This window comes from Streptomyces sp. NPDC004721, from assembly GCF_053601495.1.
This window is the reverse complement of the sequence record NZ_JBSGBZ010000041.1, coordinates 1-55,543: the sequence shown is the minus strand read 5'-3', so window position 1 is coordinate 55,543 and position 55,543 is coordinate 1. Positions and strand designations below refer to the sequence as shown.

The 55,543-nt window shown below is 69.3% G+C and carries 51 protein-coding genes and 10 pseudogenes (1 of these 61 cut by a window edge); 42 read left to right on the top strand and 19 right to left on the bottom strand.

Annotated features, from left to right (window positions below):
* The 5 genes from ACWEK3_RS30170 to ACWEK3_RS30150 all read left to right on the top strand — a co-directional run.
* Positions 1–154, top strand: partial view of a CocE/NonD family hydrolase gene (locus ACWEK3_RS30170; protein ID WP_453251039.1) — the final stretch only. 1,631 nt of this gene lie to the left of the window's left edge; the window shows 154 of its 1,785 coding nt (coding positions 1,632–1,785); its start codon lies off the left edge, out of view; it ends in the stop codon at positions 152–154.
* 384 nt (positions 155–538) lie between these two features.
* The gene (locus ACWEK3_RS30165) at positions 539–1,276 is read left to right on the top strand and encodes a trimeric intracellular cation channel family protein (RefSeq protein WP_376604501.1); all 738 of its coding nucleotides are present in this window, start codon (positions 539–541) and stop codon (positions 1,274–1,276) included.
* The gene (locus ACWEK3_RS30160; protein WP_453251038.1) at positions 1,273–2,529 is read left to right on the top strand and encodes a M20 family metallopeptidase; all 1,257 of its coding nucleotides are present in this window, start codon (positions 1,273–1,275) and stop codon (positions 2,527–2,529) included. The genes ACWEK3_RS30165 and ACWEK3_RS30160 overlap by 4 nt, the downstream gene beginning before the upstream one ends.
* Positions 2,530–2,668: 139 nt before the next feature.
* Positions 2,669–3,886 carry an RNA-guided endonuclease InsQ/TnpB family protein gene (locus tag ACWEK3_RS30155; protein WP_453251037.1) on the top strand — a complete coding sequence of 406 codons (1,218 nt, stop codon included), beginning with the start codon at positions 2,669–2,671 and terminating at the stop codon, positions 3,884–3,886.
* Between the two features lie 204 nt (positions 3,887–4,090).
* The gene (locus ACWEK3_RS30150; protein ID WP_453251036.1) at positions 4,091–4,462 is read left to right on the top strand and encodes a SpoIIE family protein phosphatase; all 372 of its coding nucleotides are present in this window, start codon (positions 4,091–4,093) and stop codon (positions 4,460–4,462) included.
* A 64-nt stretch (positions 4,463–4,526) separates the two neighbouring features.
* Here ACWEK3_RS30150 and ACWEK3_RS30145 read toward each other — a convergent pair whose 3' ends face one another.
* The 3 genes from ACWEK3_RS30145 to ACWEK3_RS30135 form a co-directional block, all read right to left on the bottom strand.
* Positions 4,527–5,855 carry an enolase C-terminal domain-like protein gene (locus ACWEK3_RS30145; protein WP_453251035.1) on the bottom strand — a complete coding sequence of 443 codons (1,329 nt, stop codon included), beginning with the start codon at positions 5,853–5,855 and terminating at the stop codon, positions 4,527–4,529.
* Positions 5,856–5,963: 108 nt separating this feature from the next.
* Positions 5,964–7,301, bottom strand: coding sequence for a gluconate:H+ symporter (locus ACWEK3_RS30140; protein WP_450543624.1), 1,338 nt, complete (start codon positions 7,299–7,301; stop codon positions 5,964–5,966).
* A gap of 63 nt (positions 7,302–7,364) precedes the next feature.
* A complete protein-coding gene (locus ACWEK3_RS30135; protein WP_453251034.1) occupies positions 7,365–8,303 on the bottom strand; it encodes a 5-dehydro-4-deoxyglucarate dehydratase in 939 nt (312 codons plus the stop codon).
* A 117-nt stretch (positions 8,304–8,420) separates the two neighbouring features.
* On the opposite strand from ACWEK3_RS30135, the gene ACWEK3_RS30130 reads away from it, so the two are divergent.
* Positions 8,421–9,221 carry an IclR family transcriptional regulator gene (locus ACWEK3_RS30130; RefSeq protein ID WP_453251033.1) on the top strand — a complete coding sequence of 267 codons (801 nt, stop codon included), beginning with the start codon at positions 8,421–8,423 and terminating at the stop codon, positions 9,219–9,221.
* 286 nt (positions 9,222–9,507) lie between these two features.
* Here ACWEK3_RS30130 and betT read toward each other — a convergent pair whose 3' ends face one another.
* On the bottom strand, positions 9,508–11,784 hold the full coding sequence (gene betT, locus ACWEK3_RS30125; RefSeq protein WP_453251032.1) for a choline BCCT transporter BetT: 2,277 nt from the start codon (positions 11,782–11,784) through the stop codon (positions 9,508–9,510).
* Positions 11,785–12,223: 439 nt separating this feature from the next.
* Here betT and ACWEK3_RS30120 point away from each other — a divergent pair.
* Positions 12,224–12,395: pseudogene (locus ACWEK3_RS30120) on the top strand (integrase core domain-containing protein); the annotation flags it as partial.
* Positions 12,396–12,667: 272 nt separating this feature from the next.
* Here ACWEK3_RS30120 and ACWEK3_RS30115 read toward each other — a convergent pair.
* Entirely contained in the window at positions 12,668–13,252 is a 585-nt protein-coding gene (locus tag ACWEK3_RS30115; RefSeq protein WP_450543617.1) for a TIGR03086 family metal-binding protein, read from the bottom strand.
* A 64-nt stretch (positions 13,253–13,316) separates the two neighbouring features.
* Here ACWEK3_RS30115 and ACWEK3_RS30110 point away from each other — a divergent pair, with 64 nt between their 5' ends.
* Together ACWEK3_RS30110 and ACWEK3_RS30105 are read left to right on the top strand one after the other, a co-directional pair.
* Positions 13,317–14,225 (top strand): DUF6597 domain-containing transcriptional factor, encoded by a 909-nt coding sequence (locus ACWEK3_RS30110; RefSeq protein ID WP_450543615.1) that lies wholly within the window; start codon positions 13,317–13,319, stop codon positions 14,223–14,225.
* Between the two features lie 302 nt (positions 14,226–14,527).
* Positions 14,528–17,071 (top strand): M14 family zinc carboxypeptidase, encoded by a 2,544-nt coding sequence (locus tag ACWEK3_RS30105; protein ID WP_453251031.1) that lies wholly within the window; start codon positions 14,528–14,530, stop codon positions 17,069–17,071.
* Between the two features lie 86 nt (positions 17,072–17,157).
* Here the strand turns inward: ACWEK3_RS30105 and ACWEK3_RS30100 are convergent.
* Together ACWEK3_RS30100 and ACWEK3_RS30095 are read right to left on the bottom strand one after the other, a co-directional pair.
* Positions 17,158–17,295: pseudogene (locus ACWEK3_RS30100) on the bottom strand (organic hydroperoxide resistance protein); the annotation flags it as partial.
* A gap of 74 nt (positions 17,296–17,369) precedes the next feature.
* Positions 17,370–17,546, bottom strand: coding sequence for a hypothetical protein (locus ACWEK3_RS30095; RefSeq protein ID WP_390877006.1), 177 nt, complete (start codon positions 17,544–17,546; stop codon positions 17,370–17,372).
* Between the two features lie 26 nt (positions 17,547–17,572).
* Between ACWEK3_RS30095 and ACWEK3_RS30090 the strand changes: the two genes are divergently transcribed.
* From ACWEK3_RS30090 to ACWEK3_RS30075, 4 genes are all read left to right on the top strand, one after another.
* Positions 17,573–19,018, top strand: a complete 1,446-nt coding sequence (locus tag ACWEK3_RS30090) for a DHA2 family efflux MFS transporter permease subunit (RefSeq protein WP_453251030.1) — start codon at positions 17,573–17,575, stop codon at positions 19,016–19,018.
* A gap of 407 nt (positions 19,019–19,425) precedes the next feature.
* Complete coding sequence (locus ACWEK3_RS30085) at positions 19,426–20,859, top strand: molybdopterin-dependent oxidoreductase (RefSeq protein WP_453251029.1); 1,434 nt, start codon at positions 19,426–19,428, stop codon at positions 20,857–20,859.
* A gap of 2 nt (positions 20,860–20,861) precedes the next feature.
* A complete protein-coding gene (locus tag ACWEK3_RS30080) occupies positions 20,862–21,365 on the top strand; it encodes a hypothetical protein (RefSeq protein ID WP_450543607.1) in 504 nt (167 codons plus the stop codon).
* Between the two features lie 442 nt (positions 21,366–21,807).
* Positions 21,808–22,443, top strand: a complete 636-nt coding sequence (locus ACWEK3_RS30075; protein ID WP_453251028.1) for a trehalase-like domain-containing protein — start codon at positions 21,808–21,810, stop codon at positions 22,441–22,443.
* Here the strand turns inward: ACWEK3_RS30075 and ACWEK3_RS30070 are convergent.
* A pseudogene (locus tag ACWEK3_RS30070) lies at positions 22,397–22,676 on the bottom strand (helix-turn-helix domain-containing protein); the annotation flags it as partial. The gene ACWEK3_RS30075 and the pseudogene ACWEK3_RS30070 overlap by 47 nt on opposite strands.
* A gap of 469 nt (positions 22,677–23,145) precedes the next feature.
* On the opposite strand from ACWEK3_RS30070, the gene ACWEK3_RS30065 reads away from it, so the two are divergent.
* From ACWEK3_RS30065 to ACWEK3_RS30030, 8 genes and pseudogenes are all read left to right on the top strand, one after another.
* Positions 23,146–23,634 carry a hypothetical protein gene (locus ACWEK3_RS30065; RefSeq protein ID WP_450543604.1) on the top strand — a complete coding sequence of 163 codons (489 nt, stop codon included), beginning with the start codon at positions 23,146–23,148 and terminating at the stop codon, positions 23,632–23,634.
* A 134-nt stretch (positions 23,635–23,768) separates the two neighbouring features.
* A complete protein-coding gene (locus tag ACWEK3_RS30060) occupies positions 23,769–25,514 on the top strand; it encodes a S8 family serine peptidase (protein ID WP_453251027.1) in 1,746 nt (581 codons plus the stop codon).
* Between the two features lie 275 nt (positions 25,515–25,789).
* Positions 25,790–26,197, top strand: a pseudogene (locus ACWEK3_RS30055) (P-type ATPase); the annotation flags it as partial.
* 82 nt (positions 26,198–26,279) lie between these two features.
* Positions 26,280–26,384: pseudogene (locus tag ACWEK3_RS30050) on the top strand (hypothetical protein); the annotation flags it as partial.
* A 68-nt stretch (positions 26,385–26,452) separates the two neighbouring features.
* Positions 26,453–26,737, top strand: a complete 285-nt coding sequence (locus ACWEK3_RS30045) for a hypothetical protein (RefSeq protein ID WP_453251050.1) — start codon at positions 26,453–26,455, stop codon at positions 26,735–26,737.
* A gap of 39 nt (positions 26,738–26,776) precedes the next feature.
* A complete protein-coding gene (locus tag ACWEK3_RS30040; protein ID WP_453251026.1) occupies positions 26,777–27,037 on the top strand; it encodes a YHS domain-containing protein in 261 nt (86 codons plus the stop codon).
* A gap of 97 nt (positions 27,038–27,134) precedes the next feature.
* Positions 27,135–27,476, top strand: a complete 342-nt coding sequence (locus tag ACWEK3_RS30035) for a metal-sensitive transcriptional regulator (RefSeq protein WP_453251025.1) — start codon at positions 27,135–27,137, stop codon at positions 27,474–27,476.
* A 61-nt stretch (positions 27,477–27,537) separates the two neighbouring features.
* Positions 27,538–28,239 (top strand): annotated as a pseudogene (locus tag ACWEK3_RS30030) (FAD-dependent oxidoreductase); the annotation flags it as partial.
* Between the two features lie 26 nt (positions 28,240–28,265).
* Here the strand turns inward: ACWEK3_RS30030 and ACWEK3_RS30025 are convergent.
* The 3 genes and pseudogenes from ACWEK3_RS30025 to ACWEK3_RS30015 all read right to left on the bottom strand — a co-directional run bounded on the left by ACWEK3_RS30025 (position 28,266) and on the right by ACWEK3_RS30015 (position 31,065).
* Complete coding sequence (locus ACWEK3_RS30025; RefSeq protein WP_453251024.1) at positions 28,266–28,427, bottom strand: hypothetical protein; 162 nt, start codon at positions 28,425–28,427, stop codon at positions 28,266–28,268.
* 397 nt (positions 28,428–28,824) lie between these two features.
* Positions 28,825–30,363 (bottom strand): annotated as a pseudogene (locus ACWEK3_RS30020) (oxidoreductase).
* A 198-nt stretch (positions 30,364–30,561) separates the two neighbouring features.
* A complete protein-coding gene (locus ACWEK3_RS30015) occupies positions 30,562–31,065 on the bottom strand; it encodes a MarR family transcriptional regulator (RefSeq protein WP_453251048.1) in 504 nt (167 codons plus the stop codon).
* Between the two features lie 86 nt (positions 31,066–31,151).
* On the opposite strand from ACWEK3_RS30015, the gene ACWEK3_RS30010 reads away from it, so the two are divergent.
* Both ACWEK3_RS30010 and ACWEK3_RS30005 read left to right on the top strand, forming a co-directional pair.
* The gene (locus ACWEK3_RS30010; protein WP_453251023.1) at positions 31,152–32,024 is read left to right on the top strand and encodes an alpha/beta fold hydrolase; all 873 of its coding nucleotides are present in this window, start codon (positions 31,152–31,154) and stop codon (positions 32,022–32,024) included.
* A 43-nt stretch (positions 32,025–32,067) separates the two neighbouring features.
* Positions 32,068–32,219: pseudogene (locus tag ACWEK3_RS30005) on the top strand (IS5/IS1182 family transposase); the annotation flags it as partial.
* A 162-nt stretch (positions 32,220–32,381) separates the two neighbouring features.
* Here the strand turns inward: ACWEK3_RS30005 and ACWEK3_RS30000 are convergent.
* The gene (locus tag ACWEK3_RS30000) at positions 32,382–33,311 is read right to left on the bottom strand and encodes a helix-turn-helix transcriptional regulator (RefSeq protein ID WP_450543594.1); all 930 of its coding nucleotides are present in this window, start codon (positions 33,309–33,311) and stop codon (positions 32,382–32,384) included.
* A 56-nt stretch (positions 33,312–33,367) separates the two neighbouring features.
* Here ACWEK3_RS30000 and ACWEK3_RS29995 point away from each other — a divergent pair, with 56 nt between their 5' ends.
* Entirely contained in the window at positions 33,368–33,838 is a 471-nt protein-coding gene (locus tag ACWEK3_RS29995) for a hypothetical protein (RefSeq protein WP_453251022.1), read from the top strand.
* The gene (locus ACWEK3_RS29990; protein ID WP_453251021.1) at positions 33,835–34,389 is read left to right on the top strand and encodes an NIPSNAP family protein; all 555 of its coding nucleotides are present in this window, start codon (positions 33,835–33,837) and stop codon (positions 34,387–34,389) included. The genes ACWEK3_RS29995 and ACWEK3_RS29990 overlap by 4 nt, the downstream gene beginning before the upstream one ends.
* Before the next feature lie 66 nt (positions 34,390–34,455).
* On the opposite strand, the gene ACWEK3_RS29985 is transcribed toward ACWEK3_RS29990, so the two are convergent.
* Positions 34,456–34,848 (bottom strand): YbhB/YbcL family Raf kinase inhibitor-like protein, encoded by a 393-nt coding sequence (locus ACWEK3_RS29985; RefSeq protein ID WP_450543589.1) that lies wholly within the window; start codon positions 34,846–34,848, stop codon positions 34,456–34,458.
* Between the two features lie 508 nt (positions 34,849–35,356).
* Between ACWEK3_RS29985 and ACWEK3_RS29980 the strand changes: the two genes are divergently transcribed.
* The 3 genes from ACWEK3_RS29980 (at position 35,357) to ACWEK3_RS29970 (ending at position 38,220) form a co-directional block, all read left to right on the top strand.
* Complete coding sequence (locus ACWEK3_RS29980; protein ID WP_453251047.1) at positions 35,357–36,469, top strand: molybdopterin-dependent oxidoreductase; 1,113 nt, start codon at positions 35,357–35,359, stop codon at positions 36,467–36,469.
* Positions 36,466–36,891, top strand: coding sequence for a hypothetical protein (locus ACWEK3_RS29975; protein ID WP_450543587.1), 426 nt, complete (start codon positions 36,466–36,468; stop codon positions 36,889–36,891). Before ACWEK3_RS29980 ends, ACWEK3_RS29975 begins: the two co-directional genes overlap by 4 nt.
* 276 nt (positions 36,892–37,167) lie before the next feature.
* The gene (locus ACWEK3_RS29970) at positions 37,168–38,220 is read left to right on the top strand and encodes an NAD-dependent epimerase/dehydratase family protein (protein ID WP_453251020.1); all 1,053 of its coding nucleotides are present in this window, start codon (positions 37,168–37,170) and stop codon (positions 38,218–38,220) included.
* A gap of 191 nt (positions 38,221–38,411) precedes the next feature.
* On the opposite strand, the pseudogene ACWEK3_RS29965 reads toward ACWEK3_RS29970, so the two are convergent.
* Positions 38,412–38,645: pseudogene (locus tag ACWEK3_RS29965) on the bottom strand (DNA-binding response regulator); the annotation flags it as partial.
* Positions 38,646–38,796: 151 nt separating this feature from the next.
* Between ACWEK3_RS29965 and ACWEK3_RS29960 the strand changes: the two are divergent.
* The 5 genes from ACWEK3_RS29960 to ACWEK3_RS29940 all read left to right on the top strand — a co-directional run bounded on the left by ACWEK3_RS29960 (position 38,797) and on the right by ACWEK3_RS29940 (position 44,359).
* Complete coding sequence (locus ACWEK3_RS29960; RefSeq protein WP_450543585.1) at positions 38,797–39,525, top strand: glycosyltransferase family 2 protein; 729 nt, start codon at positions 38,797–38,799, stop codon at positions 39,523–39,525.
* The gene (locus ACWEK3_RS29955; RefSeq protein ID WP_453251019.1) at positions 39,522–40,175 is read left to right on the top strand and encodes a TIGR04282 family arsenosugar biosynthesis glycosyltransferase; all 654 of its coding nucleotides are present in this window, start codon (positions 39,522–39,524) and stop codon (positions 40,173–40,175) included. Before ACWEK3_RS29960 ends, ACWEK3_RS29955 begins: the two co-directional genes overlap by 4 nt.
* Before the next feature lie 65 nt (positions 40,176–40,240).
* Complete coding sequence (locus ACWEK3_RS29950; protein WP_450543581.1) at positions 40,241–41,026, top strand: methyltransferase domain-containing protein; 786 nt, start codon at positions 40,241–40,243, stop codon at positions 41,024–41,026.
* 71 nt (positions 41,027–41,097) lie between these two features.
* Positions 41,098–42,561, top strand: coding sequence for a glycosyltransferase 87 family protein (locus ACWEK3_RS29945; protein ID WP_453251018.1), 1,464 nt, complete (start codon positions 41,098–41,100; stop codon positions 42,559–42,561).
* Between the two features lie 352 nt (positions 42,562–42,913).
* A complete protein-coding gene (locus ACWEK3_RS29940; RefSeq protein ID WP_384440043.1) occupies positions 42,914–44,359 on the top strand; it encodes a Gfo/Idh/MocA family protein in 1,446 nt (481 codons plus the stop codon).
* 237 nt (positions 44,360–44,596) lie between these two features.
* Here ACWEK3_RS29940 and ACWEK3_RS29935 read toward each other — a convergent pair whose 3' ends face one another.
* On the bottom strand, positions 44,597–44,788 hold the full coding sequence (locus ACWEK3_RS29935) for a hypothetical protein (protein ID WP_453251017.1): 192 nt from the start codon (positions 44,786–44,788) through the stop codon (positions 44,597–44,599).
* A 205-nt stretch (positions 44,789–44,993) separates the two neighbouring features.
* Here ACWEK3_RS29935 and ACWEK3_RS29930 point away from each other — a divergent pair, with 205 nt between their 5' ends.
* Entirely contained in the window at positions 44,994–45,848 is an 855-nt protein-coding gene (locus tag ACWEK3_RS29930; RefSeq protein ID WP_453251016.1) for an IS5 family transposase, read from the top strand.
* A complete protein-coding gene (locus tag ACWEK3_RS29925; RefSeq protein WP_453251015.1) occupies positions 45,845–46,249 on the top strand; it encodes a type IV toxin-antitoxin system AbiEi family antitoxin domain-containing protein in 405 nt (134 codons plus the stop codon). Before ACWEK3_RS29930 ends, ACWEK3_RS29925 begins: the two co-directional genes overlap by 4 nt.
* 402 nt (positions 46,250–46,651) lie before the next feature.
* Here the strand turns inward: ACWEK3_RS29925 and ACWEK3_RS29920 are convergent, their stop codons facing one another.
* On the bottom strand, positions 46,652–46,876 hold the full coding sequence (locus tag ACWEK3_RS29920; RefSeq protein WP_450547481.1) for a hypothetical protein: 225 nt from the start codon (positions 46,874–46,876) through the stop codon (positions 46,652–46,654).
* Between the two features lie 235 nt (positions 46,877–47,111).
* Between ACWEK3_RS29920 and ACWEK3_RS29915 the strand changes: the two genes are divergently transcribed.
* The gene (locus ACWEK3_RS29915; protein ID WP_450547480.1) at positions 47,112–47,318 is read left to right on the top strand and encodes a hypothetical protein; all 207 of its coding nucleotides are present in this window, start codon (positions 47,112–47,114) and stop codon (positions 47,316–47,318) included.
* 185 nt (positions 47,319–47,503) lie between these two features.
* The gene (locus ACWEK3_RS29910; RefSeq protein WP_453251014.1) at positions 47,504–48,682 is read left to right on the top strand and encodes a Cmx/CmrA family chloramphenicol efflux MFS transporter; all 1,179 of its coding nucleotides are present in this window, start codon (positions 47,504–47,506) and stop codon (positions 48,680–48,682) included.
* Positions 48,683–49,201: 519 nt separating this feature from the next.
* On the opposite strand, the gene ACWEK3_RS29905 is transcribed toward ACWEK3_RS29910, so the two are convergent.
* A complete protein-coding gene (locus ACWEK3_RS29905) occupies positions 49,202–50,101 on the bottom strand; it encodes an oxygenase MpaB family protein (RefSeq protein ID WP_453251013.1) in 900 nt (299 codons plus the stop codon).
* Positions 50,102–50,404: 303 nt separating this feature from the next.
* Positions 50,405–51,670: a helix-turn-helix transcriptional regulator gene (locus tag ACWEK3_RS29900; RefSeq protein WP_450547478.1), complete on the bottom strand. Its 1,266-nt coding sequence runs from the start codon at positions 51,668–51,670 to the stop codon at positions 50,405–50,407.
* Between the two features lie 153 nt (positions 51,671–51,823).
* Between ACWEK3_RS29900 and ACWEK3_RS29895 the strand changes: the two genes are divergently transcribed.
* Genes ACWEK3_RS29895 through ACWEK3_RS29885 form a run of 3 tightly spaced genes read left to right on the top strand, consistent with a single transcriptional unit; the run spans position 51,824 to position 53,982 of the window.
* Positions 51,824–52,909, top strand: coding sequence for an S-(hydroxymethyl)mycothiol dehydrogenase (locus ACWEK3_RS29895; protein ID WP_390729298.1), 1,086 nt, complete (start codon positions 51,824–51,826; stop codon positions 52,907–52,909).
* Positions 52,906–53,538: an MBL fold metallo-hydrolase gene (locus ACWEK3_RS29890; RefSeq protein WP_450547477.1), complete on the top strand. Its 633-nt coding sequence runs from the start codon at positions 52,906–52,908 to the stop codon at positions 53,536–53,538. Before ACWEK3_RS29895 ends, ACWEK3_RS29890 begins: the two co-directional genes overlap by 4 nt.
* A gap of 60 nt (positions 53,539–53,598) precedes the next feature.
* Positions 53,599–53,982 carry a VOC family protein gene (locus ACWEK3_RS29885; RefSeq protein ID WP_361423345.1) on the top strand — a complete coding sequence of 128 codons (384 nt, stop codon included), beginning with the start codon at positions 53,599–53,601 and terminating at the stop codon, positions 53,980–53,982.
* Positions 53,983–54,179: 197 nt separating this feature from the next.
* Here the strand turns inward: ACWEK3_RS29885 and ACWEK3_RS29880 are convergent, their stop codons facing one another.
* On the bottom strand, positions 54,180–54,641 hold the full coding sequence (locus ACWEK3_RS29880) for a pyridoxamine 5'-phosphate oxidase family protein (RefSeq protein ID WP_450547476.1): 462 nt from the start codon (positions 54,639–54,641) through the stop codon (positions 54,180–54,182).
* A 164-nt stretch (positions 54,642–54,805) separates the two neighbouring features.
* Between ACWEK3_RS29880 and ACWEK3_RS29875 the strand changes: the two genes are divergently transcribed.
* Together ACWEK3_RS29875 and ACWEK3_RS29870 are read left to right on the top strand one after the other, a co-directional pair.
* A complete protein-coding gene (locus ACWEK3_RS29875) occupies positions 54,806–54,940 on the top strand; it encodes a hypothetical protein (protein WP_450547475.1) in 135 nt (44 codons plus the stop codon).
* Positions 54,941–55,228: 288 nt separating this feature from the next.
* A pseudogene (locus ACWEK3_RS29870) lies at positions 55,229–55,543 on the top strand (ABC transporter substrate-binding protein); the annotation flags it as partial.

Genomic DNA, 55,543 nt, shown 5'->3' with positions numbered 1-55,543 from the left:
CCTGCCGGTGGGCCGCCCCGTCACCCACAAGATCTACCGCGACGCCGCACACCCCTCCCGGCTCGTGCTGCCGTTCACGACGGTCACAGCGCCGGACGCGACGCGATCGGGCTCTGCGCGCAACGAAGGCGGAGACCGGCGCAGCGGCTCCTGACGAGCCCGACGCCGACCGGGGGACCGCCGGACCCCCGGCGTCCGGCCTCGCCTTTCCGCCTGGCCGGCGTCCGGACCTTCGCGCTCCCGGGCGCGTCGTCCCGGCCGCCGGCCAAGCAGCGGTCCGCCATGCCGGATCCGGCCGGCCGGCCGATCCGGTCCGCGGTGGACCGGCCGCTGTGTCGCCATGCACCACCCCGGCCCGCGTGCTCCGCGGACATCCGATCCCGCACCCACCCATGCCTTCTGCGCCCACGCGGCCGTGACCGCAGGCGATCCGACCTGCGGCCGGGTGTCGTCGCGGAACGTCACTGTCCCTGGCCGTCTGCCCGTGCCGTGGAGACACCGAGTCACTAGGCTCGTCATCGTGTCCACCGTGTGTGTGATGTCGGCTTCCCTGATCCCGGCCGGAATCGCGGTCGCGACGCGCTATCTCGACCTTGCCGGTGTCTTCTCGTGCGCGCTGCTGGGGGGCGCCGTGGCCCGCACGGTCGGCCTGGACCTGTTCGGGTTCCTGGTGGTGGGCATCATCTCCGGTCTGGGCGGAGGCATGATCAGGGACGTGCTGCTGCAGCACGGCACACCGGTCGCGCTGACCGACTACGCCTACCTGCCGACCGCCGTCGCCGGTTCCGTGGTGGTCTTCCTCATCAAGATCAGCGAGGCGTCCTGGACCCGGCTTTTCACCGCCCTCGACGCCGCCGTCCTCGGATTCTGGGCGGTCACCGGGGTCAACAAGACGCTCGCCGTGGGGCTGGGATGGCTTCCGGCCATCCTCCTGGGCACCGTGACCGCCGTCGGCGGCGGCGCCCTGCGCGATGTCGTCCTCGGCCGGGTGCCGGCTGTCTTCGGGGGCAACGGTCTGTACGCCACCGTCGCCGTCGCGGTCGCCGGAGTCACGGTGATCTGCGTGTACCTCGGCGTGCCGGCGATCGGCGCCGGCCTGGGCATCACACTGGCCCTGGCCTTCCGGCTCACTGCTGTGCGGCTCGGCTGGAACCTGCCCAACAGCCTGGACTGGCAGCCCCGGTCCAGGATGGCCGCGACGCGGCGGCACGGCACCGGCACTGCCGCCCGAAACGGGAAAGAAGAGCAGTCCCACCCGCGCAAGGAGACGTCGTGACCGACCGAAACCGCGCAGTGCTGTCCGGCCTCACCGGTATCCGCTCCGATCTTGAGGACCTTTACCGGGATCTGCACAGGCATCCCGAACTCGGCCTGCGGGAGCACCGCACGGCGAAGAAGGCGTCCGACGCTCTGCGGGATCTCGGGTACGAGGTCACCGACGGCATCGGGGGCACGGGCGTGATCGGCGTGCTGGCCAACGGCGACGGACCCACCGTCATGGCCCGCGCGGACATGGACGCCCTCCCGGTACGCGAGCAGACCGGTCTGCCCTACGCCTCCACCGTGACCCTGACAGGTCCCGACGGCACCGAGCAGCCGGTCATGCACGCCTGCGGGCACGATGTGCACGTGACCGCTCTGATCGGCTGCGCACAGCTGATGGCGCAGGCCACGGACGCCTGGCGCGGTACCTTCGTGGCGCTCTTCCAGCCCTCGGAGGAGAACGGCGACGGCGCCCGTGCCATGATCGACGACAGTCTCACGGCAAGGGCGCCCCGGCCCGACGTGGTACTCGCCCAGCACGTCCTGCCCTATCCGGCGGGCTACGTCGGCACCCGTCCGGGATCGTTCCTGTCGGCCGCGGACAGCCTGCGCATCACTGTCCACGGCCGAGGAGCGCACGGCTCCATGCCCCAGGCCGCGGTCGACCCCGTGGTGATGGCCGCCATGATCGTCGTGCGCCTGCAGACCATCGTCTCCCGGGAACTCGCCGCCACCACCCCCGCCGTCGTCACCGTGGGCAGTATCCACGCCGGCACCGGTCCCAACGTCATCCCCGACAGCGCCGTCGTCGAGCTCAACGTCCGTACCTACGACGATGCCACGCGCAGCCAGGTCCTGAAGGCGATCGAGCGCATCGTCCGGACCGAGAGCGAGGCGTCCGGGTCGCCGAAGGCACCCGAGATCGAGCGAACGGCCGCCTTCCCGCCCACCGTCAACGACGAGGAAGCGACCCGGCGCGTCGCCGAGGCGTTCGCCGCCCACTTCGGCGACGACGCACACACCATCGACCTGCAGACCGCCAGCGAGGACATGAGCGAGATCCCCAAAGCGTTCGGCGCGCCGTTCACCTATTGGGGCATCGGAGGCATCGACGCCGGCCTGTATGCCGAGGCCGCCAAGAAGGGCACCATCGCCCAGGACGTCCCGGTCAACCACAGCCCTGCCTTCGCCCCCGTCGTCCAACCGACCCTGGACACCGGCGTCAGCGCCATGACGGTGGCTGCCCTAGCCTGGCTCGGCGGCTGACCGGATCTCTTGAGCGCTAGCCCCGTTCTTCAGGATGGGGTTAGCTCATCCTTGGCGCGTAGCCGCGTAGCGGCGGAGTTCTCTGCGTTGTCAGTGGTGTGCACTATGTTGATCGCACCAGTTGAAGGGGGGTGTTCTCATGCTGTCCGGTCGCCGCTACCTGCTCGACCTGTCGCCTGAACAAGAGGCGATGTGCGAGGAGTTCGGCGCTATCTGCCGGTCGGTGTGGAATACAGCGCTGGAGCAGCGTCGGGAATACCGGCGGCGCGGGGCGTGGATGAACTACGCGCCGCAGTGCGCCGAGTTGGCCGACGCCAAGTGTGAGCATCCGTGGTTGAAGGCGGCACCGTCGCACGCGTTGCAGCAGACGCTCAAGGATTTGGACCGGGCCTGCCGGGATCACGGCACGTTCCAGGTGCGGTGGCGGTCGAAGGCACGTTGGTCGCCGTCGTTCCGGTTCCCCGACGCCCAGCAGATCAGCGTGGAGCGGCTGGGGCGCAAGTGGGGCCGGGTCAGGCTGCCGAAGCTGGGCTGGGTCCGCTTTCGCTGGTCCCGCCCCCTCGGTGGTGAGATCCGTTCCGCGACCGTGTCCCGCAAGGGCGGCCGGTGGTTTGTGTCGTTCCTCGTGGACGACCAGGCCGCCACTCCCGCGCAGCACGCCATGCCCGGTACCGCTGTGGGCATCGACCGGGGGGTCAAGACCGCCGTCGTCACCTCGGACGGCGACTTTTACGGCCGGCCGTTCATCACGGCCGGCGAGACCGGCCGGTACCGGCGTCTGCAACAGCGCCTCGCCCGGTCGAAGCGCGGCAGCGCGAACCGGCACAAGACGATCACGGCCATGGGTCGCATCATGTCCCGGGTGTCGGACCGGCGTGGGGACTTCTGCGCGCAGATTGCCGCCCGGATCGTCGCGAAGAACGCCCTGGTGGTCCTCGAAGACCTGCGGATCAAGAACATGTCCGCCAGCGCGTGTGGCACCGTGGCCGAGCCCGGCCGGAGCGTGCGTCAGAAGGCCGGGCTCAACCGGGCCATCCTGGACAAGGGGTGGCACCGCCTCGAACTTGCCCTTACCAATGCCGCCCGGTGCACGGGCACGCGCGTGGTGAAGGTCAACCCCGCGTACACGTCGCAGCGGTGCTCCGCCTGCGGCTTCGTCACGGAAGGAAACCGCGAGAGCCAAGCGGTCTTCCGGTGCAAAGCCGCAGGCTGCGGACACCGCGACCATGCCGACGTGAACGCCGCGAAGAACATCAAGGCCGCAGGACATGCGGTCTCAGCCTGTGGAGACCTTGGCACCAGCCGGTCCGTGAAGCAGGAACCCGTAAGCCGGGCGACCGGCCGAACCCCCTCGTAGGGGAATCCCCGGGCTTCAGCCCGGGGAGGAAGTCAAGTGAAGGCACTTCCAGCGAGCCGTCGCTGAGGCGACCGCTACCTGTCAACCCGTCGGCGCTGCGGTCCCGGAACGTGGTGCGGAGAAGGCCGGCTTGCGGGTGCTGACGAGCTGTGGAGTGCGTGGCGTTCCTTGAACCGGCCGCTAACTGCGAATCGCAAACTGTCGATGGGGGTCCCGGTCGAAAACACCCGGTCCGACGGCGCGGGCGGTGTTGCGGTCGATCAGCACGATCTCTCTGCAGACGCCTCCGCGTTCGACGAGGGACAGGACCGCGTGACGCTGCGCCTGCTGCTCGGCATCGACCCCGACGCCGACTACCCGGAGATTCACATCCCCCTACCACCCGGGGCCGTGCTCGCCCTGTACTCCGACGGAGTCATCCAAGCTCCCGGCATCGACTTCGAGGACGCCACCGCCCACCTCGTTGCCCATGGCTTGCACAGGCGCGATTTCCGGCAAGGGCAGGACCCCTCCCCGGAGGAGACGCAAACCACCGCCGATGCCTCTCTGTTGGCACCAGCCAGCGCGGTCGGGTGACGCCACATCACCCGCCCGAGCGACCCACGCGATGACCAACGAAACGTCGAAAGTGGAGAGTTCGTCACCGCACCAGGCAGGGGCGTTTGCTGTCGAAGGCCCAGTCCTTTACCAGGTAGCGCATCCCGGCGGCGTCGTCACGGCCCGACAGCCGCTTCTCCAGGTAGAGCTCGTGGGCGGCGAGCAGTCTGTCCACGTCGAGCTCGATACCGAGTCCGGGTGTGTCATCGACAGCGATCTCCCCGTCGGTGATCTGCGGGGGCCGGACCGTGAGGCGTTCCAGGCCCTCCTGCCAGATCCAGTGAGTGTCCAGCGCGTTGTAGTCACCGGGGACGGCGGCTCCGCAGTGCGCCATCATGGCGAGTGAGATGTCGAAGTGGTTGTTGGAGTGGCACCCCCAGGTCATGCCTGTGTCGTGGCACAGCTGGGCCACCCGCACCGACCCCTGCATGGTCCAGAAGTGAGGGTCCGCGAGAGGGATGTCGACCGACCGCAGCGCCAGTGCGTGGGTGAGCTGGCGCCAGTCGGTCGCGATCATGTTGGTCGCGGTGGGCAGTCCGGTGGCCCGGCGGAATTCCGCGAGGATCTCCCGGCCCGAGTAGCCGCCCTCGGCTCCGCAGGGATCCTCGGCGTAGGTGAGCGTGCCGGCCAGTGGCCTGCACAGCTCGACGGCTTCGCGCAGGGACCAGGCCCCGTTGGGGTCGAGAGTGATCCGCGCGTCGGGGAAGCGTTCCTTCAGTGCCTGTACCGCCTTGACCTCCTCAACGCCCGGCAGGACGCCGCCCTTGAGCTTGAAGTCGCAAAAGCCGTAGCGCGCGTACGTCGCCTCGGCCTGCCGGACGATCGCCTCCGGAGTCAGCGCCTCCTGGCGGCGGATCCGGTACCACTCCACGTCGGAGCCCTCTTCACGGACGTAGTCCAGATCGGTCCGATCGGGGTCGCCGACGTAGAAGAGGTAGCCCAGGACCCGTACGGAGTCGCGCTGCCGGCCGTCGCCGAGCAGCGCGGCGACGGGGACCTCCAGATGCCTGCCCAGCAGGTCCAGCAGCGCCGATTCGACGGCCGTGACGACATGCACGGCGGTGCGCAGGTCGAAGGTCTGCTCGCCCCGTCCGTGATCGTCACGTCCGCCGAATCTCTCCCTCACGGACCGCAGGACGCGTTTGTAGTCGCCCAGCCGTGCGCCGACGACGAGGCACTCGGCTTCACGCAGCGTCCGGGTGATCTCCTCACCGCCCGGAACCTCGCCCAGTCCCGTCCGGCCGTCCGAGTCCTCGAGGACGAGGACGTTACGGGTGAAGTACGGGGCGTGCGCGCCGGAGAGGTTCAGCAGCATGGAGTCACGGCCTGCCACCGGGTACACGGAGAAGCGGGTGACGACAGGCTGGCTCATGTGGTGAATCCTTCGTTGCTAGGTGGTTGGGCGTGGGGGAAACTGCCGCGCGGGCGGGGCGCCGCTCGTGGAGTGCCGCGGCGCCCGCTCACGGGTGAGGGCGTCCACTCACAGATTGAGGACGTCCAGGACACGTTCCATGGCCAGGACGCCGCCCAGGCCGAGGATCGCGAGGACGGTCGTGTAGGTGGTACGGACCTTGATCGCGTCGATGACCGACAGGTTGAAGTACTCCTTGAACATCCAGAAGCCCGGGTCGTTGACGTGCGAGAAGGCGATCGAGCCGCAGGAGACGGCGAGCACCATGATTTCGGCGTGGATCCCGCTGCCCGCGACCAGCGGCAGCGCGACACCGGACGCCGTGACGACGGCGACCGTCGCCGAGCCGAGCGCCACCCTGAGGATCACGGCGATGAGCCAGGCCAGGATGATCGGCGAGACGGACCAGCCCGAGGTCGCCTGCTTGATGTAGTCCGAGATCCCGCCGTCCACGAGGACCTGTTTGAAGGCGCCGCCGGCCCCGATCACCAGCAGGATCATCGCCATCGCCTGCGCCGCTCCCCGGCACGAGGCACTGACCTCCTCCAGGCTCCGGCCGATGCGCGGTCCGAAGGCCCAGACCGCGACGAGCAGTGTCAGCAGCAGCGCGATCGGCGCCGAGCCGACGAAGTTGATGAAGTGCATCATCGCGGTGTCCGCAGAGGTGACCATGTCGGTCACCGCCGCGCCCGCGATCAGCACCACGGGCAGGAGGGCGACCGACAGCGACCAGGCGGTGCTCGGCATCTCCTCCTCTTCGAAGGTGCGGTCGCTCACCAGGCCCGTGGGCACGGACGGGTTCATCGCCCGGACGAACGGCAGCCTCGGCCATACCAGGGCGATGAGCGCGCCGGCCGGGACGGCGATGAACAGGCCGTAGAACAAGGTCAGTCCGACCGAGGCGTGGAAGGTCGCGGCCACCGCGGTCGGGCCCGGGTGCGGGGGCAGGAAGCTGTGCATGGTGGACAGCGCGATGGACATCGGCAGTCCGACCCAGAGCAGGTTCGAGCGGGTGACCCGCACGAGCGTGAAGGCGACGGGCACGATGATGACGAAGGCGACCTCGTAGAACATCGTGACGCCGATGAGCATGGCCGTCAGCACCATGGCTACCTGCACCCAGCGCGGACCGCAGACGGCGAGCAGTTTGGTCGCTATGCGCTGGGCGGCGCCCGAGTCCCCCATGACACGGCCGACCATCGCGCCGAGCCCGATGGTGAGCATCGTGTCGCCGATCTGGCCGCCGATGCCCTCGGAGAGGATGTCCGGGATGTCCGCGACCGGGATCCCTCGCACCAGGGCAACGCCGACGGCCACGAGGAGGAGGGAGGCGAAGCCGTTCAGTCTGAGCTTCGTCATGAGGAAGAGCAGGACCAGAACGCTGATCCCGACGACGACAAGTGGCATGAATCAGTTCTCCTTTGAACTGTGCTGTCGGCTGTCTTCCGGCTGTTGGGCTTCCGCCCGGGGTCAGTGCTCGGCGCCGACCAGGTCCAGACCGTTGTCCAGGAGATCGCGGAGGGCGGCGAGGTCGTCCGGGCCGGGGTCGGTGAGCGGGGCGCGTACGGGGCCCACGGGCAGTCCGCGCAGCCGGGCCGCCGCCTTGACCAGCGAGACGGCGTAACCGGGCCTGCGGTCGCGCAGTTCGACGAGCGGGACGTAGAAGCCGCGCAGCAACTCGTCCATCCGGTCCGAATCGTTCTTGTGAAAGGCCTCGAAGAAGGCGCGTGCGATTTCCGGGGCGAAGGCGTGGACGGCCGACGAATAGGCGCGCACGCCCATACCGGCGTACGCACGGGCCTGGACCTCGGCCGTGGCGGCGCCGTTGAAGAAGAGGAAGTCGTCGGGCGCGGCCAGGGTGAGTCGCTGCAGGCGGTCGAGGTCGCTGTGACCGTCCTTCAGGCCGATGACGGTCGGGATCCGGGCGATGTCGCGCAGGCTGTCGGCGGTGAAGGCGACCTGGTCGCGCTGGTAGGCGATCAGGGGCAACCGGGTGCCGTCGGCGATCCTGCGCAGCTGCTCTACGAGGCCGTCCTGGGGTGCCTGGATCAGATAGTGCGGGAGGACGAGCGCGGCATCCGCGCCCGCGTCCTCCGCGATCCGCGCAAACCGCAGTGCCTGGGCCCAGCCGTAACCGATGCCCGCGACGACCGGAAGGCGTCCGCGTGCCACGTCGACCGCGACGGTGATGACCGTGCGGTACTCGTCCTCGTCCAGGGCTGTGAACTCACCCGTCCCGCAGGCGGGGAAGACCGCGCCTGGGCCGGCCGCGAGTTGCCGTTCGAGGTAGGCACGGTAGGCGCCGGGATCCAGGTCGCCGTTGCGCTGAAAACTCGTCAGGGGGAAGGACAGCACACCCTGCCCCATCCCCTCACCGAGACGCCGCACGACGTCCGCGATCTCCCTCATATCCACCCCACTAGAAAGCGTCTTCAAATGAAGACGGCGTCTATGTATGAAGACGGAGGCTAGGTACATGGACAGTTGAGGTCAAGGGCTCTGCACCGACGGGCTTAGGATCGCGACATGGCGCAGAGTGGGGGCGTACCCGAAGTGAAGTCAGCGGTCCGAACCGTCGCACTGCTGGAACTGCTGGCCGCGAGGGGTGACCGCCCGGCGCGGCTGCGCGAGCTTTCCGAGGAACTGGGCGTTCCCCGCAGCAGTATGTACGCACTGCTCCAGACCCTCGTCGAGCACGGCTGGGTCCGCACCGACACCACCGGATCCCTGTACGGCATCGGCATCCGGGCGCTGCTGACCGGCACCAGCTACCTGGACAGCGACAAGCGCGTCCGCCTGGTCCGCCCTTATCTCGACGAGGCGTCGGACGCCCTGGGTGAAACCATCCACCTGGCCCGGCTGGACGGCGCGGATGTCGTCTACCTGGCGACCAGGGAATCCCACGAGTACCTGCGGACGATCAGCAGGGTCGGCCGCCGGGTCCCCGCACACGTCGGCGCCCTGGGCAAGGCCCTGCTCGCCGAGCGCCCGGACGACGAACTCCCGCTACCCGAAGACCCGTTGCCGGCCTCCACCCCGAACACGCTCACCACCCGGACGTCACTGCTGGCCGACCTGGCCGAGGTGCGGGAACGTGGCTACTCCATCGACCACGAGGAAACCGTCACCGGCATCACCGGCTTCGGCTTCGCCCTGCGGTACGACACCCCTGCCACCGACGCCATCAGCTGCTCGGTGCCGACCTTCCGCCTCACCGACGAACACGAACACCGCATCGTCGCCGTCATGCGCGAGGTCCGCACAAAGATCGAGACCCTCCTGCCGCCACCGTCCCGTGACGTCGACTGGCGTGACCCGCACCGATGAGCGAGCGGCAGGCCCCGTCAACGTCCACGATCCTGCGGGCCGCCGCCCCCTGGTTCTTGGCACATGTCCCGATGGGGTAGCCGTCCCAGGCGATGTCGGTGGCCTTTTCCTGACCAAGAACGGGCCGCGGCGACGTGGACGGGCCTGGGTAGCGTTTGGTTGACCCGCTCCTGGCCCAGCGTCCACGCCCGCGTTTCTGAGTGCTGGCGCTGGGGAGTGGTGGCGTGGTGAAGCGGTGGGACCCTGAAGCGGTTGGCGCGGGCACCGGCGTCTGGTGGAACGGCGTCTACGGCTTCGGCCCGATGCCTGCTGTATCCGCACCGGTGTCGTCTTGCGACTCCGCGGGCTCCGCCACCGAGATGGCGCCCGAGGTGGTCACGATCGACGGCGTGAGCACCGAGGCGTAGTCGTGCTCGGCGGAGTAGGCGAGGAAGCCCAGGTGCGCCTCGTAGCGGTCCAGGACGTCGTCGATCACCTGCTGGTGGGACAGGCCCATGAGGTCGTAGCCCTCGGAGCCGGTCTGGGTGAACACCTCGACCCGGTAGTAGACGTCCGTCTGGCGGGACACGCGTCCGCCGAACATCGGCACCGGGGCCTCGACGGCCTGCACCTGGTAGTGGAAGTCGCGGTGCTCGGGGATCGTGACCACCAGCGCGTGGCTGGAGATGCCGGTGTGCTCGTTCGGGATCAGGTCCAGCGTGGCCTGGTAGCCCTGCTTCGCGAATTCGGGGGCCACGTCGGCCAGCGCCGGCTGCACGGTGCGCTCCATGAACTGGGCCACCTGCTTCTTCGAGGGGTAGGAGCGCATCCGCTCCAGCCGCTGGCGCCAGGTGCGCTCGGGCACGTGGCCGCCGTGCGCGGCCGTCGACTGGCGGCGCAGGACCTGGCCCTCGCGCTCGGCCCGCTCCATGCGCAGGACCTTGGAGAAGGAGGCCATCACCAGCCAGGCGATGACCGTCACCGGCAGGGCGAAAATGAGCGTCGCGTACTCCATGGTGGTGACCCCGCCGGCCACCAGCATCGCGATGGTCAGTACCGCGGTGAGCACTGCCCAGAAGATGCGCAGCCACTTCGCCCCGTCCTGCGACGGGTTGGGGATCGAGGAGGAGAAGTTGGACATCACCATGGCGCCGGAGTTGGCGCTGGTGAGGTAGAACAGCAATCCGGACAGCGTGCCGAGACCGATCAGGAAGCTGGCGCCGGGGAACATCTTCAGCAGCGCGAACCAGCCCTCCTCCGGGCTGTGCATGGCCAGCTGGGCGAACTTCGTGTTCCCGTGCAGGACCTGGTACATGGCGCTGTTGCCGAAGATGCTCACGATCAGGAAGTCGCAGAGAACTGGGGCGGTGATGGCGGCGATGACGAACTCGCGCAGCGTCCGGCCGCGGGAGATGCGGGCGAGGAACAGGCCCACGAACGGGCCCCAGGCCAGCCAGAACGCCCAGAAGAACAGGGTCCAGCCGGCCATCCACTTGGAGCCCCCCTCCTGGTAGGCGAAGGTCTGCAGGGTTCGGTCCGGCAGCGAGAAGATGAACCGGCCGATGTTTTCCACCAGCGCGTTGAGCAGGAACGCCGACTTTCCGGTCACCAGGATGTAGAGCAGCATGGCCGCCGCGCTCCAGATGTTCAGCTCGGAGATCAGCCGGATCCCCTTGTTCACGCCCGAGGTGCACGCGGCGATGGTCATGATCACGGCCACGACCACCAGCGCGATCTGCAGGGACAGGCCTGCCTGGAGGCCGAACAGCGAGGCGAAGCCGACGTCCAGCAGCACGACGCCGATGCCCATGGAGGTGGCGACGCCGAAGACGGTGCCGACCAGGGTGACGATGTCGATGGTGTCGCCGATCCCGCCGCGGACGCGCTTGCCGAGCAGGGGGTACAGGGCGGCTCGGATGGACAGCGGCATGCCCCAGCGGTAGGCGAAGTAGCCCATGGCCATGCCGAGCAGCGAGTACATGGACCAGCCGGCCACGCCGTAGTGGAACATGGTCCAGACCACGGCGTCCTGGGCGGCCGCGCCCGTCTGGCCCTCGCCCGCCGGCGGAGCCATGTACTGGGTGATGGGCCCGGTGACGGAGTAGAAGAGCATGTCGATGCCCACACCGGCGGCGAACAGCATGGCCACCCAGGTGAAGAGCTTGTACTGCGGCCGGGAGTGGTCGGGGCCGAGCCGGACGGAGCCCTCCTTTGACAGCGCGACCCAGAGGACGAACACGATCACCACGGTGACGGTCAGGACGTAGAACCAGCCGAGGTTCTCCGCGATCCAGGCCACCATGGTCTGCATGGTGCCGGCGGCGTGCGCGGGCACGAGCATGGCCCAGAGGGAGAAGGCGACGATGATGACCGAGGCGATGACGAAGACGCGCCAGTTAACCCTGGGGCCGGGCTCCTCGATGAGTTCCGCGGGGGCCTTGCTGAGCTCCTGGCTGGAGACAGGAGGACGGTTCTCGGCCTCCTGACCGTGGCGCCGCCGTTCGGTGCCGCCGAGGTGGCGGCGTTCGATCGGGGCCTTCGGCGGCTCGCCCCCACGGCGGGACGTGTCTGCGGCTTCGGGCATACGGTCCTCCTCCTGTCGGAGACGAGTTTGGGCGGGCGTCAGCGTGGGCGGACGCCGCGGCCTCGATCCGAAGCGATGGGGGAGGCCGTGCACAGTGGGCACCCTGTCGTGGGGCCTGCTAATAATGTTAGAACGCCTAACAAAATGATCCGTGAACCGCTCCGGGTTTGGCAGAGATCTCAGATGTTGGTTGTGACCTGGGCTTTCGTGGTGCTGGTTGGCTTCGTATTCGGCGGGCGGGATGTGCCCTATCTCACCGTGGAGCCGGGTGTGGTTGTACCCGTCGGTCCATTCTGTGGTGGCCGGCTCGACCTGGCCGAGGGATCGCCAGGGCCGCCGCGGCTTGATCAGCCTGCCTGGGAAGCCGCCACCGTCTGCATCACTGCCCGTCCCGTCACTCGGCTGACCGTCCCGCGCGCACCGACGGAGGCCAGGTCCCCTGACCGCGCAAGCGGAGGGCCTCATCGCATTGCGACTTCCCGCACATCGACCCGGTCGACCTTCGCCGTGTCTACGCGCTGGTCTTCCTCGAGCACGGCACGCGCCGCCTGCACATCGCTGGTGTGACCGCGCACCCGACCGGGCAGTGGACCGTGCAACAAGCCCGCAGTTTTCGCAAGACGTTCGTCGAGCAGGTGCCCGGCCAGTCCGAGCGGCACCGCCCCTCCAGCACTGGGCTGACGCTCGCGTGCGGCGCGGGCGCGCGCCGTCCACAGCGGGGCCGCCGCTCTGTCTTCGCCAGCGGCGGAACCCCACGGGTTGACTCTCGCCGAGATGCAGGGCCTCGCTGTGCTCGACGAGGACGTCCCAGTCACTGCCGGCCGCTGCGCCCTACCCACAGCCGGGAACGTGGGTTGCGATGCAGGGGGCTGCTTGCGCCCCTTCACATGCGGTCAGGCGGGCGTTTCCATGACGGGTCACGGCCCGCCAGTCCCAGAGCGCGGTCAAACAGCGGCGCGGTCGGCGGCACGCTGACCTCAGGGCCGAACACCCCGTACTGCCTGGCCATCACGGCCTTGCCGGCGATGTCCTCGTACAGCGCTGCCGCGACTGCGTCGTCCACGTTCAGCTTCTGCCCGGTGGCCACCGCCAGGTCCCAGCCGTGCAGCAGCCACTCGCCCAGCACGATCCCCCCGATGAAGCGGGCCGGCATCCGCCCGCTCCCGGTCAGCGCCGTCTCGCCGGCCCATGCCTCCGGAGCGCTCCAGACGGCGGCGGTCGCCGCCGACCGGGCGGCATACGCCTCGGCCCAATCCGGCTCCGCGGTGAAGTCATGCCCCTCCGCCACTTCATTCGGAGCCTGCGGGGACTGCTTCAGTCCCGCGGCGTGCCCCCGCACGCCGGTGAAGAAGATCAGGTGATTCAGAAGTGCACCGACCTTCAACTCCGGACACGGTGTGCGCCCGTCGAACGCGTCCGGCCCGATCCCTCGGACGATGTCCACCGCCGATTTGGAGGCTCGGGCCATCACAGATCTCGTCTCCACGTCATCCCTTCCCCGCTTGCCGTCAGGCACGGTAGACAGGACGACGATGACGGGTATTGAACAAACGCGACAGCGGGCCATCCTCGACCCGCACACCGCGGCTGAGCGGTTCCGACTCGACCACGAGCCGGCCCCGGCGGATCTGACCCCATTCGTGGACGGGTACTGGATCCTCCACTGGGACCTGACCGAACCACACCGGCAGCAAGTCCTCACTCACCCGGTGGTCCACCTCACCTTCACCACCGGCGGACAGGCCCACATCACAGGCATCGTCAGCGACACGTTCACCCGAGAGATCTCTGGCACCGGCCGGGCACTCGGCCTGCGATTCCGACCCGGCGGCTTCCGCCCCTTCCTCACCGCACCGCTCTCCACCCTCACCGACCGAGTCCTGGACATCGAAGAGATCTTCGGCCCGGCAGCGCGGGCAGCAGCAGACGCCATCATCAGCGAACCCTGCGTGCCCACTGCGCTCCACCTCGCAGCCACGCTCCTGCGCGACTTCCGGCCCACACCCGACCCTGCCATCGACAAGGCGGCCAAGCTGGTCGAAACGATCAGCACCGACCCTGCTGTTCTACGGGTGTCCCAACTGGCCGCGATCGCCGACATGAACGTGCGCCAACTGCAGAGGCTGTTCGCCGAATACGTCGGTATCGGACCCAAGTGGGTGATCCAGCGAGCCCGTATGCAGGAAGCCGCCGCACGTGCGGCCACCGACCCGCAGGACTGGTCCGCTCTCGCCGCCGAACTGGGCTATGCCGACCAAGCACACTTCACCCGCGATTTCACCGCATCCATAGGCACCTCCCCGGCGAGGTACGCGTCTTCGGCGGGACGCGATGGCCGGCCTGCGCCGCTCGCCACAGCGGCGGACTCCTCTCCACGCCCGGTCCGGCTGCCGCTGATCACCGCCCCGCGCGGGCACGGCTACCGGCTCGAGGACGGCTGAGGGCCCGTACGGCATCCGCCGGCCGGGCCGCGTCCGACGCATACGCCTGCGCCAGGCCGGCCAACCCCGTCGCTCTCGGAGGGGTCGGGGGAGCGTGTGAGCCCGCGCCACCGCGGGCCTCCGCCGCCGCAGCCGCCTCCGGCCGGCGCCGCGGACGGAGCACCCCCGTGGTGCGACTCACGATCGGAGCTTCCAACCGCCTTATGGGGCGCATGTGTCACAGCAGGCCCTCTTGTGGAGTACGAAATTGACCGGTAGACCTGCGTTCCGATCACTTCCGATCAACCGGAGGTATGAAACGTATGGGAATACCCAGACCCGTTCTGATCGCCACCGCGGCCCTGGCCGGCGCGCTGCTGCTCGCACCGCCGCCGGCGACCGCCGCTCCCCGGAAGCCACAGCCCCCCGTACGTGAAGGCGGCGGTCGGGACACCGCCGTTGCCGTCGCTTCGGCCGCCGCGGCCAGTCGCGCGCTCGGCGCGCCGACGCCGGCCCTGCGCCACGACACCGGCTATCCGCGCCACACCGTGCTCGTCCCGCCCCCGGTGAACCCGGCCGACAAGTCGGTCAAGCTGGGCCTGACGCCATATCACGCCATCGCGCCGAAGCTGAACGAGCTTCAGAAGCTGAGCGACCGGGTCAGCGTCGAGGTGGCGGGGCGTTCGGCGGGCGGGCACGAGCTTTATCTGGTGACGGTCACCGCGCCGGAGACCGCGGCGCAGGCCCGTGACCAGGAGCGGATGCGAGAACGCATCGAGCACTCTCCCGCGGCCGCCGCCAAGGACCGGAAGATCAAGTCGGCTTACAAGGCGCCGTTGTTCATCAACAACAACATCCACGGCAACGAGTGGGAGGGCACCGACGCCGCGCTGAAGCTCATCGAGCGGCTGGCCACGGCGGACGACGCCCGTACCACCGAGCTGCTGTCGAAGAGCCGTATCCACCTCAACGTCACGGCCAACCCGGACGGCAGGATCGCCGGCACCCGCGCCAACGCCAACGGCTTCGACCTCAACCGGGACTTCATCACCGGCAGCCAGCCCGAATCCCGCGCCATCCGGCAGATCGCCATCGACAAACAGCCCGTGATGATGCTCGACCTGCACGGATACGTCAACGGCACCCTGATCGAGCCGACCACCCCGCCGCACGGCGAGAACTACGAATACGACCTCTTCCTCAAGAATTCCTATGCCAACGCGCTGGGGATGGAGGCCGCCATCAACGGCCTCGGCTACACCCCGCAGAAGGACGGCGTGCAGCCCGCCATCATCCCCTTCCGCGACCAGCAGGAGGGCTGGGACGACTGGCCGCCGATCTTCACCCCGCAGTACATGCCGTTCCACGGCACGGTCGCGGCCCACACCGTCGAGTTCCCGATGCGGGTCAACGGGCAGGACTACGACACCCAGCCGGTCGCCGAGCTGCGACGCAGGTCGACAATCAACACCGCCATCGCGGGCGCCGCGATGCGGGCCACGCTCGACTACGCACTGGACCACCGCGCCTCGGTGATCGCCGACCAGATCGAGATTTTCCGGCGCGGCACGGCAGGCGAGGCACAGAGGCCGGTGTCGGAGGAGACCGTTCCGGGTGTGCCGGGCATCGGCCCCGAGGACGTCTACACCGCCGAGTTCCCCCAGGCGTATGTGATTCCGGTCGGAAGCGGACAGAGGTCCGCGACGGCCGCGGCCCGGCTGGTGGACCATCTGGCCGCCAATGACGTGCAGGTCGTACGGGCGGACGAGGGCTTCCGGCTGAACGGACGGATGTATCCGGCCGGCTCGTACGTCGTCGACATGCACCAGCCCAAGCGCGGTCTGGCCAATGTGATCCTGGCCGACGGCCGGGACATCAGCGCGGACGTGTCCGCGATGTACGACATCTCGGGCTGGAGCCTCGGGCTGCTCTGGGGTGCGACGGTGGACCGGGTCGAGGACGGCCGGCTGCGTGTCGGGGGACGTACGGTCCATGCGGCGGCGCCGACCGGCCAAGTCGCGCCGCACGGAGACCTGGCGCTGCGGCTCGACGACCCGAAGGAGCTGACGGCGGTCAACTCCCTGCTGGCGCAGGGCGTCCGGGTGCGCCGTACGGACGACGGGACGGCGATCGTGCCCGGCTCGGCGCGCGCGCAGGCACGGGTGCTCGCCGACCGGTACGGCGTCGCCTTCCGGGCGACGGAGCAGCGCGGCACGGCGGATCTGCACCGCACCCGGGTCGCCGCGGCGGTGACGCCCGGCGAGCTGTTCTCGCTGCGCGAGATGGGCTTCGACGTGGTGCCGGTCTCGACGGCCGTGCTCAACGCGGGCTTCGACTGGTCCGCGGCCGATGTCCTGTACGTGTCCACCGGACTGTCGTACAAGGCTCTCGACCCGGCGGCGCGCGCCGCACTCGACGGCTTCCTGAAGGGCGGCGGTGGCGTGGTCGGCCTCGGCTCGACGGGCGCATCCTTCAACGCCGACGCTGGGCTTCTCGCCGCCACGGCGGTAGAGGGCCACGGCGACGCCAACGGCGTGGTGCGGGTGGTGAACGCGGGCGGCCCGGTCACCGGCGGCGCCTCCGGGCACAGCTTCGTCTACTCCCCGCTGTGGTTCACCGGTCTGGGCGCGGGCGTACGCGCCGACCAGTCGTACGGCAGCGGCAATCCGCTGGTCTCCGGCCACTGGCGGGCCCTGAAGAACGGCTCGGGCGGCCCCCTGGACGCGGCGGGCCGCGCCTCGGTCGTCAGCGGTACGTCCGCGCAGGGCTCCCAGGTCGTGCTGTTCGGCACCCAGCCGCTGTTCCGCGCCCATCCGAAGGGGGTGTTCGCGCAACTCGGGCGAGCGCTGCTGACCACCGGAGAATGATCGCCGGCTGAATCCCGGGGGCCGGCCCCCGGGTACGGCGGAGGGCCGCACCCCGAACAGGGGTGCGGCCCTCCGTGCGGGCTGGATCAGGACGCGGCGACCTCGACCTTGATGTTGCCGCGGGTGGCGGTGGAGTACGGGCACACCTGGTGGGCCTTCTCGACCAGGGCCTGTGCGGTGGCCACGTCCACGTTCGGGATGGAGGCGGTGATCCGGACCTCCAGAGCCCGCCGTACGACCTTCGCCGTTCCCGCCCGTGGCCGGGAACGGCACAGCGGCCACTTTGTGCCGGGCGGTTTCACAGCGGCCGTTCGTCCACCGATATCGTTGCCAGGCCCGCCGGGCCGTAGATGTGGAGGACGGTGCACGTGGGGATGCCACCGGCGGCCAGCGCGTGGACCGGAGCCCTGGCGAGCAGGACGTGCCGGAGATCGCCGGCCTCCCATTCCTTCGAAAGGTTGAGAAGTGACCACATCACGACGGAGTGAAAGCAGCCCCCCTGTGGGCAAGTCCCGCGACAGGCTGGACGGCGGGGTTCTCCTTGTGGCCGGCGTGATCGTGCTTGGCGGGATCATGTCGATCCTCGACATCACGGTGGTGTCGGTCGGGCTGCAGACGTTCCAGAAGCAGTTCAGTGCGACCTCGGCTCAGGTGGCCTGGACGATGACGGGCTATACGCTGGCTCTGGCTAGTGTCATCCCGCTTACAGGCTGGGCTGCCGACAGGTTCGGCACCAAACGGCTCTACCTCCTCGCGATCACCTTGTTCGCCGCTGGCTCCGCGCTGTGCGCGACTGCCACATCTCTCCAAATGCTGGTCGCGTTCCGGGTCGTCCAGGGCCTCGGCGGCGGCATGCTCATGCCGCTCGGCATGACGATCCTGACCCGTGCCGCCGGCCCTGAGCGGGTCGGCCGCGTGATGGCGGTGCTCGGTATCCCCATGCTGCTCGGCCCGATCTTCGGCCCCATCCTCGGCGGCTGGCTGATCGACGCCGCCTCATGGCACTGGATCTTCCTGATCAACGTGCCGATCGGGGTGATCGCGCTGGTCTACGCGGCGAAAGTCCTGCCCAAGGACCACGTACAGCCGTCGGAGTCCTTCGACTGGCTGGGAATGGTGATGCTCTCGCCGGGACTGGCGACGTTCCTGTACGGCGTCTCGACCATCCCCGAGACCGGCACGGTCTGGAATGCCAAGGTACTCGTGCCCGCAATCATCGGGCTGGTCCTGATCGCGGCGTTCGTGCCGTGGGCCTTGCATCGGCGCAACATCCACCCGCTGGTCGACCTGCGCCTGTTCCGCAACCGGGACATGAGCATCGCGGTGATCGCGATGTCGCTGTTTGCTGTCGCGTTCTTCGGCGCCAGCCTGCTGTTCCCGCTCTACTTCCAGCAGGTGCGCGGCGAGTCGGCGCTCCACTCCGGGGTCCTTCTCGCCCCTCAGGGCATAGGCGCGATGATCACCATGCCGATCGCCGGGATATTCGCCGACAAGATCGGCCCCGGCAAGATCGTGATAACCGGCATCACAGTGATCACCGTGGGCATGGGCATGTTCACGCAACTGACCGCCGGCACCTCCTATGCCTACATCATTGCCGCACTCTTCGTGATGGGCCTCGGGATGGGCGCTTCGATGATGCCGATCATGGCATCGGCGCTGGCCACCCTGACGGACCACAACGTCGCCCGAGGCTCGACACTGATGAACATCGTCCAGCAGGTGGCGGCCTCGATCGGCACCGCCCTGTTCTCGGTGCTCCTCACCAATGGCCTCAAGGACATGACCGCGACCTCTCCCGCCGGGGTGCGTTCCCAGATGGGTGACGCGTTTGCCTCGGTGTTCCTGGTGGCGGCCATCCTCGTCGCTGTCTGCCTGATCCCCGCCGCCCTGCTGCCTCGCAAGAAGGTCAAGGCCGCCGACCCCACGGTGATGGTGGGTCACTGAGTCGTTTCCAGCCAGGTTGACGACGGGCTGAGTTGACGGCAGGCCGGTTCTGGGAAGAGGTGAAGCTCCTGGTGGACGGGTTGTCGACCAAGAGCAACCTGTCCGCCCGGAGCTTCGTGTGCTTGTCCACCCATCGGAACTGGATCTGTCCAGCTCGACCCTTCGGCTCCTGTCGCCGTGCGCTGAGGCGTCGCACCCCACCACCATGAGGCCACCATGCGCGCCGTCGAACCGTGCGGAGAGCCGGTTCAACCGTTCGGCTGTCGACGGACACCCGCATGCACGCCAGAAACGGAGAGCCGACTCGACCTGTGTCAGTTTGTAGCTGACGACTTGGCAGGCACTGACGGCGCGGTGGATTTCGATCCACCCTCTGAGAGCCGGCCCGGGGAGAGAGGAGGCAGCCGATGGACAGTGGCGGACGGCCCCCGTCCCCGGGCTCCGGCGGGCCGCAGCGCCCGAGATCGGAGGAGGGCCACCAGCAGGGGCGCCTCGAACGCGCTCGCGCTGCTGTGGCGGCGCGGGCCGCCAAGGGGGCCGCTCGTACCCGGGCCCTCGTGCGGCGGGTCGAGCGGACTCCTCCGCCCCCGGGGCCGTTCCGTCCCGGCTTCTGGCGCAGTCCCATCCGCGGGCCCTGGCTGACGTCCGTGTTCGGCCTGGTGCTGCTGATCGGCATCCCGCTGATCTTCGTCACCGGGATGCTCTCCTACGCCTCGTACAACCCGGGACTCGACCGCATCAACGACCAGACCCCGGACAAGGGCCTGCTGGGCTTCTACCTCTTCGACTGGCCCACGGATCCGTACTGGCTGTACCGGCTGACTCAGGGCGTGCACGTGACACTCGGCGTGGTCCTGGTGCCGGTGGTGCTCGCCAAACTGTGGTCGGTGATCCCGAAGCTGTTCGAGTGGCTGCCGGTCCGCAGCGTCGCCCATGCGCTGGAGCGGCTGTCGCTGCTGGCGCTGGTGGGCGGGGTCGTCTTCGAGTTCGTCACCGGAATCTTCAACATCCAGCTCTTCTACGTCTTCCCGGGCTCCTTCTACACCCTGCACTTCTACGGCGCCTGGGTGTTCATCGCCGCGTTCGTCGTCCATGTGAGCCTCAGACTCGGCCGGATGACCCGCGCCCTGCGCTCCCGCAACCTGCTGACGGAACTGCGCACCGGGCTGGCCGGCACCCGGCCGGAGCCGCCCGACCCGGACGGCCTGGTCGCGCTCGAGCCCGCGGCGCCGACCATGAGCCGACGCGGCGCACTCGCCATGGTAGGGGGCGGGTCGCTGCTCCTCCTGGTGGTCACCGCAGGACAGAGCATCGGCGGCCGGCTGCGGCGCACCGCACTTCTCGCGCCGCACAACCGTGACCCGGGCGGCGGGCCGAAGGACTTCCAGATCAACAAGACGGCCGCAGCCGTCGGCGTCACCCGTGTCCATGTCGGGCCGGATTGGCGGCTGGAGGTCCGTGGCCACGGGCCGACGCTCGTCTTCACCCGCGCACAGCTTCTCGCGATGCCTCAGCATGCCGCCGCACTGCCGATCGCCTGCGTGGAGGGATGGTCCACCTCCGACCAGGACTGGAGCGGCCTTCGGCTGGCCGACCTCGCCGCCTTGGCGGGCCTCCCCGACGCCGGAAGCGTCCTGGTGAGGTCCGTCCAACCACCCGGCCCCTACAGCTCGGTGGTACTGCGGGGCAACCAGATCCACGACCCCCGATCGCTGCTCGCCCTGCGCGTCAACGGCGCGGACCTCTCATTCGATCACGGCTACCCAGCCCGCGTCATCGTCCCGGCCAACCCCGGCGTGAACAACACCAAGTGGGTGCACCGGCTCACCTTCAGGACGTGACCATGGCGCGCTTCGTCCGCTGGTACGGCTCCGGCCCTCTCCATCTTCTCGTCCTGATCGCCTCGTTCGCCATCACCGGCTACGCCCTGGTACGCCTGTTCGCCGTCCGGCCGCTCGAGGTCGCGATCTGGCTCGTCGGCGCGGCGATCGTCCACGACCTGATCCTGCTGCCCCTGTACTCAGTCGCCGATCTGTCGTCACAGGCTGTGCTGCGGCATCGCGCGATCCGCATGCCACAGCCGCCGTGGATCAATTACCTGCGCGTGCCCGCCTTCCTCTCTGGCGTGCTCCTGCTTGTCTGGTTCCCGCTCATCTTCGACCTGGCGATCCCCTACCCCGATGCCGCACGGCTGTCGGAAGGCGTCTACCTCGGCCGATGGCTGGCCATCACCGCCGTCGTCTTCGGCGTCTCCGCCGTTGCTTTCGCTCTCAAGCTCCGCCGCGTCCGGCGGGCCGCCCGCGCCGACGAGGAACGACCCGCACCGGGTCACGACGCCGCCCCATGAGGTCCGCCTAGGACCGGTCGTCCTACGCCGGTGCAGATCCCTACGCGCTCGCCCTGCGCAGTGGCCACGAACCGGTGTACCTACGCTCGAGGGACGGGCACCGGGTTCGGGTGCCTGCGCATCGCTGGTACGCGCAGCTCACCGTGCCCGACGAATCCGTGCTGAATCGCTGCGTCGGCCCCGTGCTCGACGTCGGCTGCGGACCGGGCCGGCTGTGCAGGGCACTCCTGAGTCGCGGAGTCTTCGCGCTCGGCTTCGACGTAACCCCCTGCGCGGTGGCCCATACCACCGATCGAGCTGATTGGGTGAGGGTGAATCAGCTGTGCAGGGAGGCTGGGATCAAGGACACTCGTCGGGCACTTGGAGAGCCCTGGGGCGCAGGCGACTGCTCACGTCGTCCCAGCCGGACCGCGTCCGGCCCAAGGCGGACGGGCTGCGACGCATGAGTGCGCGACCGATCGGTGATCACGCTCTGCTGTCCGACTGCCGCTCGGCCGCGCTGGTCACCTCCGACGGCTCGGTGGACTGGCTGTGCCTGCCTCGCTTCGACAGCCCGGCAATCTTCGCTCGACTCCTCGACGAGGACGCCGGCCACTGGTCCATCCGCCCTACCGGCCCGAGCGGCATAAGCCGCCGCTACGTCGAGGACACCCTTGTTCTGGAGACGACCTTCCACACGACTGGGGGTACGGCGGTCCTACGCGATGCACTTGCCCTGGGGCGGCGCGAACGCGGGCACGCGCTCGGCACCGCTTCCCCCGGAACGCTCCTGCGGCAGATCACCTGCGCCGAAGGGCGGGTGACCATCGAATTCGCCTACGCGCCGCGCCCGGAGTTCGGGCTCATCAACCCACTCCTGTCAGTCGTGCGAGGCGGGCTCGCGGCGTACGGGGGCACCCATGTGCTGCTGCTGTCGAGCCCCATCGACCTGCGGGTGAGCGGCTCCACAGCGCAACCGGCTCCCTTTCCCACGCCGACCCGACGTGCAGGGCGAATTCGATGCGGTGCCCCGCCGAGAGCGGGATTCGGCCGCCGTGCGCCACCGGCCCGATGGCCAGCCCCTGCTCCAGCACGGTGAACAGCTCGTCACTGAGCAGCGGTAATGACGCCAGCCCTTTGGAGGCCAGGGCTCTCGGCCCGCCCTGGGACCAGGGCCTTGCGCCAGCGCTGTACCGACCGGACGCTGACCCGCAGGTCGTGTGCGATGACGGCGTTCTCGTCCCCCTGGACGAACCGCTCGGCCGCCTCCATCCTCAGCTTCTCGCGGAAGACCCGCCGTTCCTCGGAGCCACCAGCCGTTCTACCCCGCACCGGCTGGTCCACCCGGCCGGGACACACGCCTACGAGCGGCTCAAGCGCCCGGAGTGCGCCAGGGCGTCGGCCATGGAGTTCTGGCGCTCTGGGAGGGACTACAGGCGGACGATGATCAAGGCGATGTCGTCGTCTCCGCCGCCGCTGACGCCGAGGCGGGACAGCATGGTGTCAGCGAGCTGAAGGCGATGCACACGTGCCCGTCGACTACACGCCGCTGGTCCGCAAAGCCCTCCGCCGGCGACCAGTGAGGGTGTGGCGCGCCTCCGCCACTTCCAGCAGCCCATCCTGCCGCGTCCCCGGCCGGTTCGCCTGTTCGCCGGATCCGATCGGGGGATTACTCCTGCTGGGCAGCTCGCCCGATTGCGGGCGGAGCGACGTCACCATAGCTTCGGCGCGTCGGGATCATCCGAAAAAGCCAACATCATCCCTTGTGTTGGCTTTCCTGTGGCGTCGAAATGGAGCATTCATGTCGGTGATGACCGGTACTCCGCCCCTGCAGCAGTTCGGCCAGCAGGCCGGCGGTCAGCAGCAGATCGCTCAGGTCGTCCAGCAGGCGATCCAGCAGGCCTGCCAGCAGGCGAGCCAGCAGATCGCGCAGCGTATGCAGCAGACGCTGCAGCAGATTCAGCAGGTCCAGCAGCAGCTGCAGCAGCAGGGCATGTCCCACCAGGCCCACCCGTACCTGGCTGTCGCGCTGCACCACACGCTGCACGAGGGCGTCCGGCAGGCTGTGGAGCAGTCCGTGCAGCAGGCGCTGCCGACCGCGATCGTGACGCTGCTCCAGCAGAGCCAGCAGAGCCAGCAGGGTCAGCAGCAGTGGGGTGGCGGCTTCGGTCAGCAGCCGTTCGGCCAGCAGCCGTTCGGTCAGCAGTCGTTCGGCCAGCCTTACCCGCAGCAGTACCAGCAGCCCGGCTTCGGCTTCGGTCAGATGGGTCAGCCCTTCGGCATCGGCTGACCTAAGGCGGCCCCGTTGTGCGGTGTGCCCTGGGAGCGATTCCCGGGCACACCGCACAGCCGTGGAAGCGCGAGCCGCCCGTCATCCGGATCAGAAGCACAAAAACCGACGTAGGCGTGGTGAAGGTGGACGTGATGGTCAAGGACAGGCCCGGAAACAAGCCCGGAAGCAACCGCGAGAGTGAATCCGAGGGCGCAGGGGCCGGCGGGCCGGGCCCCGCGGAGGAGGCGGCGCCACGCAAGAAGGGCGCGCCGTCACCGATCGCGGTGCAGCCGCGCCGGCAGCGGTTCATGGTGGCCCCGCTGCCGCAGTATCTGCTCCCGCCGGGAGTGCCTGAACTCGAGATGGACGCGGTGTGCGACCGGCTGGAGAGGATGCCCGAGGTCACGGTGGTCCGCAGACTCACCCCGTCGGGGAAGCTGCAGTCGGCTGGAGTGCAGCCTTCCTGTCCCGAACTCGTGGTCGTCGAGGCGGCCGAGGCCCAGGTACCGGCGATGCGGACGCTGCACGTGCACATCGAACCGGACCTGCCGCTGTCCGCAACCGGACCCGCCGCCATGCCGGCCGCAGGGATGCTGCCGCTGCACGACCCGGGGCTGGTCACGCTGCGGGACAAGCCGGTGGAGATCTCGATGCGCGTCTGCGGCCCGGACGGCGAGCCGCTGGCCGGCGCGGGCGTGTTCCTGATCGGGGCGGCCTGGCCGAGCCAGGGCATCACCGCCGCCGACGGGAGGGTCACCCTCACCCTGGCGACCGAGACCGCGCAGTCTCTTCAGTCCCTGTACGTCCGGCCCGCGGGCGGATACACCGACCGCTGGATCCACCGCCCCGACCTGTCGGAGAGCCAGGACAACCTCGTCACCCTCACCCCGCTGGCCAAGGTCTACCCGGAACTGGAGCAGCGCCAGAGTTACGGCTGGGGCCAGCAGGCCATGCGGCTGGACCGGCTGCCGCCCACGTTCCGCGCCTTCGGCATCAAGATCGCTGTCATCGGTACCGGTGTCAGTGCAGAGCACCCGGATCTGAAGCAGCGGGTGCGCTCCGGCACTGACCTCGTGCGCGGCACGAAGGACGGCTGGGCCCACGATCCGGTCGGCACCGGTACCCACGCGGCCGGCATCATCGCCGGCGCGGACACTGGCAAGGGCATCATCGGCATCGCCGTCGACGCCGAACTCGACGTCTGCCAGGTGATGCCCGACGGTCACTTCAGCGACCTGATCGCCGCCCTGGACCACTGCGTCGAGCGCGAGGTCGACATCGCGCACATCCAGGTGGCCACCCCGTACCCCTCGGCCCTGGTCTCCCGCAAACTCGCCGACGCCACCGCTGCGGGCATCGCCTGCATCGCCCCGGCAGGCGACACCGGCGGACCGGTCGCCTTCCCCGCCTCGCTGCCCACCGTCTTCGCCGTGGGCGCCCTGGGCGCCTTCGGCACCTACCCACCCGACACCTCCCAGGCCACCCACACAGGGCCGCAGCTGACACCGGAAGGGCTGTTCGCCGCGCCGTTCAGCTGCCACGGCCCGGCAGTGAATGCGGCCGCCCCCGGCGTGTCGGTCCTCTCCTGCGCCCCCGACGGCGGCTACACGGCTCTCGACGGCACCAGCACCGCCTCCGCCCACGTCGCTGGCCTGGCCGCCCTCGTTCTCGCCCATCACGAGGACTTCCACGGCCAGCTGCTGCCCCGCGGCCCCGGCCGCGTGCAGCACCTGTTCGAGATCATCGCCGCCAGCTGCCGCCCACTGGCCGCCCCGGGAACACTGGACGCGGCCCGCACCGGGCGCGGCCTGCCCGACGCCCTCATCGCCCTCGACCTGGCCCCTGGCACGCAGCTCGCCCCAGCCCTGTCACTCTTCGCCCCCTCCATGACCGGGTAGGTCCCTCCCGCGGCCTGCAAGGCCGGATGGCACCCGCCTCCGAGGCAGGGCGGGTGCCATCCGGCTCCAGCGGATGTTCCAGTCCGGCCGCGTCGCGTCGACTTCGACGCCCGTGAACCCCAGGGTGCGCCTGGTGCTCGGCGCTGGCGCCCACCGGGTAGACGGCCATGGTGTCGGACCAGTGGAAGCCGTGCTCATCGATGTGATCGCCGCCATGCTGCAAGCGGCAGGCCGGCGCAGCCCTGCGCGCCCTGCTCGAGCTCGGCGCGAAGGAAGTGTCGGTGCTGCGCGGCGGCGTCGAGAAGAAGATCCCGGTCGAGGACCTCAACGCAGGCGACGAGTTCATCGTCCGCCCGGGCGAGAAGATCGCCACCGACGGTGTCGTGGTCTCAGGCACCTCCGCGGTGGACGCGTCGATGCTCACAGGCGAGTCCGTCCCCGTCGAGGTGAGTGAAGGTGACGCCGTCACCGGTGCCACTGTGAACGCCGGCGGCCGCCTGGTGGTGCGCGCCACCGTGTCGGGGCACCCAGCTCGCCCAGATGGCGAAGCTCGTCGAGGACGCGCAGACCGGCAAGGCCGAGGTGCAGCGGCTCGCCGACAAGGCCTCCGGCGTGTGCGTCCCATCGTCATCGTCATCGCCGTCGCCGCCCTCGGCGCCTGGCTGGGCGCCGGATTCCCGGTGACTGCCGCCTTCACCGCCGCCGTCGCGGTGCTCGTCGTCGCCTGCCCCTGCGCACTGGGGTCTGGGCGGCGACAACGAGGCTGTGGCGCGGCAGATCGCCGCCGAGGTGGGCATCGACGAAGTCATAGCCGAGGTCCTCCCCAAGGACAAGGTCGACGTCGTCTCCCGCCTGCAGAAGGAAGGCAAGATCGTCGCGACGGTCGGCGACGGCGTCAACGACGCTCCGGCCCTCGCCCAGGCCGACCTGGCCTGGCCATGGGAACGGGCACCGACGTCGCGATCGAGGCATCCGACATCACCCTGGTCCGCGAGGACCTGCTCAGTGCGGTCGACGCGATCCGCCTGTCCCGCAAGACGCTCGGCACGATCAAGTCCAACCTCTTCTGGGCCTTCGCCTACAACGTCGCCGCGATCCCGGTCGCCGCACTGGGCCTGCTGAACCCGATGCTCGCCGGTGCCGCCGTGGCCCTGTCCAGCGTGTTCGTCGTCGGCAACAGCCTGCGCCTGCGCCGGTTCAAGACCACCACACAGACCACCTGACCTCTGTCCATCCAACCCATCACAGAAAAGGCAACAAGGATGACAAACGAGGACACCGCCCTGAACGTCCCTCAGTCCGGCGGCTGTTGCGGCAGCAAGGCTGCAGCCCCTGCCCAGCCGGTTACGGGCGACGACCACGCCGTCTGCCCGGTCATGGCGGGCACCCCCGTCGTCAAGAGCGTCGCCGAGGCCCAGGGCCTGTTCCGTGACTACAACGGCGGCCGCTACTGGTTCTGCTGCGCCTCGTGCGGCCCGCTCTTCGACGCCGACCCGGCGAAGTACGCCACCGCAGCCGCGTAGGCCAGGGCACCACGGGGCGCCACGCTCACCCGAGCGCGGCGCCCCACCCCGGACAACCGGAGGTGTCGCGCCCCATTCCAGAAAGGAACGGCCAGTCATGAGCATCACGATCACCGAGCCGGAGCACGACACCTGCCCCACCGCCGCCGGCTCCGCACAGCACGGATACATCTCCGACAAAGCCAAGTACCTCAAGCGTCTCAGCCGAATCGAGGGCCAAGTACGGGGAATCTGCTGGATGGTTGACGAAGATCGGTACTTTATCGACATCCTCACCCAGGTCGCGGCCATCACGAGAGCGCTCGAGGGCGTCGCACTGGGGTTGCTCGACGACCACCTCCGTCACTGCGTGCTGGACGCCGTGACCGCCGGAGGCCCGGCAGCCGACCTGAAGGTCAGCGAGGCATCACAGGCCATCGCGCGACTCGTCCGCTCCTGAACCGCCCCCGGGCCGTCGGGCCCTCGGCTTCCAGCCCTGAGAAGACACAGAAAGCGAACACATGACAGCGCACCACGTGGTGATCCTGGGCGCAGGATCGGCCGGAGCCGCCGCCGCGCAGGAACTCGCGAAGGCGGACGGTGTCACCGCGACGCTGGTGGGCCGCACGGGCGAGACTCCGTACAACCGGACCTTGGTGAACAAGGGCATCGCCGTCTGGCTTCTGACACCGGAGCAGGCCGCGCTGCCCGTCCCCGGTGCGTCTCTCGTCGCCGACACCTCCCAGTTCATCGACACCGATGCCCGCACCGTGCGGCTGGCCTCCGGAGCAGTCCTCGGCTTCGACGCTCTGATCGTCGCAACCGGAAGCATGCCCAGAGACCTCGACACCTCTGTGCCAGGGGCGGCCGCCGCGACCGAGGCCGGACGGCTCACCAGCCTGCACTCCCTCTCGGACGCCGTCCGCCTGCGTGACTTTCTGGCACACCGCTCGAATCCCGCGAGAGTCGTCATCTTCGGCGCCGGTCTGGTAGCGGCGGAGACCGCGTCCCTGCTCCGCCAGAAGGGACATGAAATCACTCTGGTCGCACGCTCGCCCCTGCCAGGTGCCACCGCGTTCGGGGACGACATCGCAGCGGTCATCGCGGCCGCGCATCACGCAAACGTGTCGACTGCCTTCGGACGCACCCCCGCCACGATCGGGGTCGACAGGGACGGGCTCGACATCACGCTGGACGATCAGACCCGCCTGCGTGCGGACCTAGCGATCGTCGCTCTGGCACCACCCCCTCAGGGATCGCCCCGTGGCCGGCCGGCGTGCAGGTCGACGACCGTCTCCGGGCTCACGACGACGGCGTGTACGCCGCAGGTGGCGCCGCCGTCCACCACGACCCACTGCTCGGAACATAGCGGATCGATCACTGGGCAGACGCCGCCGCGCAGGGGCAACACGCCGCGGGCACCCTCCTCCACGACCTCGGACTCGCCACCGACCCGGGCCCCTACTGGCCGCGCAGCCCTCACACATCCCTCGTCTACGGGAACACCGTCGCCGCGATCGGACTCACCGGCGGACACACGCCGGGACATGTCGTCACATCCGAACCGCTCGTCGTCGTCCACGAGCACCAGGGAGTGCCTGTCGGAGCGGCCGGGGTTGATGCCGCACCTGCCGTTTTCGAATGGGCTTCACGGCTCTATACCCAGCACGCACCTGAGCTGTCCCCAAAGCCCTGATCGGAATGGCGCGCCGATCTTGGTGCAGCCGTCGCGACGACATCCACGAAGCCTTCCTCACCCTCGGATGCGCACTGATCTGCTGGCGACGCCTGAACTCAGCTCTCTCCCGCTAGTTTTTCTGCAGGGTGCGGGTGATACCCGCGATGACGGCGGTCGTCAGCACCCAGCCGAATGCGATCAGCAGGTAAGCCAGCCACTGGAGGCTGACGTTCGACCAGTACCAGGCCGTGCGCTGGCCCAGGCCACCAATGGGAATCAAGAGGTCGAGTGTCTAGACGAGGGGCTGGAAGGGGGCGCCTTGTCCTCGTTGGACCGGGTGGGGGGAGTGAGTGCCGAAGGACAGAGTGCCCAGCAAAGTCAGCGCGAGGAGCCAGACGCCGGCCAGCCAGGGGCGGTAGCCATAGCCGACGGTCACGTCGAGCAGGTGACCCCACAGACGCGCGGCCGAGGGCAGAATTTGACGACGATGGCGCTGTTTGGCCAGGAGTACGCGGCGGGCGTCGTCGTCGTGGCCTGCCTTCCGGTACCAGCTCGCCAACTGCTCATAGGGTTGGGGGCTGTAGCTCGGGCTGCGTCGTATCCACGCCACGCGGTGGGCCACAGAGTCCCGCCGCTCGCCTGCCTCGTCCACCTTGATGGAGCCGTAGACGAAGCCGTCCAACTTTATTACGTCCGGCCAACTGTGTTCGCTGTCGTGGAGGTGCGACACCTGCGCGCCCCGCAGGTCCACGACGCCGGACGGTGGCCGGGCGAGGGTGAAGTCGAAGTCGACGGCCTGCATCAGTGGGGCGACCAAAGACGGGCCGCGACCGTTGGGCGGCCCGTTCAGGACGGCTCCTTCAAAGGTCAGGTTGTCCGAGATCCGGGCACCCCGCAGCCGTACGGTCCCGTTCGCAACGAACCCGTCGGAGAAGTCGAGGGTCGAGGCCACTGCGTTGTCCAGGGCGATCGCCACCCCGCGCTGGCCGGGGCGGTCCAATAGTGCACCCCGCATGTGCAGTCCGCCTGGCAGCTGTGCCCCCATGAGACGGACTTCACCGTGCGCGACGAATCCGTCCTGGCAGTAGAGGCCGCCCTCCGCGACCAGTCCACCAGCCGACACTGACCATTCCTCGGATGCGGTGATCTCGGCGCCATTGAGGTTCACGACGCCGCTCACGTGGGCGTTGATGAGCGACAAGGCGGTGACCCGGCGGTGGAAGGGCGAGGCTGAGCCGCTTTCCAGGCGAGAGCGCCGCAGGTCGAGACGTCCCTCGATACGGATCAAGCCGGCTTCCACGCCCGGCACTCGGCTGCCGACGATCGCAATCGACTGGGCCGACGCTCCAGAGAGATCCATGCCTTCCTCGAACCAGCAGTCCTCGAGCCAGAGGGCGTGAGGGATCTGCGCGCCAGCCAGGTTGAAACGCCCGGATATCCGCGCCCCGGCGAGCCTCAGGCTCGCGACGGCGCCAGGCTGCGCGGTGTTCGCACCCTGGAGGAGTGCCACGATCACGGCGGCCCGAACCGTCCGTCCCGGGCCCCACCGCCCACCCTCGGCGACACGGTCATCCTCGGGCACACCCGTGCGCAGGTCCACGCGGCGTCCCTCGGGAAACGCCTCCCACAGCTCACGCTCCGGTGAAGTCAACTCGTCGTATGAGAGCACTCATGCAGAGTAGTGATCTGCCATCGCGCTCGCCTCACCTACCATGCGCGGATCGGAGGGCGGCCCATTCTGTTAGGGGTTCCAAGAGGTCACGCAGATAGGCGGCAGGCGGGCTCGGCTTGCAGACGGGCCAGGCGCAGGTTCCGTGATCATGGAGTTGCGACTCTCTGTGATCACCGGGCTGTACCTGTGCTGCCATCATGGCCGACCGAACCGCTGTGGGAACGGCTGTGGTGTCGGCGACTTGCTGGCGGTGGCTGCTGGCGTCGACGCCTCGTAGGCGGGAGCGGCTGCTCGAAGTGCAGCGGTCAGATAGCGGTGAACGATGTCCAGTTCACCCGGGGTGAAGTCCTCGGCCGCATCGACGAGGTCGGCGATGAGCGGGCCGAAGAAGGACCAGCCCAGCTCCACGGCCTTCTGCTCCACCGTCAGCATGATGCGTCGCCGGTCGTTTTCATCGCGCTCGCGACGGACGAGCCCCAGGCGCTCCAGCCGGTCGAGCAGGGCGGTGGTGCCCGCCGAATTGAGCCGCAGCGCCGCACCGAGCCGTCCCGGCGTGACGTCGGTGCCCGCCCGGTCGGCGTCAAGCAGGTGGATGAGGGCCCGCAGATCGGTGGGGTGCAGGCCGTTTCGCGCGGCAAACTCGGCGCCGCGCAGATCGAATTCCACGGTCACTGCCCGCAGTAGATGGACCAGCCGCATCGCGGGGTTGTTGTCATTACTCACTGGGCTACTATCTCGCTCAGCGAGAGAATTGGTCAACGAGATGATTCCTCGGAGGGTTCGCCGTGTCCTCATCCCAAGAGTTCTTCTCCGCCTACGACGCACTGCTCGCCCGCTGGCCCACTGGTACCACCGAGATCGACGTTCCCACCCCGTACGGCATCACCCGCGTCCACGCCTACGGCCCGGCTGATGCCACCCCCGTCCTCCTTCTGCACGGCGGCGGTTCCACCGGCGCGGTCTGGTTCGCCAATGCCCCGGCACTCGGCACGCACCACCGGGTGCTGGCCGTCGACATCCTCGGCGACGCCGGGCACAGCATCCCCAGCGGGCGCCCGCTGCGCACAACCACCGACCTGATGGCCTGGTTGGACGCGCTGCTCGACGGCCTCACCGTGTCCCGCGCGCACTTGCTGGGTCATTCCTACGGCGGCTGGATGGCCCTGACCTACGCCCTGCACGCCCCACAGCGGGTCGATCGGCTGGTACTGCTCGACCCGACCCAGTGCTTCGCCAACTTCCGCCCGGGTTTCCTGCTGCGCTCGCTGCCGATACTGCTCCGCCCGACGAAGGCCCGCGCACGCGCGTACCTGGACCGTGAGACGGCGGGCACGGACACCGACCTGGGCTGGAAGCGGCTCTATGCCTCGGCGGTCTCGGGGTTCGGGAACCGGAAACTGGTCGTCGGCCGCCGCCCGGACCCAACGACGCTGAGTGTCCCGCTCCTGGTCCTTCTCGCCGGCCGCAGCGACGCCCACGACGCCGCGAAAGTCGCAGTCCGCGCCCGCAAGGCCGTACCGGACGCCCGGATCGAGATCCTCGCCGAGCTCACCCACTTCGCCATGCCCACCGCCGTGCCCGCGCAGACGAACCGCCGGATCACCGACTTCCTGGCAGACAACCATGAGAGCAAGCCGCCCTGGGCGTGGTTTGAGTAGGATCAAGCGGAGCGGCGCCAGCGCGGTGGAGCGCCCCGAGAGCGCCTTCTACCGGCTCGCACGCTGCTACGAACGCCGCACCAGCGTCATCAACGCCTTCTTCGACCTCGCGGATGCCGTCATCACCGTGCGGAGCAGCATCCGCCGCGTCTGGATCACCACCGCTGGGACGACCGCCCCGCCCGAAGACCATGACACCACACCTATCTGCGCGAGCTCCAAGGTCTTGTCGTCGTCAAGAAAGCTGCACTCCCCAGGTGAAGGGGCGCATCAGGTGCTACACGCTGTGAGGGTGTCGGGTGGGTCGCGAGGGTGCGAGTGGCCGGTGCTCCGGTCGGGAGATCCCTCTACTCGGAGTCACCCCTCGTAGCGGGTGGCCAGGGTCCGTACCGTCTCGGCGATGCGGTCGCGGAGTTCGGCCGGTGCGATGACCTCGACGTCGGTGCCCAGCCGCAGGAACTCTCCGTGGGCGTGGTCGATCGATTCGATGGGCACCCGGGTCTCCGTCCATCCGTCACTCGCGGGTGTCACGCCGATGCGGCGGGCGCCCTCCGGGGTGAGCCGTACCAGAGCCTCCCCGGTGTGCAGCCGGGCGCGGAAGTCGGCCAGATAGCTGTTCCAGTGCGTGACCAGGTCGAACCCGTCCGGGATGACGAACTCTTCCTCCAGGGAGTGGAGTTCGATGATCTGGTCGACCCGGTAGGTGCGGATTCCGGACGGCCCGCTCGCGACCAGGTACCAGCGGCCGGCCTTGAGTACGAGCCCGTACGGCTCCACCTGCCGCTCGATCTCCTCCGGTGCCCGCCAGCGCCGGTACCGCAGGACCACCGCCCGCCGTGCCCACACCGCGCCGGCGACCGCGGCCAGGTGAGGCGTACGGTCGGCGTCGCCGTACCAGCCGGGGGCATCGAGCAGGAAGCGTTCCTGGATCCGCCCGGCGTGCTCGCGCAGCTCCGTCGGAAGGGCGGCCCGCAACTTGAGTTGGGCGGTGGTGAGCGCCTCGCCGAGGCCGAGCTCGGCGGCGGTGCCGGGGAGTGCGGCGAGAAATGCGGCCTCCGCCTCGTCCGCGGTCAGTCCGGTCAGGCGGGTCCGGTAGCCGTCGACCAGTCGGTAGCCGCCCGCATGTCCAGCGTCGCCGTACAGCGGGACACCGGCGGCGCCAAGCGCCTCGACGTCCCGGTAGACCGTACGGACGGAGACCTCCAGTTCCTCGGCCAGCTGCTGGGCCGTCATCCGGCCCCGGTTCTGGAGCAGCAGAAGCAGGGTGACCAGTCGGCTCGCACGCATGCTCCCCAGTATCCACTGACAGTGGATGTCAGTGGAGTTCCCCTAACCTGCGGCGCATGGACGACTTCGACTTCCTGCACGGCTCCTGGAACGTGGCCAACCGCCGCCTCACCACCCCGCTCGGCGGCCCGGGCGCCACCACCTGGGAGGAGTTCCCCGGCCACTCGGTGATCCAGCCGCTGTTCGGGGGTGCCGGGAACATCGACGAGATCACTTTCCCCACCCTCGGCCGCCAGGGCGTGACCCTGCGGCTGTTCGACCACGAAACGCGCCAGTGGTCGATCCACTGGTCGGACAGCCGGACCGGCCGGCTGGATCCCCCGGTGATCGGCGGCTTCACGGGCGACCGCGGTGACTTCCACGGCGAGGACACCTACGACGGCCGCCCGATCCGGGTGCACTTCACCTGGCACCGCCTCGGCCCGGAAGCTGCCCGCTGGGAGCAGGAGTTCTCCGGCGACGGCGGCCGTACCTGGGAGCTCAACTGGATCATGGACCTCACCCGCACCGGGTCGGCCGACGCATGAGCATCGTCGAATTCCGCCAGTACACCCTGCACCCCGGCGCCCGAGAGACACTGATCGAGCTGTTCGAGCGCGAGTTCGTGACCGGCCAGCAGGCGGCCGGCATCACCGTCGGCGGCCGGTTCCGCGACCTTGACGACCCGGACCGCTTCGTCTGGCTGCGCGCGTTCCTCGACATGACGCACCGCCGGCGCGCGCTGGAGGCGTTCTACACCGGCACGGTCTGGCGGGAACACCGCGACGCGGCCAACGCCACCATGATCGACAGCGACGACGTCCTGCTGCTGCGCGGTCCGGGCTTCGCGTCGGAGTCGGGCACTCGCGAGGTGGTCGCGACGGTCTGCCGGCCGTCGGACGCGGCTGCCTTCGACGCGTACGCCGCCCGGCACCTGGGCCCGCGCCATGCGCTGCACCGCACCGAGCACGCCGAAAACGACTACCCCCTCCTGCCCGTACGCGCCGGGGTGGACGTCCGGCTCTGGTTCGGCTCGGCCGAGGCATCACCCTGGCCGATCCGGCGGCTGCGGCTGGAACCCGTGACGACTTGCCGGTGACAGCACCGCAAAGATGCCTCTGACCAGCGAGAATGAGCTGCTCGCGGCCCGCCGGCTCGGCTGCGGTCAGTGCCGCTTGTAGGGGACGATCAGCACCGCGGTGGCATCGGCGTGACTCCGTAGTTCTTTGAGGGTTTGGCTCGGCGAGGTGTTCTGGCCGAAGGACGCCGGTAGGGGGTCGCGGAGCGCGTACAGCGTCAGCTGGTACCTGTGCGTGTGGGCGGCGGGTGGGCAGGGGCCGTCGTACGTCGCCTCGCCGAGGTCGTTGAGGAGTTCCCGGGCGCCGGGCGTCAGGGTGTGCGCCTTCGTTCCCGACGCCGTCGCAGGAAGGCCGACCTGCAACCAGTGAACCTTCTGGTCGTTCAGGTCGACCATGGACAGGGCGAGTTCAGCGGTCCCAATGGGGACGTTCTTGAACGTGAGCCCGGGGGAGTAGTCGTGGGGACTGTCACAGGTCATCAGGGGGAGGAATGCTCCTGACGCGTCGAAACCCTGGCCGCGGCCGAGGGTGAAGGGACCAGTAGGCACCACAGTCGCCCGGGAGACGGTGGTGGACGGGGCCGACGTCGCCTGGGCGTGCCCGGAGTCTGATGAGCAGGCGGAGGTTGTCAGCAGCGCAACTGCGGCAAGCGTGCCCGCGACGAGGAATCGACGCTTCATGCTGGAACCGTATGCTGGCGCTCCCCTGATCGCTCGTACCGGCTCACGGTTTCCTGACCGTCGACGGCCAGCCTGCGTCGGCTGGGTCGCCGCCCCTGCGGGAGACGTCACGGTCGTAGCGAACGTAAGCGGCCAGGGCACTGAGCCCGACGGCGCGCAGGGCGGTGACCGGTGCTCGTTGTGGTCGTCGCTGCTGGGATGCCGGACCTGATGTCCGTCTTCCGTAAGGATTCGGACATTCCGATGCGAGCTCGCGGCGGCTGTGATGGAAGGCATGAGTTCGCGCATTCCTTCGCTCCGTCCGCCGATGTTCAGGGGGCGGTTGCACGACGCCCGCACGGCGACCTCGATCGGGCGGTGGCTGGGCCTGGCGTTCGCGGTGTGCTTCGTCACCGGACTGATCAGCCACTTCCTCCAGCATCCGCCGGGCTCGCTGGCCAACGATCTGCCGAGCCGCCCGGTGTGGGGCTACCGGCTCACTCAAGGCCTTCACGTCGCCTCCGGCATCGCAGCCATTCCCCTGCTGCTGGCCAAGTTGTGGGCGGTGTACCCGCGACTGTTCGCCTGGCCGCCCGTGCGATCGGTGCTGCACGCACTGGAGCGGCTGTCGATCGGGGTGCTGGTGGCGGGAGCCGTGTTCGAGTTGGGCACCGGGCTGCTGAACACGGTGCAGTGGTATCCGTGGCCGTTCTCGTTCGTGCCCGTGCACTACGCGGTGGCCTGGCTGGTGGCCGGGGCGCTGGTGCTGCACATCGCGGTGAAAGCACCCGAGATCAAGGCGCACTGGAGCCGACGGTCGCGCGGAACACTCGCTCTGCCCGCCGAGGATGCATTCGACCGGCGCTCACTGCTGGCCGCGGTGGCAGCGGCGGTCGGCGCGGTCACACTGACCACGGTCGGCCAGTCCTTCACCCCGCTGAAGAGGCTCGATCTGCTCGCGCCCCGCCACCCGGACCACGGCCCGCAGGGCCTGCCGGTCAACCGCACCGCGACCGCGGCCGGCGTCGGCCGGATCCCCGATGACACCTACCGCCTGGTGGTGGACGGGCCACGGCCCTACACGCTGACACTGACAGAACTGCGCGGTCTGCCGCAGCGCGAGGTGGAACTGCCCATCGCCTGCGTGGAGGGCTGGAGCAAGTCGGCGCACTGGACCGGCGTGCGCGTCGCGGACCTGCTGGACCGGGCCGGCGCCCCGTCGCATGCGCGCGTGCGGGTGGTGTCGTTGCAACTCCGCGGCGCCTATCGGGTTTCCGAGATGGGCCACGAATACGCCCGCGACCCGCTCACCCTGCTCGCACTGCGCCTGAACGGGCAGGAACTCACTTCCGACCACGGCTATCCGGCCCGCCTCATCGCACCGAACCGGCCCGGCGTGCTGCAGACCAAGTGGGTCGGCCGACTGGAGGTGCTGTCATGAAGCCGAGGCATGTGAGGGTGAGCGTGACGCGGGTCCTCGCCGGCATGGCCGGACTGGCGCTGATGGGCGTGGGCGCTTCCTTGCTGCTGGACGTACCCGACCCGATGGACGTCCTGGTCTGGCTCGGCGGGGCCCTGGTCCTGCACGACGCGCTCATCGCACCGCTCGTGCTGCTCGCCGGGCTGGCCCTGGTCCGCGGCGGCGTGCGAGGGCCCGTCCGCGGGGCGTTGCTGGCCGCGGGCGCGTTGACGGCCGTGGCCCTGCCGGTGCTGCTGCGCCCGGGACCCACGGCCAACTCCTCGGTCCTGCCGCTGGACTATCCACGCAACTGGCTGCTCACGCTGCTGGCGGTGGCCACGGTCACCATGCTCGCCCTCGCAGTGCGTGGATTCGGCCGGCATCGGCGCCGTCCGCCGTCCTGAATCCACCGACTGGCGGTACGTCTCGCCGTCCTACAGAGGTCTTACGCGTTTCCGCCGGAAGGGTGGTGGCCACCGCATGCACGGGGTAGCGGGGCGGCTGTTTGCGACCGGTGACGAGCTGGGCCGGGCGGGGGCGCATGGGCTGATGGTGGCCTGCTGACGGTGGTGACGTCACGACCGGGCGCATCCCGGTCCGGAGTAATCCGCCTTACGAATCTCTGACGTGGCGGGGCCGCATGGGTCCGTGGACGCATGCCTGGCCCTACCGTCGTCACCATGCTGATCCTGGTCACCGGAGGCGCGGGCTTCATCGGCTCGCACGTCGTCACCGCCCTCACCGGCGCCGGGCACGAGGTGCGCGTGATCGACGCCCTGCTGCCCGCCGCTCACCGCGTCGCCCCGCCGATTCCCGACGGGGTGGACTGGCGGCATGCCGACGTCCGCGACACAGAGGCTGTTGCTGACGCCTTGCGCGGCGTCGACGCCGTCTGCCACCAAGCCGCGATGGTCGGGCTCGGCAAGGACTTCGCCGACGCACCCGACTACGTCGGCTGCAACGACCTCGGCACCGCCGTACTGCTGGCCGGCATGGCCGAATCCCGGGTGCGCCGCCTGGTGCTGGCGAGTTCGATGGTGGTCTATGGCGAAGGACGCTACGAATGCCCGCGCCACGGCGTCGTCCGGCCGGGGCCGCGCCGGGTGCACGACTTGGAGGCGGGCCGCTTCGAACCGCCCTGCCTCCAGTGTGGTGAGCCGCTCGCCCCGGGGCTGGTCGAGGAGGACGCGCCGGCCGACCCACGCAACGTGTACGCGGCCACCAAGCTCGCCCAGGAGCACCTCGCCGCCGCGTGGGCACGGGCGGTCGGCGGGCGGGTTGCCGCGCTGCGGTACCACAACGTCTACGGGCCCGGGATGCCACGCGACACCCCGTACGCCGGCGTCGCCTCCCTCTTTCGCTCCGCACTCGGGCATGGCGAGTCCCCACGGGTGTTCGAGGACGGTGGGCAGCGGCGGGATTTCGTCCATGTCCGGGACGTCGCCGCAGCCAACCTCGCTGCCCTGACCGGGTCGGACGGCCTTCCGGACGGCACCCTGCGGGCGTACAACGTGGGCAGCGGCGAGCCGCACACGGTGGGGGAGATGGCGACCGCGCTCGCCGTGGCCTATGCCGGGCCGATGCCGGTCGTGACGGGGGAGTACCGGCTCGGCGACGTCCGCCACATCACCGCTTCCTCCGAACGGTTGCGCGACGAGCTGGGCTGGAAGTCGCAGGTCGCCTTCGCGAAAGGAATGGCGGAGTTCGCGGCGGCACCGCTGCGCGCCGGGTGACCCGTCATCACGGCCGGCCCCAGTGGCGAGTTCGCGGCTGAGTGCGGCAAGTTCGGCCGTGGGTGTGATGGCGGGCGGTGCGAAGCGGCCGTCGTCGCCGAGGACGCGGGTGGCTTCGGTCAGGGGCCCGGCTCCCGTTCACCACGCTGCGGCCCAGGACGTGCTCGCCGGGACACCCGGGCACAGCAGTTCCTCCCAGTTCGTCGCCTGCCGTGGCGCAGGAAGAACTCCAGCGGAGCGAACTCTCGGATGATCAGGGCGAGTTCGTGACGTTTCGGATAGCGCGGCGGGCGGACGTAGTCGTCCGCGACCTCCAAGCCGAGGATGCGGTCCTCCTCGTCGCCGAGTGCCGTCAGCGTGATCACCGGCAGTGGGCTGTCCTGCCGGATACGGCGGCACACCTCCAACCCATCCATGCCTCGGAGACGGTCGCGTCGTCCTCCACGACGAGTACGCGTTTCACACCGCCGAGTCTCGCACCGGCGTTCGGCCGTCCGAGGGAGCGGCGGCGGACGTCAGTAATCCGTAAGGTCACCAAATCCCTTATGGCCGTTTTGTGTCCGTAGGGTGAGTGAGGTGATTGAGACACTCGTCCCTCCACCTGCTCCCGTTGATGTGGTGCTGCCCTGCCTCGACGAGGCCGAGGCCCTGCCGTGGGTGCTGGACCGCATCCCCTCGGGCTGGCGCGCAATCGTCGTCGACAACGGCTCCACCGACAACTCGGCGGACATCGCCCGCGCCCTCGGCGCGCATGTGGTGCACGAGCAGCGCCGCGGCTTCGGCGCCGCCTGCCACGCCGGGCTCACCGCCGCCACAGCCGACGTCGTCTGCTTCTGCGACTGCGACGCCTCCCTCGACCCCGCTCTGCTGCCCGCCGTCACCGGGCCTGTCCTCGACGGGTCGGCCGACCTGGTCCTGGGCCGACGCCGACCCACCACCCCCCGAGCCTGGCCCCCGCACGCAAGGATGGCCAACCTGGCGCTGGCCCAGATGATCCGGCAGCGCACCGGACTGCGCCTGCACGACCTCGGCCCGATGCGCGCCGCCCGCCGTGAGGCCCTGCTGGCCCTCGGTCTGACCGACCGGCGCTCCGGCTACCCGCTGCAGATGGTGGTCCGCGCCGCCGACGCGGGCTGGCGGGTGGCGGAGAGGGAGGTGCCGTACAGCCCGCGCACCGGCCGCTCCAAGGTCACCGGCACCTGGCGCGGCACCTGGCAGGCCGTACGCGACATGCGCGCCGTCCTCGCCGAACCCCCCGTCACCGCACCGGCCGCCGGCGCGAGTGCCGCAGGAACCGGACGATGAGCGCCCGGCACGCGGTCACGGAGCCGCTCACGCTGCTGGTCATCGCCAAGGAGCCCGTCCCCGGGCGAGTCAAAACCCGGCTCACCCCGCCCTACACGCCACACGAGGCGGCCGCCCTGGCCGAGGCCGCCCTCACCGACACACTTCACACGGTGCTCCAGGTTCCCGCCCACCGCCGCCTCCTCGTCCTCGACGGCTGTCCCGGCCCGTGGCTGCCGCCCGGCTTCGATGTCGTTCCGCAGGTCTCCGGCGCTCTGGACGAGCGGATCGCCGCCGCCTTCGCCCACTGCGGCCATGGGCCCGCCCTGCTCGTCGGCATGGACACCCCGCAGTTGGCCCCGGACCACCTCGCCGGGGTCGGCCGCGACGGCCACGACGCCTGGTTCGGTCCGGCCGCCGACGGCGGGTTCTGGGCACTCGGCCTCGCGGAACCGGCCCGCGCCGAAACCCTCGTACGGGGCGTACCGATGTCCACCGACCGCACCGGAGCGATCCAGCGCGCCCGGCTCACCACGGCGGGGCTGAAGGTCGCCGACCTGGCGGTGCTGCGCGACGTGGACACCGCCGCCGACGCCGCCGAGGTCGCCGCTTGCTGCCCGCCCGGCTCGCGTTTCACCACCGCCCTCCGCCGGGCGGAGGCCGCACGGTGAGCGCCGCGGAGCCCGTCGTTGCCGAACCTGCCGAGTCGGCCTCGCCGGGACAACCCCAGACCCAGATGGCCCAGTCTGCAGGACTCCACCCGTCGACTCGGCCCGCCGACCGGTTCGCGCCCGGGGTGCCAGGCGAGCCGTGGACCCACGATCCCTACACACACGCACTGCGCACCGGCCACGGCCCGCTCCACCTACGCCGCCTGTCGCCACCGGCACATCCGGACGGCCGCGGCGGTTCAGGGGAACTGCTCCCGCTCGATATCGAACGCTGGTGCGCTCCCCCCGATGCCGCCGACCTGGACGTGCTGCACCGCTGCCAGGGGCCCGTTCTGGACGTCGGCTGCGGACCGGGACGCATGGTGGCGGCGCTCGCCGCTCACGGCGTACGGGCGCTGGGAGTGGACGTCAGCCCCGCCGCCATCGCCCGGACCCGGCGCCGGGGAGGAGCGGCCGTACGACGCTCTGTCTTCGCACTCCTGCCCGGCGAAGGCCGCTGGGCCACCCTGCTCCTGATGGACGGCAACATCGGCATCGGCGGCGATCCGACCGCCCTGTTCACCCGCCTGCGCGCCCTCGTCGTCCCCGGCGGGCGCCTGCTGGCCGAGGCCACCTCACACGACGTGGACGAACGCCTCACCGTCCGCGTCGAGGACGCCCACGGCCGCCACGGCCCCTCCTTCCCCTGGGCCCGCCTGGGCACCACCGCCCTGCTGCACGCCGCCACCACCGCCGGCTGGATCCTCACCAACTGCTGGACCGCTGACAACCGCCCCTTCGTCGAACTGCACCGCCCATCGGAGGACTTCGACACGCATTCCCCGGACATCGGAGGAACCGACCAGCCATGACGGATGCCGTCACCCCTCGCCGGTCGCCTTCCGGGCGGGCCAAGCCCCCGCCCGGTCGCCCCGCCGTGCCCATGAGCCGCACCACCGGTCGTGCCCGGGCGCGCATCGCCGTCACCGCCGTGCTCCTCGCCTCACTCACCGCCGTCGTCGCCGACACCGTCGTCGCCGACACCGTCCGCGCCGGCGACAACCAGAGCAACCCAGGCCGCGTCCTTGCCGGGTACGCCATAGCCTGGGCGCTGTTCGCCACCGCCGCATGGGCCGTACGCAAGGTCCCGGCATGCGCGGCGAGCGTCCTGGTCCTGGCAGGAGCGGCCGCCGTCGCCGTCGCGGCCCTCGTCGCCCCGCCCCGCACCAGCGACGACATGTTCCGCTACGCCTGGGACGGCCGCGTCCAGGCCGCCGGCATCTCCCCCTACGCCCATCCGCCCGCCGCACCGCAGCTCGCCGGCCTGCGCGACAACTGGCTCTTCCCCAACCAGAGTTCCTGCAAGGGCTGGGGCCTGCACCGCACCGACACCGGGCTGTGCGTCCGTATCAACCGCCCCACCGTGCCCACCATCTACCCACCCGTCGCGGAGGGCTGGTTCCTCACCGTCCACGCCCTCTCGCCGCCCGGCAGCCGCCACAAGCCGCTCCAGATCGGAGGTGCCGCCCTGGCGTTCGGCACCACCCTCGCCCTGCTCACCGTGCTGCGCCGGCGCGGTGATCCGCAGCGGGCCCCGGCCCGGGCCGCGCTGTGGGCCTGGTGCCCGGCCGTCCCCTTCGAAGCGGTCAACAACGCCCACATCGACACCCTCGGCGTCCTGCTCACCGTCCTCGCCCTGGGCACCGCCACCGCCGGGACCCGTCGCGGTGCACTCCTCGGCGCCGCGATCGCCGTGAAGGTCCTGCCCGTCCTCGCTCTGCCCGGCGCGTTGTCGGGGCAGCGCAGTCCGGCCCGCATCCTCCGCGTGGCATCGGCAGCGGTCGCCGCAGTCGCGCTGGTCTACCTGCCCTACGTCGTGGCCTCCGGCGCCGGCGTCCTCGGCTACCTGCCCGGCTACCTCCAGGAGGAGGGCTACGAAACCGGAGACGTACGACGCTTCGCCCTGCTGCGCCTTCTGCTGCCGGACGACGCCGCGGGCGTGGCCGCGGTCGTGCTGCTCGCCTTGACCGCTCTCTATGTGTGGCTGCGGGGAGACCCCGCTCGTCCCTGGCACGGCGCCCTGCTGCTCAACGGCACCGCGCTGCTCCTGATCTCACCCAACTACCCTTGGTACTCCCTGCTCGTGGTCGCCCTCGTGGCCCTCGACGGCCGCTGGGAGTGGCTGACCGTCACCCTGGCCGGAACCGTCCTCTATCTCGCCAGCTCCCTGCTTCCAGACTTCCCCCTTCAGGCATGGGCGTACGGCACGGCGGCCGCCGTCGTCGTACTCGCCGCCTGCCTGCGCGCCGCTCCGGCACAACGACTGTTGAAGCGACGCCACCGCTCAGCACCGGCTGCTGTCCGACCCGGGCGGCAAGCAGCTACTGATCCCACCGTGCCGAAGTAGCGAGCGGTGATCGGCGCGGGAATCGGGTGCGGTCGCCGGTGCCTCGCTGTCGTTGCCGCGTAGCCCCCTTACGAGGCCCCTCGGTTGGCGCATTCGGACTCAGGCCGGCGGGATCGAGGGTGGTGGAGAGCGAGGCCAGGGACCAAGGGGCACCTCGACAACTGCATCGACCTTCGAAACAGCTCGAGCACGCCAACTGATCATGTTGCCGCACCGGAGAAGTCCAAGACCCGACAGAGTCAAGCTAGGCGACGATGCCAAAAAGTCCAACTGTCTTGCCTCTTGAGTATCCGTCGTACCTCCCGCAGGGTAGCAAGCGCTTGCAGCGAACCCATCCAGCGACGGAGGTCCGATGCACGACGAGAACGCGACACCGGTCCCTGACGACTCCGCCGATGGCTACTCCCGGCGCGCGATGCTGCGTGGTGTCGGCATCGCCGGAGCGGGCCTTGGCCTTGGCGCCTTGACCGGTGGCACGGCACACGCCGACGACGCCCGGACTGTGGCCTCTCTCGCCGCCGACCAGGCCACCGACGCGGCACCCGCCCGTAAGGGCGAGACGATGATCGGGGTGCCGTTCGAACGACGCGGAACTGTGCGGGTCGGCATGATCGGGCTTGGCAACCGCGGCGGCGGCATGATCGACCTGTTTCTGGCGATGCCTGGCGTCCAGGTCGTCGCTCTGTGCGATCCGGTCAAGGAGAAGACCGCGAGAGCCGCGAAGAAGGTGTCGGACGCGGGTCAGCCTGCGCCCGCGACGTACACGAAGGGCCAAGACGACTTCGAGAACCTGTGCAAGCGCGGCGACATCGACTTCGTGTACGTGGCGACGCCGTGGGACTGGCACTTCGAGATGGCGAAGACGGCGATGCGGAACGGAAAGCACGTCGGTGTGGAGTGCCCGATCGCCCTCCAGCTCGATCAGCTGTGGGAGCTGGTCGACCTGTCGGAGCGCACGCGACGGCACTGCATGCAGCTGGAGAACTGCTGCTACGGCCGTAATGAGATGCGGGTGCTGCGCATGGCGCATGCCGGGAAGTTCGGGCGGCTGCTGCACGGCGCCGGCGCGTACATCCACGATCTGCGCGGTCTGATGTTCGATCCGAACTATTACGAGGGTCCGTGGCGGCGGCTGTGGCACACACGGCTGCGCGGTGACCTCTACCCGAATCACGGGTTCGGTCCGGTCGCCAACTACATGGACATCAACCGTGGTGACCGCGTCACCCACATCTCCAGCTTCGGGACGCCCTCGTTGGGGCTCGCCGAGTACCGCGAGGCCAAGATGCCGCACGGCGACCCGAGCTGGAAGGAGACGTACATCGAGAGCGACCGCACGATCAGCCTCGTCCAGACGGCGAAGGGGCGTGTGATCCGGCTGGAGCACGATGTCTCCACACCGCACCCCTACTCGCGGATCAACAGCCTCGGCGGCACGAAGGGTGTCTTCGAGGACTACCCCGCGCGCATCTATATAGAGCCGGACCACACCAACGACAGCTGGGGCGACTTCTCGAAGTACTCCGACTGGGATCACTGGCTCTGGAAGGAGCACTCCAACCCGCCCGGCGGGCACGGCGGTATGGACTACATCATGGTGTTCCGCCTGATGCAGTGCATGCGGCTCGGCCTGGTGCCCGACTTCGATGTGTACGACGCGGCGACCTGGACATCGCCGGTGCCGCTCAGCCATGCATCGATCAAGGCGAACGGCGCGCCCCAGCCGATCCCCGATTTCACCCGGGGCCTGTGGGAGAAGGCACGCTCGGGCGTGGACTCGCAGAAGCCGGAGGCGTGACGCTCTCAGCGAGGTGAGGCCGGCCGCAGGCCCGGCGCGAAGTGGCGCACCGGGCCTGCGACAACTACCTCAGGTCCTCAGTCGGCGTGGAGCACCCCGCATCGCAAGGCGGAGCGTCGCCCGCGTACTGGATGTACTCGGGTGATGCGACAACGCGGCGTGGGGGTACCCCCGGCCGAAGGCTGGGGGAGTGCCGTGCCGGGCGTCGCGAGCCGGTGAACCTTTCCGGTCGCAGCACTAGAAGTGCCCGAGGTCCATCTCCTGGTCCAGCCGTTCCTTCAGCTTCGTGACGTCCTTCAGGAGGGCATCCATCGCGGCCAGGTCCGCCGGATCCGTCTCCTGCGCACCCTCGGACACCCTGTCGGCCAGGTCGCGGAGATCCGCGTAGTACGGATCCCACCCCGCTTCGTCCTGCAGCTGCTGCGCCACGGGAGCCGCAAGCGGCTGAAGCGAGATGAGAGCCGCCTGGCATTGATGGTCAGTGACACAACCACCGGAGAACGTCTCCCCCGCAGTGAAGTTCGTGTACTCAGAGGGCGTTAAGTCCCGTTCCTGATGATGTGGTGTCGCCCGTTCGTGGGTGATGGGACGGTTCCACCCTCGCGTCATGTCGTGTGCATGATGAGGTCGCGGCATGGAACGGATGCCGTACTCAACCGACTTGTCCGACGAGCAGTGGGTGTTGATCGAGCCGCTGGTCACCGCGTGGAAGCAGGAGCGGGTGGCGCGGTCGGCGACCGGGGACCCGGGCTCCTGCGACCTGCGCGAGGTCGTGAACGCGCTGCTCTACCAGAACCGGACGGGCTGTCAGTGGCGGCTCCTGCCCCACGACCTTCCGGCCTGGTCGGCGGTGTTCTACTACTTCACCCTGTGGCGCCAGGACGGCCTTGACCAGCGGATCCAGGAGATCCTGCGCTGCCAGGTGCGGGAGCGGTCCAGACGATTAGAGGACCCGTCCCTGGTGATCATCGACACCCAGTCCGTCCGCGTGGCGGCCGGGGTGCCGAAGAAGACGACGGGACTGGACGCGAACAAGAAGACACCCGGCAGGAAGCGGGGACTCGCCGTCGACGTGCTGGGCCTGATCATCGGTGTGGTGATCCTCGCCGCGAGCGCGCACGACAACGAGGCCGGCATCGCCCTGCTGGACCAGGCGGCCGAACGGTGCGGGATGCGCCTGGAGAAGGTCCTGGTCGACCAGGGCTTCAAGGACGCCGTGATCATCCACGGGGCGGTGAAGGACATCACCGTCGAGGTGGTCCGACGCAACCTGGACGACGAGGGCAAGGGCTTCGTCCCGCAACCGAAGCGGTGGGTGGTCGAGCAGGTCAACGGCACCCTCATGCTGCACCGGCGCCTCGCCCGCGACTACGACCACCGACCCGACAACGCGGCCTCCCGCGTTTACTGGGCCTCCACCGCCGGCATGCTCCGCCGCCTCACCACCCCCGCCCCCACCTGGCGGGACGACGTGGAGCTGGCCGCGTGAGCGTCAGCGAGCTCCTGCGGCTGCTGCAGACCGAACACGATGAGACCGCAGCCCGCGCCGACCATCTGCGCGAGCAGATCGAGCGGCTCACCACCGCCCTCGCCGAGACCGAGGCCCGCCTGGCCGAGCTCGCCGCCACCCGCAAGGTCATCGACGGCCTCACCCCTCCCAACCACGCAACGGCCCCCGCGGAGACCGCCACCGCCACCGTCTACCAGCGCATCGTGACCGCATTCAACGAGCACCCCGGAAAGGTGTTCCGCGTCCGCGACCTGCACGAACACCTCGGCCTGCCCACCGACGAGCCCTCGATCAACGTCACCCGCTCCCGCCTGGGACGACTCGTCCGCCAGGGACTCCTCGAACAACCCGGACGCGGCCGCTACCAGAAACGGACTTAACGCCCTCTCAAGCGCAGCAGATTTCGTCGCCCTCATCGCATCCGGCTTCGCCATCGGGGCCGTCGCCGCGTCGGGCTTCACCGCCGGGGCCGTCGCCGCATCCGGCTTCGCTTCCCTGGTCGTGCTCGGCTTGGCCGCCTCCCCGCTGCACGCCGTGATCAGAACCAGTGCCCCACCCACGGCCAGCACGGACATGCCGCGGCCGGCCCACCTTCGGATCTTCATGCGCGGGAACGTAGCACTCCTTCGGCGACGAGTCGTTCCCAATCGAGGATCGAGGATCGAGGATCGAGGATCGAGGATCGAGGATCGAGGATCGAGGTCGAGGACCGAGCGGCACCGCAAGACCACGGCCACGACAGGTCTCAGGTCCGTCTCCGCAAGGGAAGGGCCGCTCCAGTGTCAATCCGTCGCCGGCCACACTTCGGGCCCGCCGCCGTGCCACTCCACCAGGGGCGACATCGCCACGTCCAGTTCATCCAGTTCGTCCAGGCCTTCCAGGCCGGCCCGCGCCATGAAGACTGACAGGTCGTGCAGGCTGTACGCCGTTCCGAGGACAGTCCCGTCGGTACGCACCTGCCGGCCGCCGCCCTCCCCGGGCGGGTTCACGATCACACGAGCAGCCATGCCACCATCCTGCGGCCGGGCCGTGCGGGACGCATCGCGGCGTGGAGCAGTCGAGGTACCCGCGCAGTATCGGGCCACCGTCTTTGGGGGCGACGTGGATGGTGCGGAAGATCTGGCCTCCGACGTCCCCCATGGTTAACCGGCTGTGTCACCGAGGGCGGCAGCCAGGTCGAGGTTGCGGCGGCGTAGATCGTCGGCCTCCCCGCCCTGCGGCCGGGTGGACAGGAGGATCGGCGTGCCGGCCGTCACCGCAGGGCAGAACGTGCCGGACCGCGCCAAGAGCCCATCCCTGGGCCGTGCACGCGCCGTGCGCGCCTGGGACGCGCTGGAGGTGTGGCTGGAGCAGACGGATACCAAGGCCTGGATGTTGCGGGACATGAAGTTGGTGACACGGGCCGATGCCGGGGAAACCGAGGTGCCTCGACGGGCATCGGTCGGGTAGCGTGCGGGCCATGTCGAGTCCTGAGTCAGACAAGGTGGGGGCTTTCGGTCACGCCGCCAGCCCTCTGGACCACTGAGTTCGTAGTCCTGTCGTCGCGCCGCATCCTGCGGTGGGACGAGTCCCTCAGGGCTGGCCGCGGTGACGAGATGACCTTCTCGTGCTTCTCCTCGCCTCGGAGCCACTCGATGCCTCTCCCGTTGTATCTGCTTGCCGTGGCGGTCTTCGCCATGGGCACCTCGGAGTTCATGCTCGCCGGCCTCTTGCCGGACATTGCCTCGGATCTCGACGTCACAGTCGGGACCGCAGGCGTGCTCACCTCGGCCTTTGCGATCGGCATGATCGTCGGCGCCCCTCTAGTGGCCGCGCTGGCCCGCAACTGGCCCAGGCGCTCCAGCCTTCTCGGGTTCATCCTCGCTTTCGCGGCAGCTCACGCAGTGGGCGCCATCACCACGAGCTTCGCGGTCCTGTTCGCTACCCGGCTCGTCGCCGCACTCGCGAACGCCGGGTTCCTTGCCGTCGCTCTGACGGCTGCCGCCACGCTGGTCTCGCCCGACAAGAAGGGACGTGCGCTGGTCGTGCTGCTGTCAGGCACGACGGTGGCCACGATCGCCGGTGTCCCTGGTGGCTCGGTACTCGGCACGTTGCTCGGCTGGCGGGCCACATTCTGGGCTGTCGCCGCTCTCTGCCTGCCTGCAGCTCTCGGCATCCTGAAAGGGATCCCAGCGGGACGTGCGAAGAAAGAGGCGACTGGCAGGCCGGCCTTGCGAGCAGAGCTCGCCCAGCTCACAAGGCCGCGGTTGATCCTGGTGATGCTGCTGGGCGCGCTGGTGAACGCGGCAACCTTCGCCGGCTTCACCTTCCTCGCCCCCGTCGTGACCGACACCGCCGGGCTGGGCGAGTCGTGGATCTCGGTCGTTCTGATGCTCTTCGGCGCCGGTTCCTTCATTGGTGTCACTACCGCCGGCCGGCTGTCCGACCAGCGCCCCGGTCTGGTCGTCGCAGTCGGTGGCCCGCTGCTGCTCATCGGCTGGCTGGCCCTGGCGGTGCTGGCCAACGAGCCGGTCGCCTTGTTCGCCCTCGCGTTCGTGCAGGGCGCGCTGTCGTTCGCGTTGGGCAGCACGCTGATCACGCGGGTCCTGTATGAGGCCGCGGGAGCCCCCACCATGGCCGGCTCGTATGCCACCGCGGCACTCAATGTCGGCGCCGCCGTCGGCCCCCTCCTCGCCGCGATGACCCTCAGTACCGCGGTCGGGAACCTCGGGCCGCTGTGGGCAAGCGGCCTACTCGTCGCGGTCGCACTACTCATCGCGTTCCCCCTCCGCACCGTGGTCGCGGCAGGCCGAAGCGCCGAGGTGCTCCAGTGACGCACGCGAACGCTCCCTTGACCATCGAGTGACGTCGAACGCTCGTGGAACGCTGCCGAAGCCGTCCGATCGTCGGTGCGCAGTAGCAGCATGTCTCCGAGTTCGAGCACGAACGTGACGGCGTGGGAAATGGCGGGCGCCGTGCTCGCACGTTTCTACTACCAAGCCGGCATGCGCGTCGACGGCTCGGTCGGCGGCGGATTCTGGTGGCACTTCGCTCGGGAGGCGCCCCAGGAGTCCGGGCTGGTGCGGGCGGTCAGTTCTGTCGTACCGCGTCCGGCCCGCGCGGTATCGGGAAATACGGTCAGCCATGCGCCGCCCCGCTTTTGCTCGGCCAGGCCAGGCTCTCCGATATCACGCAGGGGAGCGGTCGCCGCACGCTCGGTGGCCGCCGTGCGGTGGTTGACCCGGTCCCTGTCCCGGTCGCGTGCGGGCGCCGGCGCCGCGCATCTGCCAGGCAACGAACCACGAAGAAGTTCGATTCGGCACAGCGGCGGCATACAACCGCCGCGTCACCCGTCAGGCATCCACCGGCGGCACCGAGGCCAAGCGGCGCTGCGCTGCGGCTTGGATCTCGGAAGGACCGCGTGCCCATTCGATCGTGCGGCCGACCACCGTCGCCACCGGCCGGTCCCAGCATGAGCGGACCGCCGCCGGACGACGTATGCCGAGTTCGGCCCGCCCCCAGTCCGGAAGGAGCCCGACCGCGGCATTCATCAACAGACGCACGACCAGCCGCTCACGCCCGGTCCGGCCGAAGCCCCGGAGAAACCGCACGGAGTCCGACGCGGCTCGGGTGGCACGGAGTTGGGGGCGTATGCGGTCCAGGTAGCGCTCGACCTCCTGAGCGTTGCACGGCACCTGCTCCGCGCCCAGCATCTCGGCGACCGGGGCGACCTGGCGGTAGTACGCGTCGCACTCGGCAGGCGTCAGCCGCAACCGCTGCGGCGCGTACGTCTGGTAACCCGCCAGGAAGCAGCGCACCTCGGCGATGTGCACCCAGGTCAGCAGTTCGGGGTCGTCCGCGCGGTAGGACCGGCCGTCCGGGGCGGTGCCGCGCACCCGGGTGTGAATCCGACGCACCAGGGCGATCGCCTCGTGCGCGGCCGGCGCGGAGCCGAAGGTCGTCGTGGTGACGAACCGCGCAGTGCCGATGAGCCGGCCGACCGGGTCGGACCGGAAATCCGAGTGCTGGTCGACCCCGGCCATGGCCAGAGGGTGCAGTGACTGGAGCATCAGCGCCGCGAACCCGCCGATGAGCATGCCGGTCGGATGCCCGTGCACCCGCCAGACAGGACCGCCCGGGACGATCCCGAGCAGCCCGGGATCACCGGCCGGACCCTCGTACCGCTCCAGTTTGAGGTCCCCACCATGCACGGTCGCCTTGAGCTCCTCGGCGATCCGGGTCCTCAGGCCCACAAATACCTCCGCGATCCGATGCAAACCGCCCCAGCATTGCCATTCTCTCCGGTCGAAGCGACGACGGCCTGGGAGGTGGCCACGACCCCGACCATGCTTCCGCCCGCACCGGGTGTGACCCCACGGCCCTGCGTCGCCGCCTGCTGCGCCTGTCCGTAAGTCTGTGGTGGTACCCCTGCTGGAAGACCGTCCCCTCGGTGCCGGCGGCGCGCATCGAGCTGCGGCAGCCGGCCCGCACCCGGACACCGGGGCGTACTCGCCGTGGGTGCGCGTCGGCCGGGACCGTGCGGCGTCCGGCCCGGTCTAATGCGGTGCACCCGGGTTGGTGCCGGCGGCGAGCGCGGCTGCCTCTCCGCGCGAGGTCACGTCCAGTTTTCGCAGCAGGCCTGCGACGTGGAACTTGACGGTGCTCTCCGTGATGCCGAGCTCGGCCGCGATCGCCTTGTTGCGTCTGCCCTGGGCGACCAGGTGGAGCACCTCGCGCTCGCGGCGGTTGAGGGCTGCCAGACGCGTCTCATCGCTCCGATTGGCGGGAGGCTCGAGAGGGAGAGCGATTGTCGCGTGGCTGCCCCATCCCGGGACCGCGTCCAGGGTGACCGCGGCACCCAATGTCTGTGCACGGCCGTCGAGTTGCCGCTGCAGGGCCGGCACGTCGAGTTTTCCGGACTCCTGGTCACGTACGTCGACCACCAGCGAGGCGCCCGGGCAGCTCCAGGCGATGCGCAGGCGAGTCAGGTCAGGCTGGGCGATGAAGGCCAGCACGGTGGCGCGCGTCATCGCACGTGCCGCGTAGGCGATCTCGCCCGGCAGCGGGCGTCCGTCCTTCGGCGGGGCCACGAACTCGATGTGCGCCTCGTGATGGCGCAGCATCTGCCGGAGGTCCTTGCGCAGCGTCGCGAAGGCCGCATGGGCAGTCTCCTGCGACAACTCCTGGTCGGACTTCTGCATGGAACGCAACGCGATCAACGCGGCGGACGCCGTATCGGTGGCAGCCAGTCGCGCCCTGGCGTCATCGAGCCCGGACGAGCGCAGCGTGGACAGAACGGCCACGAGCGAGGTCTCGTGTGCAGCCACCATCTCCGTGATGGTGCGCGCCCGTTCGCTGGACGCGGCACGGGACTCTGCCAGGTAGTCGGGACTGGCCTGGGCGACCTGCTGCCGGATCGATGTCGCCACGATGCCGAAGACCGCTGACAGCTCGGCCGGATACGGGACCGGCCTCTGAGAACCCTGCGGAACGAGCAGGAGCAGCGTGTCCCCCCGGTCCCGCACCGTCCACACCGAGCGCTGAGCACCACCGATCCCGGCAGTGGTGCTCAGCGCCCGGCCGGGCTCGACGACCCGCTTGAGGTCTTCGAGCTCATCGATGGTGACCTTGTGGATCAGATCGGCGGCTCCGGCGACCTTACGTGGACGTCCCGTGCACTCGCGAGTGAAGATCACGAGCGCTGCGTGCGGCCACCGGTGGGACAGGAGCCGGGAGAAACGGGGAGCGATGTCGTGCAACGGGCCGTCGATGACTTCCCGCAGCGTGAGAAGTCCATCGGTTGAGGCCTGCGGATCTGGCATTCCGTCGACCCTACACTCTCCACTCGCTGTTCGAAGGTCGAGGATTTCCTGTCCACAAGACCAGGCTGCCGATGATCGCCACAGGGTTAGGTTCGCTGAGGCATGCACCGGATTGCATGCGCTTGTATCCCGAACGACGAAGGAACAGTTCCGATGCCTCAGCAGGTCCGCGGCGTGATCGCCCGTTCGAAGGGAGCTCCCGTCGAGCTCACCGACATCGTGATCCCGGACCCGGGTCCGGGCGAGGTCGTCGTTGCCGTGGCGGCGTGCGGGGTCTGCCACACCGACCTCACCTACCGGGACGGGGGGATCAGCGACGACTATCCCTTCCTGCTCGGACACGAGGCGGCCGGCACCGTCGAGAGCGTCGGAGCAGGCGTCGACTCCATCAAACCCGGCGACTTCGTCGTCCTGAACTGGCGGGCGGTGTGCGGGCAGTGCCGCGCCTGCAAGCGCGGACGCCCGCAGTACTGCTTCGACACGTTCAACGCCGCCCAGAAGATGACCCTGCTCGATGGCACAGAACTCAACCCCGCCCTGGGCATCGGCGCATTCGCCGACAAGACCCTCGTCCACGCAGGGCAGTGCACCAAGGTGGACCCCTCCGCAGACCCCGCGGTCGTCGGCCTCCTGGGATGCGGTGTCATGGCCGGACTCGGGGCGGCGGTCAACACCGGAGCCGTGAGCCGGGGCGACTCGGTGGCGGTGATCGGCTGCGGCGGCGTGGGCGACGCCGCGGTCGTCGGGGCCCGACTGGCCGGCGCCTCGAAGATCATCGCTGTCGATCGAGACGACCAGAAGCTCACATGGGCCCGAGAGCTCGGCGCGACCCACACGGTCAACGCGACCGACCAGGACATCGTCGCCGCGGTCGCGGAACTGACCGGCGGCTTCGGCGCCGATGTCGTCATCGACGCCGTGGGCCGCCCCGAAACGTGGAAGCAGGCGTTCTACGCACGCGACCTCGCAGGGACCGTCGTCCTCGTCGGCGTCCCCACCCCGGACATGCGCCTGGACATGCCGCTCCTCGACTTCTTCTCCCGCGGCGGCAGCCTCAAGTCGTCCTGGTACGGCGACTGTCTGCCCGAACGGGACTTCCCCATGCTCGTCGACCTGTACCAGCAAGGCCGGCTGCCGCTGGACAAATTCGTCACCGAACGCATCGGCCTCGACGCGGTCGAGGAAGCCTTCCACACCATGCACACCGGCAGCGTGCTGCGCTCGGTGGTGGTCTGGTGAGCGGCGCCCTGCGTATTGAACGCGTTGTCACCAGCGGGGTCTTCGCACTCGACGGGGGCACGTGGAACGTCGACAACAACGTCTGGCTCATCGGCGACGACCACGACGTCGTCGTCGTGGACGCGGCCCACGACGACGCCCCGATCGTGGAAGCGGTGGGCAACCGCCACGTAGCAGCGATCGTGTGTACCCACGGGCACAACGACCACATCTCGGTCGCGCCCCAACTTGGCGACCGCCTTGACGCCCCGGTCCTGCTGCACCCGGCAGACCGACAACTGTGGGAGATGACCCACCCGAGTCGAACGTTCCGGGAGATGGTCGACCGCGAACGCATCGCCTTGGCGGGGACGACCCTGGAAGTGATCCACACCCCCGGACACTCGCCCGGCTCGGTCTGCCTCCACCTGCCCGAGGCCCACGCTCTGTTCTCCGGCGACACCCTGTTCGCCGGTGGACCAGGGGCAACAGGCCGATCGTTCTCGGACTTCCCGACGATCATCACGTCCATCCGCGACCTACTGTTCCCCCTGGCCGAGAACACCCTCGTCCACACTGGACACGGAGACACCACGACCATCCAGGAAGAAGCACCCCACCTGGATGAATGGATCCGCCGCGGGCACTGAGCCCTCGCCCCCGGCGCAACTCGCTGGCGTTTGGCGTGGAGATCAGGAAAGCTCGCGCGCATGGTCTCGGTATTGCAGAACGTGGCGATCGACTGTGCGGATGCCTACGAGTTGGCGCGGTTCTGGAGCAGTGTGACTGGCCGTCCGCTGCATCCGGAGGACAGACCGGGTGACCGGGAGATCCAGGTGCTGCTGGCGGAGGGGCCAGTGCTGTACTTCAACCAGGTGCCCGAGGCCAAGACGATCAAGAACCGGATCCATCTGTGTTTGCGCCCTGAGACCTCGCGCGATCAGGAGGTGGACCGGTTGCTGGGCCTCGGTGCCACCTTTGTCGCCGATCACCGGAATCCCGATGGTTCAGGCTGGGCGATCCTCGCTGATCCCGAAGGCAACGAATTCTGCGTTCTGCGCAGTGAGTCCGACCGAGCCGCCATGAATTCGTGACGCTCACGCGCCGTCCAGGCCGCTCTCGAGCACTGGACGCCCCTCCACTGAGGAGCAGATTCCCCACCCCGAAGGGTGGGGAATCTGACGGTGCTACCGGCTGGGACTCGTCCGGCCGATCATGTGACTGGTCCGGATCCAGTACTCCAGCTGTAGACCGTGATCCGAGAGAGGCGCGCGTCGGCGAGGGACGGCCGTTATTCCAGCCACATCCCGTCGCGCATGATGACTCTCCCGCGTAGTTCCGGCTCGCCACGCCAAGCGCGCACAGTCCTCGGGATCACGCGTACATACAGAAAGGAACCCTCTTCCACGCGTGGATCCCACCCGAACTTGTCGGCGAACGCCTCCGCTGCGCCTCCGGGCACCTCCTGGTCCGGGAAGTACTCTGCCTCACCCTGGAGGAGCACCACGTCGAAGGTGTCCGGTAGCGACAGGCGCACGCGCGGCTCTTTGCGGACGTTTCGCGCAGTCACGGAAGTGGCGCTGGTGCACATCCACACTGCTCGCCCATCCCACAAGAACCACAGCGGCACCTGGTGCGGCCCGTGATCAGGGTGAGCCGTCGACACCCATACATCCCGCTCGGTAACGAGCCGCTCCAGAGCGTCGCGCATACGCTCCGCCGTCTGGCGACGAACGATTCCTGTGGTCTCCATGAGGACCGACCCTAGCCAAGCAAGCGCGAAGCGCGCCTGAGGCGCAGGACCTACTCCCAGCGACCGATGAACCCCTCAGCTTTTGGCTTGGGGCGACCAACTTCGGCGCTCAGGGTGGCCGGCGGAAGTGCTCAGTCACACTTGTCTCCGGTAATGGCTGGCTCGTGATCGCGCCTGGTGGCTGCGTCGCCAGGTGGCTGCCACATGACCGACCGGACAAGACCTGGGCGGGGGAGGAAGTCAAGTTCTCCCACACCGAACAGCAGCTCTCCGAGACCGACGAGAAGATGGTGATCTAGGCGTTCGCCACGGGGCGCTTCGCGCGTGGTCCGACAGTGAACGACGTCGATTGACGCAGCGCAAAGCGCCGTAGAGGGGTCATAACAGGCCTGGTGCTCGGCATGCCCACGACGAAGAACTCGAATCGAGACCTTGAAGGTGTGGTTCGTTCCCGTCGGCATGGAGATAGTTAGGCGCGTAGAGCTCGGATCAACGAGGGGCCACCTGACGATCTCAGGCACCGGTAACGGTGATGCGTCGTGTGCCCCTCCATGCGGTGAACCAATGGACTCATGAGGAGGAGCCCCATGCGTGGTGCCAAGAGCGCCAAGTGGGTTGCGATGGCCGCGGTTGTGGCACTGGGCGCGACGGCCTGTGGCGGCGGTGGCGGTGACGTCGACAAGGGCAATGGCGACAAGGTCGCGATCGACCCGAGCGGTAAGTTCTCCATCGAGGTCGGCGAGCCGCAGAACCCGCTGCAGCCGGCGAACACCATGGAGTCCAACGGCAGCATTGTCATCAAGTCGGTCTTCTCCGGGCTCGTCGACTACGACCAGAGCGGCAAGACCGTCTACGTCAATGCCCAGTCGATCGACTCGACGGACAACAAGACCTTCACGGTC

Coding starts and splice junctions, on each gene's coding strand:
- ACWEK3_RS29990 (WP_453251021.1), top strand. CDS start 33,835: ATGAGCATCGTCGAATTCCGCCAGTACACCCTGCACCCCGGCGCCCGA.
- ACWEK3_RS30115 (WP_450543617.1), bottom strand. CDS start 13,252: ATGGCCCGAGCCTCCAAATCGGCGGTGGACATCGTCCGAGGGATCGGG.
- ACWEK3_RS30135 (WP_453251034.1), bottom strand. CDS start 8,303: ATGAGGGAGATCGCGGACGTCGTGCGGCGTCTCGGTGAGGGGATGGGG.
- ACWEK3_RS29880 (WP_450547476.1), bottom strand. CDS start 54,641: ATGGAGACCACAGGAATCGTTCGTCGCCAGACGGCGGAGCGTATGCGC.
- ACWEK3_RS29930 (WP_453251016.1), top strand. CDS start 44,994: ATGGAACGGATGCCGTACTCAACCGACTTGTCCGACGAGCAGTGGGTG.
- ACWEK3_RS30045 (WP_453251050.1), top strand. CDS start 26,453: ATGGGAACGGGCACCGACGTCGCGATCGAGGCATCCGACATCACCCTG.
- ACWEK3_RS29900 (WP_450547478.1), bottom strand. CDS start 51,670: ATGCCAGATCCGCAGGCCTCAACCGATGGACTTCTCACGCTGCGGGAA.
- ACWEK3_RS30150 (WP_453251036.1), top strand. CDS start 4,091: ATGGGGGTCCCGGTCGAAAACACCCGGTCCGACGGCGCGGGCGGTGTT.
- ACWEK3_RS30085 (WP_453251029.1), top strand. CDS start 19,426: ATGGACAGTGGCGGACGGCCCCCGTCCCCGGGCTCCGGCGGGCCGCAG.
- ACWEK3_RS29940 (WP_384440043.1), top strand. CDS start 42,914: ATGCACGACGAGAACGCGACACCGGTCCCTGACGACTCCGCCGATGGC.
- ACWEK3_RS29955 (WP_453251019.1), top strand. CDS start 39,522: ATGAGCGCCCGGCACGCGGTCACGGAGCCGCTCACGCTGCTGGTCATC.
- ACWEK3_RS30060 (WP_453251027.1), top strand. CDS start 23,769: ATGGTCAAGGACAGGCCCGGAAACAAGCCCGGAAGCAACCGCGAGAGT.
- ACWEK3_RS30015 (WP_453251048.1), bottom strand. CDS start 31,065: ATGCGGCTGGTCCATCTACTGCGGGCAGTGACCGTGGAATTCGATCTG.
- ACWEK3_RS30000 (WP_450543594.1), bottom strand. CDS start 33,311: ATGCGTGCGAGCCGACTGGTCACCCTGCTTCTGCTGCTCCAGAACCGG.
- ACWEK3_RS29920 (WP_450547481.1), bottom strand. CDS start 46,876: ATGGCTGCTCGTGTGATCGTGAACCCGCCCGGGGAGGGCGGCGGCCGG.
- betT (WP_453251032.1), bottom strand. CDS start 11,784: ATGCCCGAAGCCGCAGACACGTCCCGCCGTGGGGGCGAGCCGCCGAAG.
- ACWEK3_RS30140 (WP_450543624.1), bottom strand. CDS start 7,301: ATGCCACTTGTCGTCGTCGGGATCAGCGTTCTGGTCCTGCTCTTCCTC.
- ACWEK3_RS30065 (WP_450543604.1), top strand. CDS start 23,146: ATGTCGGTGATGACCGGTACTCCGCCCCTGCAGCAGTTCGGCCAGCAG.
- ACWEK3_RS30035 (WP_453251025.1), top strand. CDS start 27,135: ATGAGCATCACGATCACCGAGCCGGAGCACGACACCTGCCCCACCGCC.
- ACWEK3_RS30040 (WP_453251026.1), top strand. CDS start 26,777: ATGACAAACGAGGACACCGCCCTGAACGTCCCTCAGTCCGGCGGCTGT.
- ACWEK3_RS29995 (WP_453251022.1), top strand. CDS start 33,368: ATGGACGACTTCGACTTCCTGCACGGCTCCTGGAACGTGGCCAACCGC.
- ACWEK3_RS29885 (WP_361423345.1), top strand. CDS start 53,599: ATGGTCTCGGTATTGCAGAACGTGGCGATCGACTGTGCGGATGCCTAC.
- ACWEK3_RS30105 (WP_453251031.1), top strand. CDS start 14,528: ATGGGAATACCCAGACCCGTTCTGATCGCCACCGCGGCCCTGGCCGGC.
- ACWEK3_RS29950 (WP_450543581.1), top strand. CDS start 40,241: ATGGCCCAGTCTGCAGGACTCCACCCGTCGACTCGGCCCGCCGACCGG.
- ACWEK3_RS29975 (WP_450543587.1), top strand. CDS start 36,466: ATGAAGCCGAGGCATGTGAGGGTGAGCGTGACGCGGGTCCTCGCCGGC.
- ACWEK3_RS30095 (WP_390877006.1), bottom strand. CDS start 17,546: ATGTGGTCACTTCTCAACCTTTCGAAGGAATGGGAGGCCGGCGATCTC.
- ACWEK3_RS29910 (WP_453251014.1), top strand. CDS start 47,504: ATGCCTCTCCCGTTGTATCTGCTTGCCGTGGCGGTCTTCGCCATGGGC.
- ACWEK3_RS30075 (WP_453251028.1), top strand. CDS start 21,808: ATGAGTGCGCGACCGATCGGTGATCACGCTCTGCTGTCCGACTGCCGC.
- ACWEK3_RS30145 (WP_453251035.1), bottom strand. CDS start 5,855: ATGAGCCAGCCTGTCGTCACCCGCTTCTCCGTGTACCCGGTGGCAGGC.
- ACWEK3_RS30080 (WP_450543607.1), top strand. CDS start 20,862: ATGGCGCGCTTCGTCCGCTGGTACGGCTCCGGCCCTCTCCATCTTCTC.
- ACWEK3_RS29945 (WP_453251018.1), top strand. CDS start 41,098: ATGAGCCGCACCACCGGTCGTGCCCGGGCGCGCATCGCCGTCACCGCC.
- ACWEK3_RS30165 (WP_376604501.1), top strand. CDS start 539: ATGTCGGCTTCCCTGATCCCGGCCGGAATCGCGGTCGCGACGCGCTAT.
- ACWEK3_RS29895 (WP_390729298.1), top strand. CDS start 51,824: ATGCCTCAGCAGGTCCGCGGCGTGATCGCCCGTTCGAAGGGAGCTCCC.
- ACWEK3_RS29970 (WP_453251020.1), top strand. CDS start 37,168: ATGCTGATCCTGGTCACCGGAGGCGCGGGCTTCATCGGCTCGCACGTC.
- ACWEK3_RS30130 (WP_453251033.1), top strand. CDS start 8,421: ATGGCGCAGAGTGGGGGCGTACCCGAAGTGAAGTCAGCGGTCCGAACC.
- ACWEK3_RS29985 (WP_450543589.1), bottom strand. CDS start 34,848: ATGACCTGTGACAGTCCCCACGACTACTCCCCCGGGCTCACGTTCAAG.
- ACWEK3_RS30110 (WP_450543615.1), top strand. CDS start 13,317: ATGACGGGTATTGAACAAACGCGACAGCGGGCCATCCTCGACCCGCAC.
- ACWEK3_RS29980 (WP_453251047.1), top strand. CDS start 35,357: ATGTTCAGGGGGCGGTTGCACGACGCCCGCACGGCGACCTCGATCGGG.
- ACWEK3_RS30155 (WP_453251037.1), top strand. CDS start 2,669: ATGCTGTCCGGTCGCCGCTACCTGCTCGACCTGTCGCCTGAACAAGAG.